Source organism: Pontibacter mangrovi, from assembly GCF_006385705.1.
GTDB lineage: Bacteria > Bacteroidota > Bacteroidia > Cytophagales > Hymenobacteraceae > Pontibacter > Pontibacter mangrovi.
Window position 1 is genome coordinate 171,500 of sequence record NZ_VFRQ01000006.1, and the last position, 57,671, is coordinate 229,170.

Annotated in this window: 53 protein-coding genes and 1 tRNA gene (1 of these 54 cut by a window edge); 31 read left to right on the forward strand and 23 right to left on the reverse strand. The window is 46.0% G+C overall.

The window, feature by feature from the left end:
* The 5 genes from FJM65_RS12595 to FJM65_RS12615 form a co-directional block, all read right to left on the reverse strand.
* A protein-coding gene (locus tag FJM65_RS12595; RefSeq protein ID WP_140621893.1) for a hypothetical protein crosses the window boundary here: on the reverse strand, window positions 1-159 show its 5' portion. The gene continues 183 nt to the left of window position 1, outside the view; the window shows 159 of its 342 coding nt (coding positions 1-159); its start codon is at window positions 157-159; its stop codon lies beyond the left edge, outside the window.
* Between the two features lie 69 nt (window positions 160-228).
* Entirely contained in the window at window positions 229-552 is a 324-nt protein-coding gene (locus FJM65_RS12600) for a hypothetical protein (RefSeq protein WP_140621894.1), read from the reverse strand.
* 19 nt (window positions 553-571) lie between these two features.
* Window positions 572-1,513, reverse strand: a complete 942-nt coding sequence (locus FJM65_RS12605; RefSeq protein WP_140621895.1) for a hypothetical protein — start codon at window positions 1,511-1,513, stop codon at window positions 572-574.
* A gap of 76 nt (window positions 1,514-1,589) precedes the next feature.
* Window positions 1,590-2,417 carry an abortive infection family protein gene (locus FJM65_RS12610; protein ID WP_140621896.1) on the reverse strand — a complete coding sequence of 276 codons (828 nt, stop codon included), beginning with the start codon at window positions 2,415-2,417 and terminating at the stop codon, window positions 1,590-1,592.
* 26 nt (window positions 2,418-2,443) lie between these two features.
* On the reverse strand, window positions 2,444-3,658 hold the full coding sequence (locus FJM65_RS12615; RefSeq protein ID WP_140621897.1) for a hypothetical protein: 1,215 nt from the start codon (window positions 3,656-3,658) through the stop codon (window positions 2,444-2,446).
* A 229-nt stretch (window positions 3,659-3,887) separates the two neighbouring features.
* Between FJM65_RS12615 and FJM65_RS12620 the strand changes: the two genes are divergently transcribed.
* Complete coding sequence (locus FJM65_RS12620) at window positions 3,888-4,547, forward strand: recombinase family protein (protein WP_140621898.1); 660 nt, start codon at window positions 3,888-3,890, stop codon at window positions 4,545-4,547.
* Here FJM65_RS12620 and FJM65_RS12625 read toward each other — a convergent pair whose 3' ends face one another.
* Window positions 4,548-4,730, reverse strand: a complete 183-nt coding sequence (locus tag FJM65_RS12625; protein ID WP_181163711.1) for a hypothetical protein — start codon at window positions 4,728-4,730, stop codon at window positions 4,548-4,550.
* A 129-nt stretch (window positions 4,731-4,859) separates the two neighbouring features.
* On the opposite strand from FJM65_RS12625, the gene FJM65_RS12630 reads away from it, so the two are divergent.
* Window positions 4,860-5,558, forward strand: coding sequence for a hypothetical protein (locus tag FJM65_RS12630; RefSeq protein WP_140621900.1), 699 nt, complete (start codon window positions 4,860-4,862; stop codon window positions 5,556-5,558).
* Between the two features lie 56 nt (window positions 5,559-5,614).
* On the opposite strand, the gene FJM65_RS12635 is transcribed toward FJM65_RS12630, so the two are convergent.
* The 3 genes from FJM65_RS12635 to FJM65_RS12645 all read right to left on the reverse strand — a co-directional run bounded on the left by FJM65_RS12635 (window position 5,615) and on the right by FJM65_RS12645 (window position 7,345).
* Window positions 5,615-5,989 (reverse strand): hypothetical protein, encoded by a 375-nt coding sequence (locus FJM65_RS12635; protein WP_140621901.1) that lies wholly within the window; start codon window positions 5,987-5,989, stop codon window positions 5,615-5,617.
* A gap of 65 nt (window positions 5,990-6,054) precedes the next feature.
* Window positions 6,055-6,459 carry a nuclease A inhibitor family protein gene (locus FJM65_RS12640; RefSeq protein WP_181163712.1) on the reverse strand — a complete coding sequence of 135 codons (405 nt, stop codon included), beginning with the start codon at window positions 6,457-6,459 and terminating at the stop codon, window positions 6,055-6,057.
* A gap of 28 nt (window positions 6,460-6,487) precedes the next feature.
* Complete coding sequence (locus FJM65_RS12645) at window positions 6,488-7,345, reverse strand: DNA/RNA non-specific endonuclease (protein WP_239022941.1); 858 nt, start codon at window positions 7,343-7,345, stop codon at window positions 6,488-6,490.
* Window positions 7,346-7,530: 185 nt separating this feature from the next.
* Here FJM65_RS12645 and FJM65_RS12650 point away from each other — a divergent pair, with 185 nt between their 5' ends.
* From FJM65_RS12650 to FJM65_RS12730, 17 genes are all read left to right on the forward strand, one after another.
* Window positions 7,531-8,052, forward strand: coding sequence for a L,D-transpeptidase family protein (locus tag FJM65_RS12650; RefSeq protein WP_140621903.1), 522 nt, complete (start codon window positions 7,531-7,533; stop codon window positions 8,050-8,052).
* A gap of 21 nt (window positions 8,053-8,073) precedes the next feature.
* A complete protein-coding gene (locus tag FJM65_RS12655) occupies window positions 8,074-9,762 on the forward strand; it encodes an ATP-dependent nuclease (protein ID WP_140621904.1) in 1,689 nt (562 codons plus the stop codon).
* Window positions 9,755-11,170: an AAA family ATPase gene (locus FJM65_RS12660; protein ID WP_140621905.1), complete on the forward strand. Its 1,416-nt coding sequence runs from the start codon at window positions 9,755-9,757 to the stop codon at window positions 11,168-11,170. The genes FJM65_RS12655 and FJM65_RS12660 overlap by 8 nt, the downstream gene beginning before the upstream one ends.
* Before the next feature lie 50 nt (window positions 11,171-11,220).
* A complete protein-coding gene (locus FJM65_RS12665) occupies window positions 11,221-11,709 on the forward strand; it encodes a hypothetical protein (protein ID WP_140621906.1) in 489 nt (162 codons plus the stop codon).
* Window positions 11,706-12,545: an agmatine deiminase family protein gene (locus FJM65_RS12670; RefSeq protein ID WP_140621907.1), complete on the forward strand. Its 840-nt coding sequence runs from the start codon at window positions 11,706-11,708 to the stop codon at window positions 12,543-12,545. The genes FJM65_RS12665 and FJM65_RS12670 overlap by 4 nt, the downstream gene beginning before the upstream one ends.
* 14 nt (window positions 12,546-12,559) lie before the next feature.
* Window positions 12,560-13,765: a DUF4268 domain-containing protein gene (locus FJM65_RS12675; RefSeq protein ID WP_140621908.1), complete on the forward strand. Its 1,206-nt coding sequence runs from the start codon at window positions 12,560-12,562 to the stop codon at window positions 13,763-13,765.
* A 125-nt stretch (window positions 13,766-13,890) separates the two neighbouring features.
* Complete coding sequence (locus FJM65_RS12680) at window positions 13,891-14,085, forward strand: helix-turn-helix domain-containing protein (protein ID WP_140621909.1); 195 nt, start codon at window positions 13,891-13,893, stop codon at window positions 14,083-14,085.
* 2 nt (window positions 14,086-14,087) lie between these two features.
* Entirely contained in the window at window positions 14,088-16,901 is a 2,814-nt protein-coding gene (locus FJM65_RS12685; protein ID WP_140621910.1) for a type I restriction-modification system subunit M, read from the forward strand.
* Window positions 16,892-18,163 carry a restriction endonuclease subunit S gene (locus FJM65_RS12690; RefSeq protein ID WP_140621911.1) on the forward strand — a complete coding sequence of 424 codons (1,272 nt, stop codon included), beginning with the start codon at window positions 16,892-16,894 and terminating at the stop codon, window positions 18,161-18,163. Before FJM65_RS12685 ends, FJM65_RS12690 begins: the two co-directional genes overlap by 10 nt.
* A complete protein-coding gene (locus tag FJM65_RS12695) occupies window positions 18,160-21,201 on the forward strand; it encodes a type I restriction endonuclease subunit R (protein ID WP_140621912.1) in 3,042 nt (1,013 codons plus the stop codon). The genes FJM65_RS12690 and FJM65_RS12695 overlap by 4 nt, the downstream gene beginning before the upstream one ends.
* A complete protein-coding gene (locus tag FJM65_RS12700) occupies window positions 21,188-21,919 on the forward strand; it encodes a M48 family metallopeptidase (protein WP_140621913.1) in 732 nt (243 codons plus the stop codon). Before FJM65_RS12695 ends, FJM65_RS12700 begins: the two co-directional genes overlap by 14 nt.
* Before the next feature lie 69 nt (window positions 21,920-21,988).
* Window positions 21,989-25,609, forward strand: a complete 3,621-nt coding sequence (locus tag FJM65_RS12705; protein ID WP_140621914.1) for a DEAD/DEAH box helicase — start codon at window positions 21,989-21,991, stop codon at window positions 25,607-25,609.
* A 1-nt stretch (window position 25,610) separates the two neighbouring features.
* Entirely contained in the window at window positions 25,611-26,363 is a 753-nt protein-coding gene (locus tag FJM65_RS12710) for a hypothetical protein (RefSeq protein ID WP_140621915.1), read from the forward strand.
* A 30-nt stretch (window positions 26,364-26,393) separates the two neighbouring features.
* Window positions 26,394-27,314 (forward strand): phospholipase D-like domain-containing protein, encoded by a 921-nt coding sequence (locus FJM65_RS12715; RefSeq protein WP_140621916.1) that lies wholly within the window; start codon window positions 26,394-26,396, stop codon window positions 27,312-27,314.
* A gap of 96 nt (window positions 27,315-27,410) precedes the next feature.
* The gene (locus FJM65_RS12720; RefSeq protein ID WP_140621917.1) at window positions 27,411-28,532 is read left to right on the forward strand and encodes an AAA family ATPase; all 1,122 of its coding nucleotides are present in this window, start codon (window positions 27,411-27,413) and stop codon (window positions 28,530-28,532) included.
* Between the two features lie 98 nt (window positions 28,533-28,630).
* On the forward strand, window positions 28,631-30,322 hold the full coding sequence (locus FJM65_RS12725; protein WP_140621918.1) for a DUF262 domain-containing protein: 1,692 nt from the start codon (window positions 28,631-28,633) through the stop codon (window positions 30,320-30,322).
* Between the two features lie 92 nt (window positions 30,323-30,414).
* Window positions 30,415-31,248, forward strand: coding sequence for a helix-turn-helix transcriptional regulator (locus FJM65_RS12730; protein ID WP_219855984.1), 834 nt, complete (start codon window positions 30,415-30,417; stop codon window positions 31,246-31,248).
* Between the two features lie 58 nt (window positions 31,249-31,306).
* Here the strand turns inward: FJM65_RS12730 and FJM65_RS12735 are convergent, their stop codons facing one another.
* Together FJM65_RS12735 and FJM65_RS12740 are read right to left on the reverse strand one after the other, a co-directional pair.
* On the reverse strand, window positions 31,307-31,708 hold the full coding sequence (locus FJM65_RS12735; RefSeq protein ID WP_140621920.1) for a hypothetical protein: 402 nt from the start codon (window positions 31,706-31,708) through the stop codon (window positions 31,307-31,309).
* A 90-nt stretch (window positions 31,709-31,798) separates the two neighbouring features.
* Window positions 31,799-33,007, reverse strand: coding sequence for a hypothetical protein (locus FJM65_RS12740; protein WP_140621921.1), 1,209 nt, complete (start codon window positions 33,005-33,007; stop codon window positions 31,799-31,801).
* 1,090 nt (window positions 33,008-34,097) lie between these two features.
* Here FJM65_RS12740 and FJM65_RS12745 point away from each other — a divergent pair.
* The 5 genes from FJM65_RS12745 to FJM65_RS12765 all read left to right on the forward strand — a co-directional run bounded on the left by FJM65_RS12745 (window position 34,098) and on the right by FJM65_RS12765 (window position 38,137).
* A complete protein-coding gene (locus FJM65_RS12745; RefSeq protein WP_140621922.1) occupies window positions 34,098-34,922 on the forward strand; it encodes a hypothetical protein in 825 nt (274 codons plus the stop codon).
* Window positions 34,923-35,054: 132 nt separating this feature from the next.
* Window positions 35,055-35,747 carry a hypothetical protein gene (locus tag FJM65_RS12750; RefSeq protein WP_140621923.1) on the forward strand — a complete coding sequence of 231 codons (693 nt, stop codon included), beginning with the start codon at window positions 35,055-35,057 and terminating at the stop codon, window positions 35,745-35,747.
* A 33-nt stretch (window positions 35,748-35,780) separates the two neighbouring features.
* Window positions 35,781-36,749 carry a PD-(D/E)XK nuclease family protein gene (locus FJM65_RS12755; RefSeq protein WP_140621924.1) on the forward strand — a complete coding sequence of 323 codons (969 nt, stop codon included), beginning with the start codon at window positions 35,781-35,783 and terminating at the stop codon, window positions 36,747-36,749.
* Complete coding sequence (locus FJM65_RS12760) at window positions 36,749-37,768, forward strand: HNH endonuclease domain-containing protein (RefSeq protein WP_140621925.1); 1,020 nt, start codon at window positions 36,749-36,751, stop codon at window positions 37,766-37,768. The genes FJM65_RS12755 and FJM65_RS12760 overlap by 1 nt, the downstream gene beginning before the upstream one ends.
* 3 nt (window positions 37,769-37,771) lie before the next feature.
* On the forward strand, window positions 37,772-38,137 hold the full coding sequence (locus tag FJM65_RS12765) for an HIT family protein (protein ID WP_140621926.1): 366 nt from the start codon (window positions 37,772-37,774) through the stop codon (window positions 38,135-38,137).
* On the opposite strand, the gene FJM65_RS12770 is transcribed toward FJM65_RS12765, so the two are convergent.
* From FJM65_RS12770 to mltG, 7 genes are all read right to left on the reverse strand, one after another.
* Window positions 38,131-39,075: a hypothetical protein gene (locus tag FJM65_RS12770; protein ID WP_140621927.1), complete on the reverse strand. Its 945-nt coding sequence runs from the start codon at window positions 39,073-39,075 to the stop codon at window positions 38,131-38,133. The two genes, FJM65_RS12765 and FJM65_RS12770, sit on opposite strands and share 7 nt — an antisense overlap.
* Before the next feature lie 549 nt (window positions 39,076-39,624).
* A complete protein-coding gene (locus tag FJM65_RS12780) occupies window positions 39,625-40,017 on the reverse strand; it encodes a hypothetical protein (protein ID WP_140621929.1) in 393 nt (130 codons plus the stop codon).
* Window positions 40,018-40,261: 244 nt separating this feature from the next.
* Window positions 40,262-40,346, reverse strand: a tRNA-Ser gene (locus tag FJM65_RS12785).
* Window positions 40,347-40,462: 116 nt separating this feature from the next.
* Complete coding sequence (locus FJM65_RS12790) at window positions 40,463-42,304, reverse strand: DUF4153 domain-containing protein (protein ID WP_140621930.1); 1,842 nt, start codon at window positions 42,302-42,304, stop codon at window positions 40,463-40,465.
* Between the two features lie 91 nt (window positions 42,305-42,395).
* Window positions 42,396-43,370 carry a YihY/virulence factor BrkB family protein gene (locus tag FJM65_RS12795; protein ID WP_140621931.1) on the reverse strand — a complete coding sequence of 325 codons (975 nt, stop codon included), beginning with the start codon at window positions 43,368-43,370 and terminating at the stop codon, window positions 42,396-42,398.
* Window positions 43,367-43,780, reverse strand: a complete 414-nt coding sequence (locus FJM65_RS12800; protein WP_140621932.1) for an acyl-CoA thioesterase — start codon at window positions 43,778-43,780, stop codon at window positions 43,367-43,369. Before FJM65_RS12800 ends, FJM65_RS12795 begins: the two co-directional genes overlap by 4 nt.
* A 152-nt stretch (window positions 43,781-43,932) precedes the next feature.
* Window positions 43,933-45,009, reverse strand: coding sequence for an endolytic transglycosylase MltG (mltG, locus tag FJM65_RS12805; protein WP_239022942.1), 1,077 nt, complete (start codon window positions 45,007-45,009; stop codon window positions 43,933-43,935).
* A gap of 341 nt (window positions 45,010-45,350) precedes the next feature.
* Here mltG and FJM65_RS12810 point away from each other — a divergent pair, with 341 nt between their 5' ends.
* From FJM65_RS12810 to FJM65_RS12820, 3 genes are all read left to right on the forward strand, one after another.
* Entirely contained in the window at window positions 45,351-46,910 is a 1,560-nt protein-coding gene (locus FJM65_RS12810; RefSeq protein WP_140621933.1) for an acyl-CoA carboxylase subunit beta, read from the forward strand.
* Window positions 46,911-47,017: 107 nt separating this feature from the next.
* Window positions 47,018-48,088: a M42 family metallopeptidase gene (locus FJM65_RS12815; RefSeq protein ID WP_140621934.1), complete on the forward strand. Its 1,071-nt coding sequence runs from the start codon at window positions 47,018-47,020 to the stop codon at window positions 48,086-48,088.
* A 140-nt stretch (window positions 48,089-48,228) separates the two neighbouring features.
* On the forward strand, window positions 48,229-49,008 hold the full coding sequence (locus tag FJM65_RS12820; protein ID WP_140622071.1) for a helical backbone metal receptor: 780 nt from the start codon (window positions 48,229-48,231) through the stop codon (window positions 49,006-49,008).
* 63 nt (window positions 49,009-49,071) lie between these two features.
* On the opposite strand, the gene FJM65_RS12825 is transcribed toward FJM65_RS12820, so the two are convergent.
* The 4 genes from FJM65_RS12825 to FJM65_RS12840 form a co-directional block, all read right to left on the reverse strand.
* Entirely contained in the window at window positions 49,072-49,596 is a 525-nt protein-coding gene (locus tag FJM65_RS12825; protein WP_140621935.1) for a hypothetical protein, read from the reverse strand.
* A 6-nt stretch (window positions 49,597-49,602) separates the two neighbouring features.
* Window positions 49,603-50,832 carry a 3-phosphoshikimate 1-carboxyvinyltransferase gene (locus FJM65_RS12830; protein ID WP_140622072.1) on the reverse strand — a complete coding sequence of 410 codons (1,230 nt, stop codon included), beginning with the start codon at window positions 50,830-50,832 and terminating at the stop codon, window positions 49,603-49,605.
* A complete protein-coding gene (gene aroB, locus FJM65_RS12835; protein ID WP_140621936.1) occupies window positions 50,832-51,866 on the reverse strand; it encodes a 3-dehydroquinate synthase in 1,035 nt (344 codons plus the stop codon). Before aroB ends, FJM65_RS12830 begins: the two co-directional genes overlap by 1 nt.
* Window positions 51,867-51,956: 90 nt before the next feature.
* Window positions 51,957-53,045, reverse strand: a complete 1,089-nt coding sequence (locus FJM65_RS12840) for a bifunctional 3-deoxy-7-phosphoheptulonate synthase/chorismate mutase type II (RefSeq protein WP_140621937.1) — start codon at window positions 53,043-53,045, stop codon at window positions 51,957-51,959.
* A gap of 223 nt (window positions 53,046-53,268) precedes the next feature.
* On the opposite strand from FJM65_RS12840, the gene FJM65_RS12845 reads away from it, so the two are divergent.
* The gene (locus tag FJM65_RS12845) at window positions 53,269-54,459 is read left to right on the forward strand and encodes a proline dehydrogenase family protein (protein WP_140621938.1); all 1,191 of its coding nucleotides are present in this window, start codon (window positions 53,269-53,271) and stop codon (window positions 54,457-54,459) included.
* Between the two features lie 136 nt (window positions 54,460-54,595).
* Here FJM65_RS12845 and FJM65_RS12850 read toward each other — a convergent pair whose 3' ends face one another.
* Window positions 54,596-54,796 (reverse strand): hypothetical protein, encoded by a 201-nt coding sequence (locus FJM65_RS12850; RefSeq protein WP_140621939.1) that lies wholly within the window; start codon window positions 54,794-54,796, stop codon window positions 54,596-54,598.
* A 145-nt stretch (window positions 54,797-54,941) separates the two neighbouring features.
* Here FJM65_RS12850 and FJM65_RS12855 point away from each other — a divergent pair, with 145 nt between their 5' ends.
* The 3 genes from FJM65_RS12855 (at window position 54,942) to FJM65_RS12865 (ending at window position 57,559) form a co-directional block, all read left to right on the forward strand.
* Window positions 54,942-55,514 (forward strand): RNA polymerase sigma factor, encoded by a 573-nt coding sequence (locus FJM65_RS12855; RefSeq protein ID WP_140621940.1) that lies wholly within the window; start codon window positions 54,942-54,944, stop codon window positions 55,512-55,514.
* Between the two features lie 33 nt (window positions 55,515-55,547).
* A complete protein-coding gene (locus FJM65_RS12860; protein WP_140621941.1) occupies window positions 55,548-56,633 on the forward strand; it encodes a S1C family serine protease in 1,086 nt (361 codons plus the stop codon).
* 155 nt (window positions 56,634-56,788) lie between these two features.
* Window positions 56,789-57,559 (forward strand): fasciclin domain-containing protein, encoded by a 771-nt coding sequence (locus tag FJM65_RS12865; protein ID WP_140621942.1) that lies wholly within the window; start codon window positions 56,789-56,791, stop codon window positions 57,557-57,559.
* The last annotated feature ends 112 nt before the right edge of the window (window positions 57,560-57,671 follow it).

Consider the following 57,671-nt stretch of genomic DNA (forward strand, 5'->3'; position numbering starts at 1 on the left):
AGCGACTAATTTATCCCTCTCTTCAATCACATCAAAGCTTTCCAGTAGGGAGGCTTCCACCAGGTTCGGGTTGTTGAAACGTTCCAGCTTAGCAGCTTCGATGGTATTATCCAATGCTTCCCCTAAATGCGCTCCGTATGCATAGAAGTTTCCGAACATACCCTGCTGCTCATCTGCCTGTCCGTTTTAAGTAAGTACCAAAGTTCTTAGTCCATAGGGGTACGGTTATTATGGCATTTGCTTGGAGTTCATATTACTGGTATTGATAAGCACCGTGTTCTCTTTGGCTTCGTCACCGTAGATTGCCTTCGCAGCTTGCTGACTCAGGACTTCCACAACAATCAAGTCCGAAGGTTTCAGCTCCTTCAGCTTTGCTACCTCATGGGGTGCCACCAAATAGCCATCCAAAACAAACAGATATTCCGATTGAGTTTTCTCAAACGCTTCAACTTTCTCCATAAGCCTCTCACGCAAAGCCTTTGAGGTGACAGTGCTTTCAGATTTAGCCGTTGTGCTACTTATTATCGGACTACAAGCAATAATGGTCAGCATTAGTGCGATAAGGTAATTTCTAATTATCATCTTCACCATTTCCTCCCATGTAGCCTTTTAAAGCTTGTACCTGTTTATCGAAATCTTCTTTGGTTAAATCAGGCATTGAAATGATAGATTCGACAGCTCCAATTACTTCCTCATCCTTTTTTATTAGCTGTGTAAAATATTCCTTATAAGGCTCTGGGATTAATGAATTTATTGCTTCTGCTTGATGCTCTGTATAAAAACCAGACATTGGTCCATTTAAACCGAATTTGTCCTCTAACGGGAGACCGACAAGTATGACTGGATTGTAGAGTGCTAAGAAGATTGTGATTTCCCTTACGGTTTCAATATAGCAATCTAAAAATGATGAAAGGGTTTCTAAGTTTATATTGGGTACAAAGGTGCCGAACATATGTGCGTTGACCTTGTTTAGTTCTCTGTAACCTTTCGCTTGCCCTTTATTGTGCGTATAGTCTGAAATTCGCCAATAGAACTGCTTTATGTTCTGCTTCCAATTAGCTTCTTCATTGATATCTTTGAATCTTCCAGTCTTGGCAAGTGACTCAATCATTGTCGAGAAGAAAGGAGAATCACGCTGCGACATTATCCACTCGAAAGAAGCTTCTCTTTTAGAATGTTCTGATGTCAGGTAAACATTAATAGCAGTTAACTCTATAGCTCTTCGTAAATCCGCAAACGCAGCTTTATAAGACCCAATCAAAGCATGCTTTATAGAATAGTCTAACTCCATTTCTGCTTCTGTGGCAGGGAAGTATCCTATTCTATAAAACAAATTCTCAACATCTGCTACTATGGCATCGGAATGATGGTACTCCATGAAACTGACACATAGGTTCAGCATCTCAGTGTTCTTATACTTTGTTTTGATAAAGTGAAGCCCACGGGTAACCCTTTCATCCATTCCATTTAGGAACACATCGGCTATGTTTTTCAGCAGGTCTGGTTCAGTCACAACAGTGGTTCTTATAGTTTGATTTTTAAAATGAAAAGATGATTCCTTTAATAAGCCTAAAAAATAAAAGTTGATGTTAGTTAAACTTAAGGCTTTCCCACTCGAAAGCTGATTCCTCCTGTTGCTCAGCTAACTGCCTTTCTAATTCACTAATAAATTGAATTGAACTCGATATGTTATTAAATATTAATATGCTCTCATGATAGTTCAAAATTGAATTGTCATGAGCGAAGCTTCTATTATTTCTCACATCATTGAAAGCATCAATGATTTGTATAGAGTACTTCAGTATTTTTTCAGCCATAGCTGATTGAATTACCCCCATATTAAAGATATGCTTTACATACTTCCCAAAAATACTGTTAAGTGATTCACTGTCTGAGTAACCGATGTCATGCTTTCTACACAATTCCCTTATATACTTTACCACAAAAGTGTGAAGTCGGTCAAGAGCAGCTTCTGGTTCGTTTTTCTCTATGCTCGCTCTAATTAGTTTTGCCAGGAGTAAAAAGTCTTTGTCTTCATTGTTAGCTTGTATGGCATCAATATGCTCGATGGACGATTGCTGCTTAAGCCTTTCGGAAATTCTGATACATTCCTCATAAAGTTCTTGTTCTGGGGGCGTAATTTCCTCAAACCTAATAAGCTTCTTCCCCTTCCAGTACTCGATTAAGTCAAAGCTAAGCTTGCCTACTGTGAAATTCGATTCCTCTTCCCAAAAGCCTCTTAATCTGTTAGCTTTTGAGCCACTCATGTATTTATACTTATCATCGAGTATATCATAACCAGTGGCTTCTAATACAAAGCTTTGGAAGGTCTTGTCTGAAAAATCAAGAACATAACCGTTGCCCATACCGAACAGCTTTTCCAGCTTATGTTTTTCTATTGTGCTTAAGTCTGACATAGATTAATTGGTCTTAACTGATGTTATTATTTATCATAGTGGAAAGCCATCACTTCAACGTAAACAGTTTTGTCCTCATCGTTCGGAAGATGAAACTCATATGAGAAAGATGATTCACCTCTCTCCCCAATTTTCCTCTTAAAGTATGGATGTCTTTGTGTTTCCACGTTCAAAGTGTTGAGAACCTTAGTGAAGTCAGAGTTTGGAACGAACATCATTATAGCCACTTTTGAATCTCTCCAAGTAAGGTATCTGTCGAATAGTTGTGAGATAGCTTTATGATATTCAGATGCACCATGCCAAAACTTACATTCCGCCACAAAAAGATTGCTTCCATCTGCGGCATATTTAAGTAGTATATCTGTCTTGCCTGAGCGGTTGAATGTTTCTCCTGTTGCCGTAACCCCCACGTATCTTGTTTCAAGAACAAAGAGAAACTGGTCTCTAAGCCCTTCTTCATCTTTTCCAATGTACAGAGCAGGCTTTTTCTCCATACTTTTACCAGAGTCATATACAACCTTGAGGACATCATAATACATTTCCCTACTCATGGCTGGCTCCGAAGCAAATTCTTTGCCTTTGGGGATTTGGGGTTGCGGAACTATCTTCCTTTTTAGAGTAGGAGCGGTGAAGACGGATTGGGTATCACTATTTACCTTTACATTAATAGCGGCAAAGAAATCGTTTTCTTTCAGGTATTTCTGTTTTTCAACCTTAATACAGTTCCTGATAGTGTTCTCTAAAACATTATTGATTTCAGAAACATTCTGATTCAGCTTCGGTAAGTTGGTGAAAGCACGTTTGAAGCATTCATCTTTTAATTTCCTAAACTCCTGTGGGTCTTGATTTCTAATATTAAAATTGAAAGACACCTGACAGTTTCGTTCGTCTACACTAATCTCATATGAGGTCATTGTCCAAGGATTGGATTGAACCTTAAATAACAAGGCAGAACCTGTGAAGTTGTAACTAACAGTACACTTATATGCTTCGACTTCATATCGCTCACCTGACCTCCTGCCTTCAGCCCAGTCTTTAACTTTTGTAGGATGCGCGATATGCTCAGAATTTAAGTCAACCTCTAAAGGTATCAGTCTGTACTCTGCCTCTAAATACTCCGCATAATCATCTTCATCGACTTTCAAGATATAATCTTTGCCTTGGCTTTCTACTTCTTTTTTAATCTGGTTTAGCCAGTTATTCTTAAAGTCAAGAAATGATATTTCATTAAACGCCTTCATTATATATCAGCTATCAAAATCCTTTTTAAATTCAGTCAAAAAAATATAGTATAAACAATATACATAATAAAAAATTAATAAGGTCTATTTTATTAATAGCCAATCACCCTATCTATAAACTTTGCAACTATCTATATTAGGTTATACCCATATTTGAATATATTTTCTTATCTTAGATGTAGCATATAGAAGAAGATAAGGTGTTCTCATTCCTAAACCTAAAATGACTATGATTTCAGCGGTTTCATATGGTAGAATTTCAACTACTCAACAATCAGTGTACCGACAGCAGACCAACGTTGAAGAGTTTGCAAAAACCAAAGGCTACAAGATTGAAAAATTCTTTAGCGATGCCATCACGGGCAAGACGCATACGTTGGAGCGGGATGGATATCAGAGGATGATTAAGTACTGCCAAGAGAAAGGCATCACCACCATCTTTGTTTCGGAGATATCGAGAATTTCCAGAAGGGTGAGCCACACCATCGCTACCATCGAATCTTTGGTGGAGGAACATGGTATTACCGTGCATGTCCAGCACCCGAGCGCACTTACCTTTTCCCCTGACCAGCATGGTCGTATCGACATCCTGCAAAAGTCAATGCTTATGATGCTCGGTCTTGGTGCCGAAATGGAATTGACCTACCAGCAGAGCCGCAGATTGGAAGGCATCGCAGAAGCCAAAAAGAAGAATGTCTACAAAGGCAGAGTGAAAGGTTCTGCTTACTCTAATGAACAACTAACTAAAAAGCACTCCGACATCGTGAACTTGGTCAAGCACTCGGCGCTGCCTGACACCAAGATATCTGAGATAGTAAAGAAAGGACTTTCCACTGTAAAACGTGTCAAGAAGGCGATGAACAGTGTAGCAACCGAAGCTGTATCTTAGCTAACTTTCCACGTTGGCTGGTTTGTCTGGGTCAAGCATTAACTCCATTTTTTCTGCAAGCGCTCGCAGCGCATAGCGCACCAAGGTTCCCTTAGTCATTCTCAACTTATATTTTTTAAGCGCCAGGAGCTTTAGCGTTTCCAGTTTTTGGTCGGTATCTTCTGTAATCTTTAGACTTCTCATACTTTTCTTTTTACCTATATATATAGCTCTGGAATCCATTTCTTCTTCTTTTCTATTTTTCTTCTCTACTACCTCAAATCATAGTGTGAGTCTCAGTCTGTGATATATAGTTAAAATGACAAATCAGACATGACAATACTAAACAATGAACAGGTCTATAAAGACAAAGACATAACTATCCACAAACTGTATTGCCCTCAGAAGCAACTTTTTGGGCTGAGCTTACAGTCGAAAGATGGGCGAAAGGACTTGCATCCAGCGTATAAATCAATCATCAAGTTCTTCACGAACGGCATGGGGGTTGCGATTACTCCTGAAGGACAGTACCTGTGGGTGGACAGAGACCTTAACCTAAGCCAGATGAGCATGAATGATGAGACGATGATATCTGCCCTTTATGTCCCCAATTCAGTATGTAACTGCGTGGGTACAACTGAGGAAGCAGAATGCAACCTTTGTGTGAATGGCATCATCCGCAATGCTGAGAACTTCAGGAGGCTACAGCATGCAGAACATCTGACGTATGAATACGAGACACACCTTGGAGCTTATCGAATCACTTTGCACGAAGAAAAGTCAATAACTACGGTCTACAACTACCTATGGCGCATCTGCGATATGGAGGATGCTCTTCAGGAAATGATTGACGAGGCTGAGAAGAGAGAGAAAGCATGTAATGACAGGATTGTTCAGTTATGCATCGTAGAGGACTTAGGAGAGGAAGCTCACTTCAGGATATTATTGAAAAGCTATCGAGCTGAGATAGAGGTGATAGATACAAGCCTATCCTTAGACGTTGTAGACAAGCGCATTTACTTAGACATTTAGCAGGAACAGCGCATACTCACTATAATTCATTGAGTATGCGCTGTTTTTAATTAATACTAATCCCAATCATCGAAATAATAGCTATAATCACCGCCTGCTGGTACGCTGCCAAAACCGAAGCACGCATGGCACCCTTTACTATTGCAGGAGGGGCAGCGGTCGTTTTTGTCAATAAATAGCCAGTCTTTTTCTGCTATCTTCTCAGTGTCTGTCTTATTACCATATGCATCAATTGAGAAATAAAAACCGTTTTGTTTAGCCCATATCAAGTCCGTATGGCTGTGGTATTGCAGTAGGTCATAGGTTGGCTCAAGAAGAACAATGTCCGTTAGAAGGTGATATATCCCATAACTTCCATGCGAAAGAAACTTGACCAGTTGCTTCTCCCTGTCCAGGTGGCTGTATTTTAGTATAAGCATATCCTCTATCATATTTACTCCTATATATATAAGGAGTAGCCTTTCTGCTGACAGCCATGTAGAAACAGAAAGAAGTTTCAGGTTTCTATCACTATAGTCTTGAAACCACCATATCCTCCCTCTGGGAGGATGCCTATAGCCAGTGCGACTACCTCTCTTCTGCCTACTCGGAACACTTTGACATCTCTCAGATGCTGTTCCATATAAGCCTGAAGCACCTGGTAACGCTCAGCTATCTGTTTAGCCGCATCATCTGCCTCAGGAGCAGCTTTGGTCATGTTCCGCAGAAAGTAAGCCAAGTCGACTGCTTCTACCTTTGCATCGGATGGTTGTCCTGCCATCTGTTTTACTTCCGCATCGGATAATTCAGCAGCCTCAACTTTATCAAATTCAACAACTTCGAGTGGATAGTCGCTTTCACTCATGAAGAACAACCCATGGGTGAGTTCCTGTAATCTTTGCATTATAGCAACGTTTGTCATACCCTTATTATGGTGATTAGTAGTAGGTTTATCTGGTTGGTCCAGTATCGACTTTTGACTCAAGAGAGTTTTCAATTTCGTCTGGAAGAGCCGAAAGTAAGTCGTAGCCTGTTGCCTGCTCGATGGCATCCACAGAGGTTCTATAGGTACCCCAATCTGAATCAATGGAGTTGACGTTGGGTGTGTTTACGGCTATCACTCGTGTACTGGTACTGATGCGGTTGATATCATTATCACCTTCAGGCAAGACCACTATCACCTTCCAGATATTCTTCGGCACGGTTACTCTGCCGTTGTCTATGGTATTAACCGCTCCGTTGCTGCCCACACCACCAATACCGTAGCTGCCCATTATCACATATGCCTCCATTCCATCATCTATGAGGTCTCTGGTGTAATCTTCGAGGTTAGCCCAAGTGTTCCTGTTGTTGTTCGGAGCCTGCGGTATCATGTTCGTCATCAGGAAGGTAGCGGAGTTGTCCTCCATCGTTCTGGTTCTGTCTGCCGATGGTATATTATGCCCCCTGTCGAAGCCTGAGCCAGTGTAGGATGAGGCGCTAACCCTATACCAATCCGCTGGCAGAGCCATATCCGCCCTGAAATCGTCCTGCCGTGGGGCAGAACCTGTCCATGTACTGCTCAAGTGCCAGCTCACCCAATTGGGAGTGCCACGGTCACGGCTGTAGGATAGCACATACTGAGGCTTGACCATCAGGAAGTTATTAAAATCAGACACTTCGGCAGTGGCGTTGCTTGGGTTTCCCAAAGCGACATGCTCACTTACAGGTGTGTATACTGGCTGTTCGGGTGTTACCTCCGTCTCCTTACACCCTGCCAGGACTAAAAAAGCAGCTAAAACAAAGTATAAACGGTTTCTCATAATCATATCTGAAATACAAAAGAAAGACATTTCATACCCTACGACAAATCAGATGGCTTAGCGCATGTTTGTCCACGGTTAAATTTCAGGCAGGCATTACATATTGTATATTATTGTTACTATATTGTGCTTATAAGATGTTTAGACATCCTTAACCACCTGATGTTGCCAAAGCAACCTAACAAGCATAAATGACCAGAAAGCAGATATTTAGTTTTATCGCAGTAGCTGCATGCATAGCAGTAACTGTTTATTACATCTACCCTGAGCCAAAACTACCTGTAGGCACCCAAATAGATAAACTGGTTGTGCTGAAATCAGAGAGGAAGCTTCTGGCATACTCAGGTGGCGAGCTTGTGAAGACATATACCATCGCTCTGGGAAGAAGTCCAGAGGGTGATAAAGAATACGAAGCTGATAAAAAGACTCCCGTGGGCAGTTACATTATTAATGACAAAAATCCAAACAGTGCTTATTACAAGAACTTAGGTGTCTCCTACCCTAACTCTGAGGATATCAGATATGCCAAAAGTATGGGGAAATCACCTGGTGGCGATATAAAGATACATGGGCTTCGGAATGGTACTGGCTTTATCTCGAAATTCCACCGATGGTTTGACTGGACGATGGGCTGCATGGCGATTACAGATACAGAAATAGACGAACTCTACAGTGCTGTGCCTTTGGGAACACCTATTGAGATAAGACCATAACGATTTTCATAAAGCAGATAGATGGCTAAAATTCATACCCTAAGAATCAGCAATTTCAGGAGTATCAAAGACTTTGAGCAGGTGTTCGGTCTATCCAGTTTCGTATGCATAATAGGGCGAGGTGACTCAGGGAAAACCACAATTCTCGATGCCATCTCCTATGTGCTATGCGGAAACTGGAACCTTTCTATTTTCGACACCGACTTCTACGGCTGTAATATTGACGAACCAATCATAATTGAAGCTACCCTTTATGATTTACCTGCCAGGCTTTTACAGGAAAGTAGATTTGGTCTATACATCCGAGGTATTGATATGACTACAAATACTATTCATGATACCTTAGAAGATTCTCATATTGAAGCCTTAACTATCAGGTTTACCGTAGAGCGAGACTTAGAGCCAAGGTGGTGCGTTACGAACGTCAGGCAAGAGGATATCGAAATTAGGGCAAGTGACAGGGCAAGTCTGAATATGTTCTTTGTATCAGATTATGTCGACAAACATTTCTCATGGAATAAAGGCAATCCACTCTATTCACTTCTAAGGCAGGAGGACAACGACCTACGTGAGAATGGTAATCCTATCATTGATGCATTAAGAGATGCTAAAAGTAAGATAGACAATAATTCGTTTAGCGAATTTGACTCTGTGATGTCTCGAATCAAATCTTCTTCTGCTGGTTTTGGAATTGATATTCAAAAGGCGAATACAACAGTTGATTTAAAAGATATCATTGTAAAGGAAGGCAAAGTTACCCTTCATGAAGACAGCATCCCATTTAGGCTAAAGGGTAAAGGTTCTAAAAGACTGATTTCTATTGCGATTCAGGTAGAAGTTGCAAAATCAGTAGGGGGCATCTTATTAATAGATGAAATCGAGCAAGGACTGGAACCAGATAGGGCGCAGCATCTTGCTAAGACATTAAGAGAATCCTATGAAGGGCAAGTGTTCATTATCACACATTCAAGAGATGTTTTAGTAGAGCTTAAGGCTGAGAATCTATACAGGATGGCAAAAGATGCCAAAAGGCTCTTCCATTTTGATGATTCTTTTCAGGGAGTGCTACGTGCGAATCCCGAAGCCTTCTTTGCTAAAAAGATTATAGTATGCGAGGGCGCAACGGAAGTTGGCATAGTTAGGGCAATTAATAACCATCGGATTAAAATGGGGAGAACCAGTGCTACTCTGGAAGGAGTAAAACTCACTGATGGAAAAGGCTCGAACCAAGTCATATATTCGGATGGGTTTTTAAGAGCGGGCTTTGAAGTATGTATGTTCTGCGATTCCGATGAACCAAATGTAAACAGAGTTAAGGAGTCACTCCGCTCCCAAGGTATATCTATTATAGACTGTGAAGACAATCTCAGCATCGAGCAGCAGGTTTTTAAGGACTTACCTTGGGCTGGTGTAAAACAATTAATTGAGCAACAAAAACACTCGACATCGAATGCCTCTGTAGAAGATAGCGTTGGCAATAGATACAAACACTATGTAAAAAATGGGGTGTTGAAAGAAGGTTGGGCTGATGTTGAAGATGAAATGCTGAGGCTCACATTAGGTGATGTAGCAAAGGATAGGGAGTGGTTTAAAAGCATCACAAAAGGTGAAATGTTAGGAACCGTCTGCTGTGACTATTTTTCAGATATGAAAGACAGCAGACTTAACGAACAGTTCGAAAAACTTTCAAAATGGATAGAGCATGCTTAACCACCAAGAATTTGTTGCCAAAGATAAAAGCTTGCTCATAGCACCTGCTGGTTACGGTAAGACTCATACAATTGCCGAGTCAATCAGGCACACAGAAGGAAAACAACTCATCCTAACCCACACGCACGCAGGAGTTGCCTCTATAAAGGAAAAGCTTCAAAAGTCTGGTATAGCAAGCAGCAGATACAACATTGAGACTATTACAAGCTTCGCCCAAAAATATGTATTTTCCTTCTGTAATGGGGAAGAAATTCCGAGCCAGGACGATAGGCAATATTACCCATACATTATTAATAATGCGATAAAGCTTTTGAGGTTAAAACCTATAACAAAAGTTATTACGAGTACCTACAACGGGTTATTTGTAGACGAGTACCAAGATTGTACAATAGAACATCATAACCTGGTAAGTTGTCTTTCAGACATATTACCTACAAGACTACTTGGCGATTTTCTACAGGGTATATTCGAATTTGGTAGAGAGTCGCTTGTAGACATGAATAGCACTGACATGATGGGCGGTTTTTTTAATAACCGTTTCGCATTGTCGGAGCCTTGGAGGTGGAAGAACGGTAACAACGAACAGTTGGGAAATGACTTAGATGCTCTCAGAAGAAAGCTTTTACAAGGTGATTCAATTGACCTTAGAAATTATGCATCTATCGAGACTACTCTCACAAGAGACTTGTACAAGTATAATCGTACACAAATATTGAGTCTCTTGACCACAGAAGAAAGTATTCTTGTGATTCACCCTGAATCAGCCAGAATAGAGCCAAGGTTGAACTTTATTAAAAGTTTCAATAATATCTGCCGCCTTATTGAGTCAATAGACCATAAAGATTTTTATACTCTGTCCAAACGAGTCGATACAATATCCGAAGACAATTTCATGGCTGTTATTATTGAAATCTGCAACGAGGTCTTCAATACAACAGGAGTTAATTTATGGCTCAATGCGAAGGGGGTGAAGAATAAGGCAAAACCAGCAGATAAAGAAAGAACTCTTCCGCTTACAGCGATGATAGAAAGGTTGAAGGAAGGTGTTTCATTTAAACTGATAGCCAAGATTCTAACTGAAATTCAGACGCTTCCTGGAATAAAATGCTATAGAAAAGAATTGCTCTCTACCTTGTGTAAAGCTTTAATCGAAGCCGAACAAAACTCTTCTACTGTTTTTGAGTCGATGGTTAACAAAAGAAACAACATTCGCAAAGTCGGTAGAAAAATTTATGGGAAGTGTATCGGGACTACCTTGTTAACAAAGGGTTTGGAGTTTGATACAGTAATCATCCTCAACGCACACGAGTTCAGGTGCCACAAAAACCTATATGTTGCTCTTTCCAGGGCTTGTAAAAAGCTAATTGTATTTAGCAACAGATACGTTCTTACTCCCTATAAGCAATAGGCTTCAGCATTCATTTTTCTCAAATACATTGCACATTAGGCAAAGATTTAATGACAGACCAGCAAAAAGAATTTTTGAGACTCCATATAATCTGCGGTGAGAATTTCGCAGCAATAGAGCAAAAGCTATCACTTCCAAGACCCACACTGACACAATGGTATGAGGAACTGCGACCTGAACGGGAGCGAATAGCCAAAATCAGGAAAATATGGACGACGAAGAAGTTCACACCTGTCTTTGAGGACTTCTATAAGTGGTATAACGAACTGGAAAGGAAGTGCCACTACTGCGATATTACCGAAAGCGAGATAGCCGAACTGCTCGAAAGCGGAAAGCTTGCAACAAAGCGCATCGCCACGAGGGGCAGGAAACTTGAATACGACCGCAAGGAGCCAAACCTGCCTTACAATGATTTAAAGAACATCGTCCTATGCTGTTATTGGTGCAACAACGCCAAGACAGACACTTTCACCTATGACGAGTTCAAAGAGGTAGGAAAGGTCTTCAAATCTATCTGGCAGCAACGTATGGCAAAATGATAACTGACGACCAAACCAACTTCCTTTATCTTGCTGATACGCTTCCGAAGATGTATCCCGATTTTTACCAGAACTTAGAGAAGGTGCTGACTGAGTGCAGCATAAGCTTTGAACTACTTCCTGGCACGAAGGATATATGGTCAAGGGATTATATGCCGATTCAGCTTGCTGCTGACAGGTTCGTGCAGTTCGTATTTGACCCCGACTATCTTCAAAGCAAACAGTGGCAGAAGACGATTTCCGACACCAATGCCATTTGTTCATCAATCGGTATTGTGCCAACAAAATCGGCTATCAAGGTCGATGGCGGAAACGTAGTTAGGGCATCAAATAAGGCTATTATGTGTGACAAGGTATTCACGGAGAACCCTCAAATACCAGAGAAAAAACTAATCAAAGCCTTACAGGAACATCTCGAAGTTGAGCGTATAGTCATAATACCTGCCGACTCGTCAGATAAAATCGGTCATGCCGATGGTATGGTGCGTTTTCTGGATGACAGAACGGTGCTAATAAATGATTACTCAAAAGAGAAACCTCAATTCCAGCGGAGCTTTCGCATGGCGCTGCACAACGCTGGTCTGGATTGGATGGAGATACCTTACAATCCTTATTGTAACGCAAAGCCAATACATGCAAATGGTGTATATATCAATTACTTGCAAATGAAAGAGGTGATTATATTACCAGTTTTTGGTATGAAGGAAGATGAGCAGGTTGTTAGGCAGTTTGAACAGTTATCCCCTGCGAGTAATATTGCGACAGTTGATAGCAACGACATCGCTGCGCAAGGTGGTGTATTGAACTGTATTACTTGGAATATTAAGAAAAGCTAATTAGAACATAAACTATGTACCTGATTGATAGAATTCTGAACCGCATCCAAAAACTTGAACAGAAGTCGTTCGGAGAACTTGGACTTCGGGAGCGACAACATTTACAAGAGTGGCTGGCTTACAACCCAGAAGCGCTTGGGGAAGAACTCCTGATAATCCAGAAGGAGTTTGATAAGTTCTCCGATACTAATGAACGCCTTGACTTGTTGGCTTTGGATAAGTCAGGCAACATAGTGGTAATTGAAAACAAACTTGATGATACAGGGCGTGACGTGACTTGGCAAGTGCAAAAGTACGCATCTTACTGCGCAACACTCACCAAAGAACAGATTCGTAGCATCTACCAACAGTACCTGGATAGACAAGGCTTGAATGAGGAAGCGGAAAGCAACCTTGCAGACTTCTTCAATTTAGAATATGACGAGATTACACTGAACCAAAGGCAAACACAGCGGATTATGATGGTCGCTGCTAACTTTAGGAAAGAAGTTACCTCAACCGTGCTTTGGCTGCTGGATTTTAACATTAGGATTCAGTGTTTCAAAACCACCCCATTCGTATTGGGAGACCAACTGTTCCTCACCTTGGAACAAATCATACCGACTAAGGACACAGAAGAGTTCGTAATCAGCATGGCTCAGAAGACAAAGGAGGAAATCACGACCCAAGAAGGGTTAAAATCTCGCCACCACATCAGGATGGAGTTCTGGAACAAGCTTCTACCACTTTTGAAAGGAAAGACGCCTATCTTCCAAAGCACCAGCGCAACCAAAGACCATTGGGTAAGCTCGGGAGGTACAGGAATCAGTGGTCTCGTTTACTCTTTTACCGTTACAAAATCCTATGCGGGTGTTTCGCTTACATTTGCCAAATCCAACAAGGACGAGAACAAGCTGCTGTACGATGAACTGATAAAATACAGAGACTCGATTGAGCGGGAGTTTGGAAGAACGTTGAAATGGGAGCGATTAGATGATAAGATTAGTAGTCGGGTCGGATTCTATGTATCAGGCGTGAGTATTTTTAACAGGGAGGATTGGGATAAAATGCTTGACTTTTTGCCAACAGATATGATTAAGCTGGAAAGAGCAATGCGTAAACCGTTGGTAGGTATAAAAAGGAACACGAAAATCACTGATGATTCTCAAGTAGATTTAATACCCGCTATCAATGATAATGATACTACTGTAATTGCTCCCCCTGTGCAGTCACCAAACTAAACCATGACTTATCCGATTTAATATGCCCTAAGGCGATGAAGCAGTTCATCGCCTTTTTTTATCTCAAAAAATAAGATATAGAATATTAATATATTATCTTGTGGTGTAACTTCAACCAGCACACCATGAACCGCATCAAGGAAGTCCTTACTGAGAAAGGGATGTCGCAGACGTGGCTTGCCCAACGCATTGGCAAGAGCTACAACATGGTCAACTCGTATGCGCAGAACAGGAAGCAACCACGCTTGGAAGTTCTGTGGTCAATAGCGGAGGTACTGGACATTGACGTGAAAGAACTTATAGTTTCCAATAAAAAATAATAATGGCGATTAAGAAATCAGAGCTGTACAGCAGCTTATGGAAAAGCTGTGATGAGCTTAGAGGGGGTATGGACGCTTCGCAGTACAAAGACTATGTGCTGACGTTGCTGTTCATCAAGTATGTGTCAGATAAGTACGCAGGCAAAGCCGATGGTCTTATTGAAATACCAGAAGGTGCCAGCTTCCAGGACATGGTGGCGCTGAAAGGTCAGAAAGACATCGGTGACCAGATTAATAAAAAAATCATCAAGCCGCTGGCGGAGGCAAACGGTTTGACAGGCACGATTGACCTGACCGACTTCAACGATGATGATAAGCTTGGGAGTGGTAAGGATAAGGTAGATAGGCTATCAGAGCTGATTAACATCTTCGAGAATCCTGCGCTTAACTTCAAGAACAACCGAGCGGAGGATGATGATATCCTGGGCGATGCCTATGAGTTCCTGATGCGCCACTTCGCCACTGAATCAGGCAAGAGCAAAGGGCAGTTCTATACGCCTGCCGAAGTATCACGAGTACTGGCAAACATCATTGAGGTGGACAAGGCTATAAGCCCCTCCTACTCTGTGTATGACCCTACCTGTGGCTCAGGTTCGCTATTGCTGAAAGTAGTGCAGGAGTCGCCTAAGGGCTTGAGTGTGTACGGTCAGGAAATGGACAATGCCACCAAAGCCCTGGCGGTGATGAATATGTGGCTGCACAACCACCCAGAGGCTTCTATCGAGAAAGGAAACACCATCTCCACACCTAAGTTCAAAGAGAAGGATGGCTCACTGAAACGTTTCGATTACGTGGTAGCCAACCCTCCTTTTTCCACCAAGAGTTGGAGCAATGGTATTTCTCCAATGGATGATGAATTCGACCGCTTCAAAGAGTACGGTATACCGCCAGACAAGAACGGTGACTATGCTTTCCTTCTGCACATTGTGGCATCTATGAAAAGCACAGGAAAGGCTGCGGTTATCTTGCCGCACGGTGTGCTGTTTAGAGGCAACGCAGAAGCAACCATCCGTAAGAACCTAATTGAGCGCAGATACATCAAAGGCATCATTGGTTTACCTGCCAACCTGTTTTATGGTACGGGTATACCTGCCTGTATCATCGTGCTGGACAAAGAAGGCGCTGACACACGTGAGGGTATCTTTATGATTGATGCCAGCAAAGGCTTCATCAAAGATGGCAACAAGAACAGGCTTCGTGAGCAGGATGTCCATAACATTGTGGATGCTTTCAAGAAGAACGCCACGGTTGATAAGTATGCCCGTTTCGTACCGTTTGCCGAGATTGAAGCGAATGAGTTCAACCTGAACATACCACGCTATATCGACACGCAGGAAGCAGAAGACATCCATGATTTGGATGCTCACTTGAATGGTGGTATACCGAACGCTGACATCGAATCGCTGAATAACTTCTGGAAAGTATACCCATCGCTGAAAGCAGAGATATTCGCTCCGCTGCGTGAGGGATACAGCCAGCTTAACATTGATGCCTCCGAGATAAAAGAAGCCATTTTCTCCCACCCTGAGTTCAAGCAGTTCAGCCAGGAAATGGAAGCGGTGTTCCATACATGGGTAGAAAAGAATAAGCCTGTGCTGTTGGGTATAGACGAAAATACGAAGCCAAAGGCGCTCATATACAACGTGGCGGAATCGCTACTGGAAGAGTATACCAATAAGCCTCTCGTGAACAAGTACGACATCTACCAGCACCTGATGGACTACTGGAACGAGACCATGAAGGATGATGCCTACCTGATTGTAGAAGAAGGATGGGTAGCAAAGCTGCGTGTGGTGAAGCAAACCAAAAAGGAAACTACCTATGACAGCGACTTGGTGCCAAAGCCGCTGGTGATAAACCGTTACTTCACCGAAGAATGGCAAGCCATACAGCAGCAGGAAGCCGAGCTGGAAAACCTGCAAAACGAGTTCAACACGATGGTAGAGGACAATAGCGGTGAGGATGGCATTTTTGATGATGCGGAAAGCAGCAGGGTGAACAAAGCCGAACTTGCAAGCAAGCTGGAAGAGTACGAGAACTTAGCATTTGCAGCCCATTTTAAAGATGGTTATGCTGCCTACCAGGAAGCTGTTACGGCATTAGAGCAATGCGAGAGCAATCTCACCAGCCTTTTGCAAGGAGAAACCACCATGAGCTTCTTCGATAAATGCCTTAACGCCAAGGGTAAGTTAGCAAAGGGTAATGTGCAGGATAGGTTAACTGAACTGCAAAAATTGCTTACCGCTTCGCCTTCAAACAGCAACGGACAGACAGGTTTGTTTCATACAGCTTCTGCGGACGCAACATCTCAGCCGAACGGTTTGGCAGCAGAGGTGAATTGCTTATCCGAGTACCTGGATTTAGTGGCAGAGCAATCGCAGTTAAAGAAAGTAGCTAAAACGCAGCGTCACAGCTTAAACAATTTACTGGAACTCCAACTGTTGCAGGCTCAGGAAGGTGAATACTTAGCCGAAATTAGAACGCTGCATACTTTGATGGAGCGGTTAGAAGCTATGAGCCAGTTATCAAACGCTATAAAAGAGGAATACAAGGTACTGGAAGAAAAGGTGTTGCTGAAGTATAAGCACCTGACTCCTGACGAAGTGAAAGTGCTGGTGGTGGATGATAAATGGCTGGCTACGCTTTATGCTACGGTACAGGGTGAAGTTGAAGCTATCTCCCATAGCCTGACGACCAGAATTAAAGATTTGGCAGAACGCTATGACATCACCTTAGGCGAAGTAGACAGCGCAGTAGCCGAGTTAACAGCTAATGTAGATGCTCACCTTCAAAGAATGGGATTGGTATGGAGTTGATAGCAGCAGAAAACAAAGCCCAAGTAAGGGAAGGATACAAGAAAACTGAGGTTGGGGTTATACCTAAAGATTGGGATGTTATTACCTTAGGTGATATTGGGGACACCATTATTGGGTTAACATACAAACCAGAAAACATCTGTAAAGATGGAACATTAGTACTGCGTTCCTCTAACATTCAAGAGAATGTTCTTACCTATAACGACAATGTTTATGTTAATTCAGTTATACCTGAAAAGCTCAGAACTAAAGTAGGTGATATACTGATTTGTGTTCGAAACGGTAGCAGAAATCTAATTGGTAAATGTGCTGTGATTGATAGTAAAGCCGAGAATGAATCATTTGGAGCTTTCATGTCGGTTTACAGGTCTTCAAGTTACGCATATGTCTATCATGCTTTTCAATCTAACATTATCAAAAAGCAGATTGAAGAGAACTTAGGAGCTACTATTAATCAAATCACTAACAAAGTTCTAAATTCTTTTAGAATACCATATCCACCATCTTCTACAGAAAGAGACTTAATAGCTAAAACTATAAGTGATGTTGATGCTTTAATCAACAACTTGGATAAGCTTATCACCAAAAAGAAAGCCATCAAACAAGGTGCGATGCAGCAACTGCTTAAATCTCCCAAGCAAGGTGGCAAACGCTTACCTGGGTTTGAGGGTGAATGGGTAGAGAAAACATTAGGTGAAGTTGCTGAGGTAATTAGTGGAGGAACTCCCAAAACCTCTGTAAGTTCATACTGGGCAGATGATATTTGGTGGTGTACTCCAACCGATATAACGAGCTGCAAAGGAAAATACATCACGACAACTGAGAAAAAGATATCAAAGTTAGCTCTCCAAAATAGCTCTGCAAATCTTCTACCTAAAGGCACATTACTGCTTTGCAGCAGAGCAACGATAGGTGTGGTTAGAATAGCTAATGTTGAAATTTCAACGAATCAAGGCTTCAAGTCATTATTATGTAATTCTAAGGTCATAAATAACGAATTTCTTTACTATCTAATATTAACAAAGAGAAATGAGCTTATTGAAAAAGCAATTGGCTCCACATTCCTTGAGATATCTAAGAAAGACACAAAGAATCTACCAATTACAGTTCCCCCGACACTACCTGAGCAAGAAGCTATTGCCACTATCCTATCCGACATGGATGCCGAAATAGAAAATCTTGAAAAGAAGAAGGCAAAGTACCAGCGCATAAAGCAAGGTATGATGCAGGAACTGTTAACAGGAAAAACCAGACTGGTATGAGCAACGATGTGGGAAAATCCGAACGGGAAACCCAAGACCGTATCAAAATTCTGTTTCAGCAGGAGCTTGGCTATCACTACTTAGGTGATTGGGAAAAGGAAGAGCGCACGCTGCCAGTAGAAACAGGCTTGCTGTTCAACTTCCTTACGGTGCAGCAGGGCTATTCCGCTACGTTGGCAAACAAAGCCATCGACACCCTCACCAAAGCCGCCTCAGACCTCACCAACGGACTGTATGCCGCCAACAAAGAGGTATATACCATGCTCCGTTATGGCGTGTCAGAGAAAGAGGAAGTAGGCAAGAACAAGGATACGGTCTGGTTAATCAACTGGAAAGAACCACATAAAAACCACTTTGCTATAGCCGAAGAGGTAACAGTGAAAGGCAAGCACAACAAGCGCCCAGACATCGTTATCTACGTCAACGGCATTGCGCTTGGCGTACTGGAACTAAAACGCAGCAAGTGTGGCGTTACGCAAGGTATACGCCAGAACCTGGACAACCAGAAACCCGAGTTCATAGAGCGTTTCTTCACCACCATGCAGTTGGTGCTGGCAGGCAACGACACACAGGGCTTACGCTATGGTACCATAGAAACACCCGAGAAGTATTACCTAAGCTGGAAAGAAGAAAGCAACAAGCAATACGATTACCTGCTGGATAAGCACCTGTCGCTGCTATGCGAAAAGAAACGCTTCTTGGAGCTGATACACGACTTTGTAGTGTTCGATGGTGGTATCAAAAAGCTGTGCCGCCCTAACCAGTTCTTCGGCATACGAGCCGCTCAGCAGCACGTGCGTGAACGTAAAGGTGGTATCATCTGGCACACGCAGGGCAGCGGAAAGAGTCTTACCATGGTCTGGCTCACCAAATGGATTCGGGAGAATGTGAAAGACAGCCGTGTGCTTATCATCACTGACCGAGACGAACTGGACGACCAGATACAAAAGCTGTTCCTTGGGGTGGATGAAAATATCTACCGCACCACCAGCGGCAAAGACCTGCTCCGTGTGCTGAATGAAAAGACACCATGGCTTATCTGTAGCCTGGTACATAAGTTCGGTCGGCAGTCAGAAGAAGGCGATGTAAACTCCTACATCGAAGAGCTGAAACAAAACTTAGCACAGGACTTTAAAGCGAAAGGCGACATTTACGTGTTCGTAGATGAGTGCCACCGCACCCAATCAGGCAAGCTGCACGATGCCATGAAAGCCATTCTGCCTGATGCCATGTTTATTGGTTTTACGGGTACTCCCCTGCTCAAAAAAGACAAGCAGAAAAGTATAGAGATATTTGGTCCGTACATCGGCAACCCTTACAAGTTCGATGAAGCCGTAGAAGATGGCGTGGTGCTGGACTTGCTCTATGAAGCACGTGATGTGGAGCAGTTCGTAACAGACCAGCAAAGCATAGACGAGTGGTTCGATGCCGAAACAAAAGGCTTGACCGATGTAGCCAGAGTGGAGCTGAAGAAGAAGTGGGGAACGATGCAAAAGGTGTTGGGTTCTAAGTCTCGGCTCGAAAAGATTGTCTTCGACATCATAAAAGACTTCAAAGTAAGACCTCGCTTATCCAGCGGTGAAGGCAACGCCATGCTGGTATCTGGCAGCATCTACCAGGCTTGCAAGTACTACGAGCTGTTCCAACAGTATGGCTTAAAGGAATGTGCTATTATCACCTCCTACAACCCCACGGCAGCCGACATCAAAGGAGAAGAAACAGGCGAAGGCTCCCCTACCGATAAGCTGTTGCAGTACGAGGTATACCAGAAGATGCTCAACGGCAAAACGCCCGAGCTATTCGAGGACGAGGTGAAGACCAAGTTCAAGAAAGAACCAGCTAAGATGAAGCTGCTTATCGTGGTGGACAAACTGCTCACAGGCTTCGATGCGCCATCTGCTACCTACCTCTACATCGACAAGAGCATGCAAGACCACGGCTTGTTCCAAGCCATTTGCAGGGTGAACAGAGTCGATACAGAAGATAAGGAGTACGGTTATATCGTGGACTATAAAGACCTGTTCAAGAGCCTAAAGAAGTCTATTAAAGACTATACCTCTGGTGCTTTAGATGATTATGATTCGGATGATGTGAAAGGCTTGCTTGTTGACCGACTGGAAAAGAGCCGAGAGGATTTGGACACCGCTTTGGAAACGGTGAAAGCCATGTGCGAACCCGTGTTTCCAAAAGACGAGCCAACCTTTATCCGATTCTTCTGTGGCAACACAGAAAACCGAGACGACCTGAGCAAGACCGAGGAAAAACGTGTAGCCCTCTACAAAGCCACCGCTTCCCTGATGCGAGCCTATGCCAACATCGCAAACGAGATGGAAAAGGCTGGCTATACCGCAGAGCAGGCACAGAAGATAAAGGAAGAAGTCAAATACTACTCCGACCTGCGTGATACCATCAAGAACGCCAGTGGTGACTACGTAGACCTGAAACGCTATGAGCCTGGTATGCGCCAACTCATGGACATGTACCTGTCAGCCAACAGCAGCAAAAAGATATCCGACTTCGAGAACAAATCGCTGGTACAGCTTATCCTGCAAGTAAATGAGGACGAAGGCGAGTACAAGAAAAACGATAAGAAGAAGCAGGAAGCAATGGCAGAGACCATCGAGAACAACATGCGGAAGGTGATTATCGAAGAATCGGCTTCCAACCCGAAGTACTACGAGAAGATGTCTAAGTTGCTGGACGAGCTGATACAGCAACGCAAAGCCGCTGTGATAGCCTATAAGGAGTACCTGGATAAGATAGCGAAGCTGGCAGAGCAGGTGGAGCAGCCAGCCAAAACATCAGATTACCCCACTCCCCTTACCACCAAAGGCAAACGAGCTTTGTATGACAACTTGGACAAAGACCTGACACTTGCTTTAGCCGTGGACAGCATCATACAGACCACCAAGATGGACGATTGGCGTGACCATTGGCTGAAAGAAAAGAAGCTTCGGTTGGCTGTAAACGAGGTGCTGAAAGATGAAGAGAAAGCAGAGGAGTTGATGAAAATTATCAGGGAGAATGACGAGTACTAAGCAGGAAACGATACAGATAGCCAACATAGAGGTAGACATAGTACGAAAAGCGATAAAGAACATGCACTTGGCGGTTTACCCTCCGACAGGTAGGGTTCGCTTAGCCGCCCCATCGCACACCGATAGCGAAGTGATACGCCTCTTTGCCATCTCCAAGCTGGGCTGGATAAAGAAGCATATCAAGAACTTTCAGAACCAGGAACGGGAAACGCCACGTGAGTACATCTCAGGCGAGAGCCATTACCTATTCGGTCAGCGCTACCTGCTCAACGTGATAGAACGGGATGGCTATAACAAGGTGGAGTTCAAAAATAACCGCCAAATCAACTTGTATGTTCGACCTGGCGCTACGCTGGAAGAAAAGGCGAAAGTACTGAAAGAGTGGTATCGAAAGCAGTTGAAAGCCATTGTACCAGACATGATAGCAAAATGGGAAACTGTAATTGGTGTGAAAGCCGACAGTTGGGGTGTGAAACAGATGAAGACCAAATGGGGAGCCTGTAACATCGAAGACAAGCGCATCTGGCTTAATTTGCAGTTGGCGAAGAAGCCGAAAAACTGCTTAGAGTACATCATCGTCCACGAGCTGGTTCACCTGCTCGAACGCCACCACAACGACCAATTCATAGCCTACATGAACCAGTTCATGCCGAATTGGCGGCAGCACAGGGATGAACTGAATAGGTTGCCTGTGTCGCATAGTGATTGGGAGTATTGATTACATGCATCACCTACTACTTAAGATTTTAAAAGCTTACTATATAAGACAAACTTTTACCTTTTAGCCATGACTGTTTTTAGAGCAGGTTACTATGTTGACGAGCTTAATGAACGCCTGAGACAAATTGCAGGAGATGATGTGCTTAGCAGGTTTTACACAAACAGCCTGTTTTTCACAATATCGAATCTACCTGAATACATAAACTACAATGAAGCCTCTCCCCTACTTAAAGTTGCTTGGAACCTCGTAACCAGAGGAACTCCAACAAGAGCTTCAATTAGCTTAAGCACATCAGTTCTGTCTGCGCACCTACCTGAAGCTTTCTTAGGATTCTCAAGTGATAAGGCAGTTACCACAGCCAAGTTTGATGATGCTTTTTTCGAGGATTTAGATGAAGAGTTAGTGTGTCAACTTCTAAACCACTTTAACTCCTGCACTATTGAGGATGTAGTGGAGCTTGGCTCAAAGTACCTGGCATTGTACAAGGTGCTGTACGACTTCATAGTTGCCGCACAGGTGCAGACTGCGACTCTACTTTCTTTACTTGATGTTGCTTATGAGAATGTTGCTAAGGTTCAGCTAAACCGACTACAGGCACCATTAGCAACCGCTATAATTCAGGATTTAAACGAACTTTTTACTGCGCTTAACTCTCTGGCTTCTAACAATGAAGTTAAGATACCGATACTCGAAATCAGCACTGATACAGATGCAATCAGAATAAGCACAGACGCAAAAGATAGAAACTGTCGAGCAATCAGTAGCTTTATTACCCATGACCCTGATGAAGACTATTACTGTAGAGTATTAACAGACAGGCGAGTTAACTATGCTAAGTTAGGAAAGGTTATCGAGCAGGAAGTTAACGATAAATACACGCAACATTTCGAGTACAAAACAAAGAAGCAGGAGAAGGCATTACTATATTTTCTGAACAATATTTTCAGGAAGACAAAATTTAGGGCTGGTCAGGAAGCCATCATCAACAGAGCAATACAGGGAAAAGATGTTATAGGGTTGTTACCGACTGGCGGTGGTAAGTCACTTACCTATCAAATATGCGCTATTCTTCATCCTGGGGTAACCATTGTCGTTGACCCTATCAACTCGTTGATGAAAGACCAATACGATAAGCTGATTGAGAACGGCATCACCAGGACAGCTTTCATCAACTCTTTCAACACCAAAGACGAAAGACAGAAGAACATCGAAAGCCTTACCGAAAGCAAGTTTTTAATCCTTTTCGTTTCACCAGAGCGCTTTCAAATTGAGGTGTTCAGAAGCTCGCTTTATAGTTGCATAAACAACGGAGTGTACTATAGCTACGCTGTGATTGATGAAGCACATTGCGTATCGGAATGGGGGCATGACTTTAGACATACCTACTTAAAGCTTGCGCAGAACCTGAAAAGGTTTTGTAAACCTAAGAGCGGTAACCTGACGCTGTACGGTTTAACCGCAACTGCCTCTTTCGATGTGCTTGCTGACGTGCAGCGGGAACTTGAAATGGAAGAAAACGCCATTGTAAGTCTTCCTGCGGAAGCAATCGACAGGAAAGAACTCAATTTTGAAATATTAAAAGTCGACACACCTGTATCTGAAGGCATTGAGTATTGGCAGCGCGAAAAGGCTTTAGGAGTAGACAAATACTCCATTATCAAGAGGACTATAGAACAGCTACCTGAAAAAATAAAGAAGCATGAAAAAAACTATGGCTACCTAAATCAAGTTTCGTATTTCTTTCAACCAGAAGACAATACTTACAGAAACGCTGGCGTAATCTTCTGTCCGACTAAATCCAATAAGCTTCCAAATGGTGTCATATCGCTCAACGATTATCTGAAGAAGCTAACTTATTTAAAAACAGGAACATTCTTTGGCAGCTCTGATGATGATACAATAAAAGATGATAGAATAGAGAGTGAGGCAGTGCTGTCGTATCAGAACCAGGATGATTTCATAAGGAACAAATCAAACCTTATGATAGCTACTAAGGCTTTCGGTATGGGTATTGATAAGCCCAACATTCGTTACTCTATCCATTACTCCTTTCCAAATTCTGTGGAAAGTTTCTACCAGGAAGCTGGTCGAGCTGGCAGGGATGGCTACCCATCTATCTGCTCGATAGTCTATCATCCTGCTGATATTCAGACAAACTACGACTTCTATCGAAACGCATTTAAAGGTATAGAACGGGAGAAGCAGATTATAAATGAGCTTTTGGAAGAGGTTAAGTATGAAGATAACTTTTATGTTAATGTTCTGAATCGGCAGGTTCAAGATAAGTTTCCTGAGGTTAGCTCAATTAAGCTTTATAAGGACAGATATCTTTATGTAAATGGTGCATGGAAAGATGACCCCACAAAGAGAATCACAATAGGGAATATTGATTTAGAGCGAGATTTAAGAAGCTATCCTGATGCTGTAAAAAACTTTGACGCTGTTAAAGCTACTGAAATCCTGAATTACGCTAAGGGTATATTGAGGCATGAGGTTTCAGATGGAGATTATCTGGAATGGTTGCGAACAAAATCAACCGATGGTATCAAAACCATGCTTCAAAACCAACACAGAGAGAACTACATCCTCAAAATTGGTTTTACTAACGATACCATCACGAAGATGAAGGAAGTACTGGTAAGTGTGGGGTATGAAGATTTTGAAGAAGTAGTGATAAGAGCGGCTTATAATTTCAGCTCAAGCGAATACGACTTCATATCAAACCTGGCGTACCAATACGGTAAGTTTACTGGGTTCAGTAGAAAACTTAACCTAAATGCCGATACAGTTGAATACCTTCAAACGAACTACCATAAAATCAGGAATGCATCAGATACTCAACGAGCTATTTACAGAATGTCGATAGCTGGCATCATTGATGATTATGTGATTGACTATGTGGGTCGCTTTATTGAGGTAAGGTTTAAAGCCAAGACAGACCAGGAATATAGAAATAACTTTGAAAAATATTTAAGGAGGTATCGTGGTAATCAAACAACAAAAATATGGCTAAGCAAAGTTGAAGAGAAAGAAGATGCCACTATCTTAGAAAAGGTGTTATATACCTTGATTGAATTTATAGATATAGAAATCTCTAAGAAGAGAAAAATGTCTATAGACTACATGCAGGGTCTTTGCAATATAGGCTTTGAACAGGGAGATAAAGCATTTAGGGAGAACATTATCTACTACTTCACTTCTAAGTATGCAAGGGTTGACTATCTTCCTAAGGATACTGATGGCGGAAAGATTGAAAATGCTGGAATCGTAAAAAAATACTTAGATTATATTTCTGAGCCACCAGACGGACTGGGTGGTGAAATTGACAATGCCAAACATTTACGAGGTGCCTGCGCTAACCTTCGTATCTCCATGACAGAGGATAACGCAAGTATCGACCTACTTACCTCCTACAGCTTGTTTGCTTTAGATACAAAAGAATCAGACACAGCAGTCGCAATAGACCGTCCATTAGTAAATCAGGCTATTGAGCTTTATCGAAAAGGCTTCAAACGCTTATTGCAGTTAGAAGACTGGGCTATATGCAAAGAACTAATTAAAGTCTTTAATAATAAGGTACTGGATATCAACCCAGCCATCAAGCCGCTCATTAGCCCACTGACTAATGAGCTGTTGCTGAACCGTACCGTTTTCAGATTAAACCAATTCCTAAATAAAGTATCCTAAAATGGAAGAGACTATAAAAATCCAGGAAGAGTTTGAGAGCCTGATTGAACAGTTAGAGCGACTTAGAAGCATTAACGACATTACATCTTCGAATGCGGAAAGCGCAATTAAAGTAATTTCAGAGGTAGATACCTTTGTACAAAGTACAAAGGATTATAAAGAGTCTGTAGAAGCTGACTTAAGGGCAAAGTCGGAAAAAATTGATGAACTGTTGTCTGAGTTAGAGAAGTCAGTTCAAAAGATGGATTCCGAGGCACATAAGTTATCTTCCTCTATTAATCAGTCATTCAATGACTTTAAGACTGCTACCTCTGATGAGTTCCATACTGATATATCAGAGTTAAGAAATGTCTTTCAAGATAGCATTGATAGAATCGGAAGCCTCAAGACCGAACTGAACAATGCTCTCATGTCCCATAGGACTTTGACATTAGAAGCAATAGAAACAGGTAGAACTGAGACTTCAAATAAGTTAAATAAAGTAAAGTCTGAGGTCAATAATGGGCTGATGTCACATAGAGCTTTATTCTTAGAAGCGATTGACAAGAGCAAAACTGAAACCCTAAATGAAATTAGATATGTAAAGCACCAGGTTTCTAATACGAGCAATCAGCTTTCTAACACTATTCAAACACTAAATAAAAACTTACTTGAAGAACAAGCTTTATTGCGTAAAGGCGTGGAAATAAACAGGTACATTCTGATATTCAATGCGGTCGCTTTGTCTATAATTTTAGCTTTCCTGTTTCTGTAGCACCTTTCTTATTCAGTCACTACTTAAAAAATGAAAATACTACAACCTCATAGGATTAGTACGGAAATTCTCGACCTAATCTATGATGCGAAACAATACTTAATCATCGTATCACCCTACGTTAATTTCAGGAATTGGCAGCGGCTGGCAGATGAGTTGGTCAAAGCAAAGAACCGTGGCGTAAGGATAGACTTCTTCGTGCGCAACGAACCAGAGAACGCTGCCAGTTGGGAGCAGGTCGAAAGTTTGAGTATTACACCACGGCTGGTAAATAACCTACACGCTAAGTTCTATTTTAACGAAAAAAACGGTGTGATATCCTCCATGAACCTGCTATCCAGTTCTAACAGCAACTCCATTGAGATAGGCTGTAAGTTGGAAACCAATGACGAACTGGACGAGCTAAAGAGATTTGTGAAAGACTTCGTAATCACTAATGAGGTACGTGAAAAGCCTAACGAGGACGATTTATATCTGAGTAAGGAGAAGTTCAAAGTGGTACTTGAGGGCTACATCGCCAATGACACGAGAAGTAGCACCAGAGTCTACTTTAAAAATGGTATCCTCAACATCAAAGCGTGTTCTAACAGTTTCTCGCTGTCGATAGATAAGGTTCATAATAAGGTGTATGTAGATGCCATACTTTCCCAGGACGAGGCGAGCATGTACCAGTCAGAGGCAGCAAAACACCTACGGAATGGATACCTGACCCATGAGTTAATTGCGGGAGGTAATGGTTACCACAACATGATTGGAGCCTACTCTAACACCAGGCTATCGAACTCCTACCTGGACAACCTTCGGGTGAATGAGAAGAAGGAATTGATTGTGGCTATATCTGAGTTCATAAAAGGAGTAACAAGCTTCAAAGATGCCTGCTATGACATTAAAAAGGCTGAGAAGGAAGCTGACAGAGCCAAAGCAAAAGAAGCTGACACAGAGGCTAAATAAACAAATTCTGTTTTTCCTAATCTGTAATATTCACAGCGACACACTTTGGCGTTCTGCCAGTCTACCTTTGGAGCATAAAGCTAAAACACGCTTCTTATGCATCCAGAGAACTACAGCCTTAGCAACCTCAGGCGGAAAAACTTCGAGTTAGAAAAAGTAGAAGCAAAGATAAATGCCACGGACATCTTTGCCGAGCGGCAAGGCATCTATCTGAACGAGTTCAACCTGTTTGTGGCTCGTTTCAATCAGATTCCCATCTTCATCCATGAAATAAACATTGACTGCATCAAAGCCAATAAGTGGTTCCTGGACACATATGCCGCCATTGTTCAGGACTTCTATTACACAAAAAGGTACTATGACGAAAACAGAAAGCCCACGCTGGATGATGTCGTGTACTTCCTGTACGAAGACCTGATGGTGTGCCTGGACTCGAACTACTCCACCGTTCGCTTCCTTTTTAATCAGACGGATGTTTCCAAGGTTGAGGAAATCGTCAACGGCATCCACAAACATAAGCACAGAAAGGAAAGAAGAAAGCCTACCATCTCTGTGCTGGTAAACACGAACAGGGGAATTGCAACAAAGTCGCTGAAGGTAACAAAGCCTAAGCTGAGCATTGAGGATAACTACAATGAGGATTTCAAAGAAGTCCACGAGACCATCCTGAAAAGGCTTACCAGGAAAAACGATAAGGGCATTGTGTTGCTGCATGGAAAGCCAGGCACTGGTAAGACATCCTACATCCGCTACCTGATTGCTTCCACTAAGAAGAACGTGATTTTCCTGCCGCCCAACATGGCAACCGCCATCACCAATCCAGACCTGATTTCCATCCTGATAGACAACCCGAACTCCATCTTCGTGATAGAGGATGCCGAGAATATTGTGGTAGACAGGGAAAAAAGCGGTGGCTCGCCTGTCTCTACGCTACTTAATATTTCAGATGGGTTGCTGTCCGACTGCCTAAACATACAGATTATCTGCTCCTTCAACACGGACATCTCCAAGATAGACAGCGCACTCCTGAGAAAAGGGAGGCTTATCGCTAAGTATGAGTTCAGGGAACTGGCAACCGAAAGGGCAAATTTGCTTTCCCAGAAGTTAGGCTTTGAGTCTAACTTCAGCGCACCTGCCACATTGACAACAGTTTACAATCAGACTGAGAAGGACTTTAAGTACTTAGCAACAAATAAATTAATAGGATTTAAGACATAACCTGTATTAAATACTTAATAAAAACTATATTTGAATATATTGTTCCCATTTTTAACAACATTAAACGGCATAAAGCCTCTATCACAAACTTTAAGGATATGGAAGCATCTTCGACTATCAAAAAAGTATTAGCAGAAAGCAAAATCTTTGTGCCTACTTACCAACGGGCATATTCATGGGAAACCGAAACTGACTCCCGTGAGAAAGGAAAGCAAACAAATGTTTTTCTTTCCGATTTGGAGGACTACATTAAAAGCTCAACCAAAACACCTTATTATTTCGGTCACTTCCTGTTTCAAAAATGTGACAACGATGCGTATGGCGTGATAGACGGGCAACAGAGACTTACAACAGTTGTCATTTTTTTATCAGCGTTATTCAATCGGCTGAAATCTTTAAGAAAGCTATCCGAAGACGAAGAAGGTTCTCTGGAAGATATGGTAAAGAGAAGGTCAGTGTACAAGTTTGATACCGTAGAGTATGATAAGCAGCTGTTCAGAGATTATGTGATTGACAGGTCTAAGGTTGACAAGTGCAACCTTGAAACGGAATCCGCTAAACGTATAGTGAGGGCATCAGACTTCTTCACCAACTACCTATCGAATAAAGAAGAAGAATACCTGACCAAGATGCTCAGTGCTATCCAGAATGCCTCTTGTACAACTCACCCCGTAACAGACGAAGCTGAGGCTATCCAAATGTTTATCTTCCAGAACAACAGAGGCAAAAAGCCTTCTAACCTGGAAATAATCAAAGCGGAGTTCATGTACAACATTCATCTCTACGGTGGGGAGGAAAAGGATAGTCTAATCGAAGAGGTGAAGTACAGGTTCGAAAGAATCTATAAATCTATTTCTTCTATCGAATACCGCATCAACGAAGATGATGTATTAGTTTATACACTGAGGGTTTACTTCAATTCCCTAAGTGAAGCAAACGCAACTGATAAAATCAGCAGCATCCTGAGTAAAGGTAATCCCATTCAGTTCATAAAAGAATTTACCCATTCCTTAGCAAACAGCTTTGAGCACTTAACAACCTTCTTTGGGAAAGACGAAAGAAATAACCATGAAATCCATTCTTTAGTATCTCTTGGCGGTATTGGCATCGCTATTCCGTTCATCATAAAAGCCTATACCTTTGGTCTTGATATTAATGACAAAAGCAAGCTATGTGCCTCATTGGAATCGATTATTCTTCGCCATCGCTTAATCAGAACTAAGGCTGACCTGGCATCGCGTCTGAATGATGTATACCAGAACTTTACCAAAGAGAACCGAGACATCAACCCGATAATCGGGAGAATCGAGTGGATGAAAAATGTTCCTCGGGAATCCTGGTGGTGGGCATACTGGAACAATGCTGAACTCGAAAGGTCTATGCAGGGCAGATTGCATCACTCTTCAGCAAAATACCTGCTTTGGAAGTATGAGAACCAGCTTGCAAGCCAAGGAAAGGGTGGCTATAAAAACATACGTTTTGATAGCATTGAAAAGCCTCATTTAGAGCATATTGCGCCTCAAACAGAGAATCCAGCCTCTGGCTACTGCGACTATGACGAAGAGTTTAGGAATCAGTACCTTGACTGCTTAGGGAACTACCTGTTGCTGTCTGAAACCCATAACTGCTCGATTGGAAATTTACCTTTCGAAATAAAGCGAGAAACCTATAAGCACCTTGCACAGCAACGAGAGATACAAGACCTTACTACCGACACTCAGGTTTGGACTAAAGAGCTAATTAACCAGAGGAAAACCAAAATCACTGATTTTGTATTAAGCACCTTATAGTGTCCAAAAGAGGTTACATATCCAGGTATCTACTGATTCTCCGTAGGCTGAAATCAAAGTCTTATACAACGTATGAGGAACTACTCAGCTATATGGAGAATCAGTTAGACTACCTGCAAATGCAGGATGACAGGCTCAGTATGGGTATTTCCAAGCGTACACTGCAACGGGATATCCATGACATCAGGAACCTCTTCGGCATCGACATAGAGTACTCCAAATCGCCCAAAGGTTACTTTATCCAGCAGACTGAGGCGGAGAACATGAACTTCCAGCGCATGATGGAAGCCTTTGATATGTTCACATCCCTTAATCTGGCGCATGACCTGAAACCATACATCCATCTGGAAACACGTAGACCTCAGGGAACAGAGAATCTCTACGGTCTTCTGCATGCCATCAAGAACAGGTGCGTTATTCGTTTTACCTACCATAAGTTCTGGGAGGATGATTCCAGTATCCGCACAGTTGAACCCTATGCACTGAAAGAGTTCAGAAACAGGTGGTACCTGATGGCAAAAGACAAAAAGGATGGATATGTCAAAAGTTTTGCTCTTGACCGCCTTTCCTTGCTTGAGATTACCATCAGCACGTTTACCTATCCACCTGATTTTAATGTTGATAATACTTACCGCTACTGCTTCGGCATCATCAGCCCAAGCGATGAAGAGCCGCAGGATATCGTCCTCTCCTTCGACCCGTTCCAGGGGAAGTACATCAATACACTGCCGCTGCACAGTTCTCAGCAGGTTTTAATTAACAATGATGATGAGTTCAGGATAAAGCTGAGGCTATGCGTCACCTATGACCTTGTGATGGAACTGCTGTCTTTTGGCGATAACTTGAAGGTGATAGAACCTCAATCCTTGGCTGATGATATAAAAACCGCGCATAAGAAGGCTTACAGCCAGTATCAAAAAGCTTAGATAGCTGAAGGTTCATGTTGGTTTTAGATTTCTTTCTTCCTGGCTATTATCGTTAACACTATATCGTCTTCAAAGTTTTGTCAACCGACTCGGATATATCAGGTTGAATTAAATCATTAAGCTTCTCCTTCCTGATTTCAAAGATATTTTTGTCGTAGTACAGGGTGGCGTACACCGCACCAACGGAGTGGTCATAATAGGCATGTAGCTCCTTTTTATCATTCAGTTTGAATGTACCATCACCAGCCTCATCATAGACAGCGAAGACAAACCTTGTGCTGTTTCCAACCTTTGCGTATCGCTTAATGAGAGACAGTTGGCTGTCGTGTATCGGCTTTGGAACATGGCATCTGTACCTCCACTCATTGTTCTCATCTATCGCTGTTGCTGTATAGTATATAGCGAAGCCTGTTCCACATTCGCTTCGTTCTTTCTTTATCGTCTTTAGGTTACTCAACATAAATTTATTGTTTATCTACTGTCTGTTACACCTGTTATATTCTGAAAAGAGAAATAGTTGTGTCAGACTTGGAGATTTTGCCAGTTAATTTCAGGCTGCCTCGAATGCACACATGTTGTCAGCATATAGCCTTGTAACATAGTCTACTTCCAGCGATGGCGTTATGCTGTACTCCCTGTCAAAATAGTATTTAATTTCATCCATGACCTCTGTGATATGCTCAGGGAGAGTCAATATCGAATCATGTATGGTGGTTAGGAACGTGCTTTTGCGCATCAGCTTTTTCACCACTTTCTTTATCATGATATCAGCTTCAGTGGTCTGCATCAGGCGACTCAACCGTGTGTAATCATTCGCCTTGTAATGCTTAATGACAGCGTATACGTTAGGAAACTTCTGCCTGAAATACTCTGAGTCTTTGCTTTTGTCAGCCCATCCGTTGCGGCAATAGAACAGAGTGGCAAACAGCATCTGCTTGAACGCTTTCCTGTCACCCACGAAGTTCATCTCAGCCATCAGCACATTATAAAGTTTACCCTCACTGCACAGGTCGATGTACTCCTGCACGTCTGCTGGTAGGTTATTATTGTAATAGTCCACCAGAAGGCTACAGAAGATGAACGGCTGCGAGTTTCTGATGTCGATGTTGACCAATGGCGTATCAGGGTACTTTTTGTGGTATAGGAACTGGCGCAGTGACCTTGAAAGGTTGGTGATGAAGGTATATACACGCCCTGTTACATAATCTGGCTTAAAGCAGAAATTCCTGTTTACGATATTCTGGATAGCGGCAAAGTCAGCGTTGCGCTTGCATAGCATCACTGATTTCAGGTAATCAGCCTCATTTAAAAGAAGGCTGTCGTACTTATCTTCGTCTTTCAAAGAGATGGAGTAGAAGTCAACATCAGGGTAATCCTCTATTGCTTGTTTAAAGCTGCCATACAAGCCCTCTGACGGCAGTGAGTCGATTAATTGGGTAGTCCTGTCATATTTTGCATCAATGTACTGTAGCGCCTCCTGATGGCGTATTTCGATGTACTTTAACTGTGACCTGATATAGCTCTCAGGCTTGGACGCTGTGACATGTTTTACTTTGTTGAGTTTAGCCGCAAAGGTATCTTTCAAAATCATTATCTCCACTGCCTTCGAATTATACGCCATAGAGATATCATAGCCTCGTGACACCACACCAGGCTCATATTGGTTATCGGTGATGATAACACCCCATTCCAGCAGGTCGTCAACTATTATCTGGTAGTAATCAGCGCCCAATACATCTCTTAATGTAGTGGCTTTCAAAGGCACAAGACCATTCCTTTTCGGAGTGGAGAATATCTTCTGCTCTATGATTTTAGAGAGGACATAGGCGTATTTGTCCTGATGGTCAAGTATGTATCGTTCACTGTTATATTTGGCTAATAGCAGTTCTTTTAAATTAACTTTAGATGGTATGTAAAGCTTTCTTTCATTTTTCTTAATCTTCATTTTAACTAATTTGAATTTCTGTTATATATCTTTCTGATATATCTTCTATTAGAAATTTTCAATTAGTTGTATGATAGAATAAAGAATATTTACAGCTAAACCATTTCCTGTCGTTCTGAATACCAACTATGATTTTATCTGTCATTCACTACCGCTCATAACAGATGATACCATACCCAATAATGATGTAGAATCAATCATTGGGTTAATTTCTTTGTCTGTAGATAATAGTTACTATAAGTAAATATTATATATCATTAACTTGTATAAAATTGGCTCAAATTCCATTTCATATAATTTTCTTCATTCTTTATCTTATGGTTAATGACTTGTAAGATAATTTATTCCTAAATCCCTCTCTATTAACTGCATTCGCAGTTTTTAGACTACTTTTTAGATGCCTAAAATTTCACATTTTTTCACATGTTTTACCTGCATGAGCGGTGAGCGAGTGCAACAGTTACCTGAGAGCGAAAGCGAACAGGTAGCTTTCAGAATGGATACAGATACAAATCTGTTACAGGAATTATGAGAGGATATTTACCTAATGTTAATGATGTAAAAGGGATACAAAAGCTTCTTTACCTATAAGTAAAAGATAGTATAGTATATCATTAACTTGTATAAAACTGATTCGTCAATCATATCAGTACACCTACTTCACGATTACCTCACATCAGGCTCATTACAGCACTTATAGGAACAAATCTATACCATCGCTTACAAGACCCTTCTGTGGTAACTGGTGCTGCTACAGTGGCTAATAACGCTTTAAATGAGCAGTTATATGCACTGCTGATAAGGTTAAATAAGTGCTGTTTGAATTCCTGAAATTAATATTACGAATCATCAAACTAATTCATTTTCTGGTGTATAATGAACATAAACAATCAAAATACACAGAATGAACAATACAGTTATCAACCAGCAAAAAGACACAACAAATCTTTATAGGCAGTTAACTCTCAACAGTCCACTATTCGAATACCTGAAGCCAGCAGACTACAACCTATATGATGAGGATGAGGGTGTCATACATATCCATAAATTGGGATTTGACCAGAATCGAGTTTTCTATGATATAAGAAACTACACCCATATCGCTACAAATACAGTAACGTATAGCCTGGAACCATCAGGTGCTATATGCTTTAGAATCCTCAACAAAATCAAGAATAAGCAGAACACCATATTAATACATGAGCCAATACACCAGGAAATAATTGAATATATTTTTCAGATAAAACTAAGCCCAGTGGTAGTAACACTGCCGTTTGTTGACAGTGATAGCTTCTATGAGAGAATGATGAATCTATCCTCCAACACCGATGTGTTCACTCCTCGATTTGCAGATATCTACTTGGACACAGAAGCAAACAAATCATGTGAAGTACATGCACGGACTTTGTGTGAGTACCAAGCAGGAGTCGCACACATTAAATACTTGATTGACTCACTTCCAGAGTCAGTTTGGTTAGAGGCGGATGATAGACAGAATAATGTGTTGTATAAGCACCTCTTCGTAGAGGAGGATGAGGATACCTTAGTCTTTTCACTCTACACCAGGAAGAATGGTATCCATTCCTCCATACACCACTTCTGTTTAGAATTTTCGGATGTAAGAGATGATATTCAGGTGTATTGTCATCATGAGAACAAAGAGTTACTCCAAAAGCTGAAGCCAATGTACAGAAAGTATAGCATGAATGATATTCTAAGAGCGATGTAGTTTAACTATTATGGAACCTGGAATTCGATGTAAGAATATAATATTAGCTATATTGCTACTTCACTGGCTTTACAGATTTTATAAGTCAACGGTACAGTTTAAATAGATTTCTCAGTTAAATCAACATAGTTTTTGGAGCATCTAAAACAGTTTCTTTCCATTGCCCTGCTTGTAGTTAGTAAAGCGCTACTACACATTTTGATATTATCCAAAGCCACTCTGATGGCAATATATCAAATCCTTGCAGGTGTATTTGGGTGGGAAAAAGAGAAGAGAAACAGGAGTAACAAGCACTTTAGGTACCACCAGCGCAGTAAAAACTACCGTTCCCATAAAACCACTTATGTTAACAAGCGAAAGAGTAGTGCCGACTCCAAAAGCAAGGGCGATAAGTTCGAAGCGTATATTGTGAAAAGCCTGAATCAAAACTACTTCAAAGTTAAGGAATGGCGTGGCGATAAGTATGTTGATGGCAGATACGCTGAGTCTAACATGCTTCCAGACTTGGAGATAGAGTACAGCCACAATTCAGTGACCTCCCGATTTGCCATAGAGTGTAAGTACAGGACATCTGTAATTGATGATGCCGTTGAGATAGCAAAACCTTACCAACTGGATAACTACTCTAAGTTCTCAGAAGAAAAGGATATGCCTGTCTTCATCGCTCTGGGTCTTGGTGGCTATCCTAATAGTCCAGATGAAGAATTCATCATACCACTTGACAGTATCAACAACAATCTTATTTCATATGGTGAGTTACGTCAGTTCAGGCGAAGGCATCAAGGCAACTTGTTCTATGATTGCCGCATGCAGGAGCTTAGATAAGTGTCTTTATTGACCATTTAATAGTAGCCATAAATGAACATCTTTAAGTCTCTTTCCCAAGGCAACGGGAGGATATCGGAAACAAACATAACCTCATTCCTTAGCTATCTGCTAAACACCTCTAATGAGCTGAACAACTCTTTTCTCCTGCTATTCTTCCAGCTTATGGACAACAACTCAGCGGGGAGCAAAATAGGAGACCTATTAAACCTGAAGCAGCCGACACTGCGTGAGAGAATCATTTATTTCACGAACAACTATGTGGTAAGCGCCATACCAGAGTTCTCCATAAAGTATGACCAGAGTGAGCAGATAGCAGACGTACTGGTTCGGGTATCATCGAAAAGAGATGAAACAGATGTATGCTACATTGTCATCGAGAACAAGATAAAGAAGGCATCTGCCAGCACATGGCAGGTCTCGAAGCAGTATGATTACTTTATCAACTCTGCCGACTATGAACAGAACGTGCCAGTGTTCTCCATCCTAATCACAACCGACAGTGCAGCGTTCTCTTCTATGCATGCCAATGCTGTGGCGGTGAACCCGAACTCCATTTGGCTGAAGTGGACTAACCACACGGAGAGGGATAACTCTGTGGAATCTACCCTGCGCTACCTGATTAAGCATGAGATGGATGCGGAGATACCGCCCATTAACCTAAACACGCAGTTTATCATTAAGTCTTTCATAGATTACATTGCCACTGAGTTTGCAAACAGGGGCAGTGGTGTGAAGAACTACAGCTTCAACGGCTTTGACGAAGTGGCATCTGCCAGTTTAACGCTGAACGGAAAGAACTATGTGCTGAAGCGGTTCGAGAACAACATGGTCAGGGTGTTCAATGAGGACGATGAGGTTCTTGACATACAGGTAAAACCGCTTCTACGGGATGTTAACCTTGCCTATGGCTTCAACATAGACCTGTTCCACTCCACTGGCAAGGCAAAAAACACACAGATATTCGGCAGGGAGATTATCAATGCGCTAAACAACAACTAATGGTTAAGTTCCAGGTCAACGACCCATCACTCGAATCACAGTGGAGAGCCATCATCCTGTTCGGGAAGAACTCTGCCACCTACAAGTTTGCCTTTGCCAAGGCACTGCTTGAACTGGTTGAGAAAGAAAAGACCGCCATCACGCTCTCTGACCTTGCGGAGCCGTTCTCACGGCATGTAGTGGAGCATCTGAGGCAAAACGACAAGCAGGGCAACTCCACATCCAGCAAGTTCCTGGACACGTGCAGAAGCTTTATAAATAGCCAAATCACAAAAGAAGAGTTAATTATCCAGACCGAGAAACTTGGTTTTGTGAACGTGGTGGATGCCTTTCAGGTGGTCAACAGGGATATCGTTCCTAACCCATTCTACCAGAAGAACTACACCAACGGCAAGAAGGAAATCATCATAACCGATAACCTGCTGCGCCTGAAAGAGTCATTTCATTTTCAAAACTTCGGGCAAGAGGCAGAAGCGAGGTGGTGCTTGGTAGAGACTGCATGGAATCTTAACATCAACCCGAACCTGTTGGAAGTGCAGTTCGATGAGGACAAGAGCCTTTTCTTCCTGGAAAACAGTCTTATGCGCAGGGTGGACATCACCTCTGTTCGTGACTCGCTCAACGGCTATCAGAAAGGAAAATGCTTTTACAGCTTCCAGGATATCTCCGTTAACAGTCTGTCGCCAGACTTATGCGAAGTTGACCACTTTCTGCCGCACGTAAACAAGCCTTATCACCTGCCAGCGAATATCAATGGTGTCTGGAACCTTGTGTTGGCAGACAAGGATGTGAATGGGAAAAAGCTTGCGAGGATACCAGAAATAAAGTATCTGCAACGACTTTACAACCGAAACGAGTTCTTCATCGAGAGCAAACATCCTTTGTCTGAAACCATCGTCAACCAAACTGGCGACACACCTGAGAAACGTAAGCGGTTTCTCGAATATCATTACAACATCGCCTTACAGAACTCCATCCACACATGGAGACCCGAAATCGAGTTACCATCCACATTTTAAGCCATGAGTGTTTTTCTCGAAATCCCTGAGGACAGAATCATATACAAGGACGACCATTTTTTCATTATCAGGGATAAATACCCCGTTTCGCCTGGTCATTCGCTTATCATCTCCAACCAACTCAGGTCTGACTACTTTGACCTGACAGAAGACGAGAAGCTGCACTTGGTGGGTGTTATTGATAAGTGCAAGCAGCTTATCGAACAAGAATTCTCGCCTGATGGCTACAACATCGGCATGAACTGCGGTGAGGTAGCTGGTCAAACAGTCTACCACTTCCATTGTCACCTCATACCCCGCTACATCGGAGACATGGTTGACCCAAGAGGTGGTGTGAGGCACTGCGTGGCTGGAAAAGGGTATTATTGATACGGTAAGCAACTCATCCTATACTGCTCAGCTCTCTCGTACAGTTGCTGGAAGTCATTTTTGTGCAGGTGATAAAAATGTATCTGTTTTGGGTATTCGTGTTCCTTATTTGCTTCTAAAAACTCCAAGAACTTATTGTATTCCCCTCTTAACCACGGTGAAAGACCCAATTTTTCGATTTTGTTTCTATTACAGAATTGCAGTATCTGTTCAAAGCTGTAGTCTTTCAAAATTTCAATTTTAGGAGCGACGCTTTTTAGATTATGTGCTTCCAAAGGGGAGCAACGCACGAATAGGGAATCAAGCTCATTGTATTGTTCCCACATGTTTTGCCATTGGACTGATATGGTTCTATTCCCTAATCGAAATTTGGCTGACTCACCTGGTTTCTTTCTGACTTTATAGACGCAGAACTCTTTGTTGTACCTATAATATTCCGAGAATATTTTAGGGTCTATATACTCATCATCCTTTTCGCTAAGCAGCGTAGCCTCCTGAGGTAGATTAAAATGCTTCTTCTTCCATTTCCTAAGCCCGTAGTAGCTCGGGCATGCTATGTGTAGGTACTCATCTTTCAGTATAGGCAGTATGTTACTGAAACTCCAATTTCCGTGAATAGGATAAAATCCGTTTCCCTCACTAAGTCCCTCATTTATACATACATAGGCATCAAGCCTTGCACCAACTTCTTTCATCAGCGCACCAGCTCTCACTGAGTCTAAACCGATGCAAATAACGTTGCCCTTAATAGCGATAACTTCAGGAAAGCATTTGTCCACCAGCACTATATTGTCAAAAGGCAGGTCTTCGTAACCTTCTCGTATGCGTCTCCCAGAAGCTACGTACAACAGATTTCTCTTATTGTCTAACCTCTCTTTTAATATCTTTTTATCTAAGCATGAAATGACTTTTGGAGATTGGTAAGACAGTTGTTTCATTCAGTTAATTATAGGAATTATTGTCAGGTATAACTTACATAAAGATAGTCATAAATATGCTGATATCCTAATATTTAAACCTGTAAAATGTTGTGGACCAGTTATTTGAAAAAAGTTATGAGATAAAAGGTTTCGAAAAGGAAAAGACTATTAGACGATGTTCATCTTTACGAAATCATCAAATGTGTCGTACTTTACAATTCCAATCACAAAGTCAATCACATGGGAAACATCATCAAAGCAGTATGTACTTGCGGATTAGAGTCCGACACCATCCACCAAGGTATTGGGTTCAGATACTTCGAGAATGGCGTCAGAACGGAACCTGCGTACTGCGATTCCTGCGCTATAGTGGTCGGCAGGGATACGAGCAAAAGCTTCTCTAAGTGTCCACAATGCCGTAGGAAGGTAAAGTTCTACAAAGAGGACGTGGAAGAAAGTGATATCGAAAAAAGCTTAGGCTTAGCCACGGACGACTATCTGGATGAAAAGGAACAATGGCACTGCCCAAGATGCAAAAGGGAAACGCTCCGATTCGAAAGCATGGGGCTATGGGATTAGGCTTGCCTCCCCACTACTTTGAGACTTTGAGACTTCGACACCCGCCACACTCACTACCCTATTCAGCAGCGTCAGAAACTCGTCAAAATCGTCAGGGTAGGCATTAGAGCCATAGGAGTTGACATTGATGGCGTCACCTTTCGCCTTTATTTCAAATTGAGTTCCATCCAGTATACCGCTGTCGTACCTTCTTTTCCATCTACAGCGGGTTAGAAACTCAACCACCCTATCCCAATCTTCATTCTTAACGACTGATACCATTTCATTATGCTCTGGCATAGGTATGCCGATATAGTCGGAAACGACAAGGTTATCGTCCTGCAAAACGATACGATAGCTGTGGTCACGTCCGTAGCCGCCAAGGTAGAAGTCAAAGGTCATAGTTATAGGTAAATTTAACAGATTCTAAATATAGCTACTACGACCAGTATACTTGAACCACACAGACACATGTTATCCAGAAGGTATATGTGGGTTAATTATGCTTGTAAAAGGAAATTATTTCGAAGACTAAGCAAATGATTGCTTTGTCAAGAATTTTCACAGTTTTGACTAAAACTTGACGAAAACTAAAACAAAAAAGCCCTAAATCGCTGAAAATTAGCTATTTAGGGCTTCTGCTATGCAGAGAGTGAGGGATTCGAACCCCCGGACCTGTTACAGTCAACGGTTTTCAAGACCGCCGCGTTCGACCACTCCGCCAACTCTCTGTCTCAATTCGTGTACAAAAGTAGGGCACCGGTCCGAATTATCAAAACTATACGTCAAAATTTTCACCCGGTTTTTAGTGCGTACCGCACAAGCCACTGAGACTCAAAAAGAAAATTTATGGCCCTGGTGCCACAAACACATCTGCCAGCAGGCTTTGCACCGCATACTTCTGCTTTTTCTGCCGCCCGCTCAGCTCTGCCAGCACCACTTTCAGCTGCACATCTTTCCCTTTCAGCACAAACGTCATCTTCTCCGGGGATATCCTGTCCTGGCCTTTGGCTCCCAGTTTTTTTATCAGCGGCAGCAAGTCCAGCGACAGGGTTTCCTGCTCAAACTGAAAGTATAAAGTGGTAGCGTCCTCCTTCATGGAGATAAGCAAGGGCGCTTTTCCAACCTGGTACTCCCGCTGGTCCACCCCGCCTTCAAAACTCCGCAGGCCAAACTCCAGGGCATAGGTATAGCCCTTAATGTCGTGCACGACCTCAGCGCCATCGTAGGGCTGCGTAGAGAAGTAAAAGTATTGCTCATCTGGCGTGGTTAGGCTTGTCCTGTACTCCAGCCCCATCAAATGCAGCACAGTATCGCGGGCGGCGTAGCTTCGCTGCCAGCGGTTGCCATCAGGGGCTGCAGCGGCGGCAAATGCCTCCTGCAGGTCCACTGCAAACCAAGGCTGCAGCACCTCCAGGTCTTGGTGGCGGGCCAGGTAATCCGTAATGGAGCTCACCTCCCGCTCTACCGCCTCGCTTACCTTAGAATGCTGTCGCTGCACTTTGCCGTTCACCAGCACGCGGTTTTGCTCCAGGAGCTTTTCCAGCCGGTATACCTGGCTCCACTGCGACACCTGAAAAGCATTCAATGGCCCGTAAGCGGCAAGCAAAGCCACCAGGCTGAGCGTGATGGGTATAAACTTGATGTGCTTGTGCCGGCTGAAAAGAAAGTATAGCGCTGTGGCAAAAAGCCAGATCGCCAGCACCATGACAATGTAACGCTCCTCTGTGATGCCATACTCCGCCACGCGCCGCCAGATAGCCAGCGCCAGCAGGATAACCAGCGGAAACAGGGCCCGGTAAAACCACTTGGAGAACGTGCGCATCCAGGTGTTTCCCTCCTCAAAACGGATGGGGTGAATGAGCAGAAGCGAGAGGATGCCCACTACCGAAAAACACAGCACCAGCACCGACACCCAACCCTCCGGCCACGCCCACTCTACCACAATCTTGCCGAAGTAGGCATACAGGATCACCAGGTAGAGCGTGACCAGCGGCAGCAGCACGAACTGCGTGAACACCTTCAGCCCTCTCGGGTAGGTTGGAGACACTTCCAGCAGCTGCACATCGGCTGGCACGCCCGCCAAAAAGAACCAGGTGTTGAACACGCCCACCATGAAAAACCACAGTTGGGTGTAGGTTTCGCCATCAACCTGAACGGCAAACAGGTTATCCACTGCCAGCAAAGCCACGATAAGCCCCAGGTAAAGCACAGCAGCATATAGCCCGGAGGTAAGGATGCGCAGGAAAAGTGCCTTGTTAAACTGCCAGAAAGCAGTCTCGCCGGGGACATGGAAGAACATCACATATGAAGCGGCCAGGTGCAGCGCCAACGCCAGCATCAGGAAGCGCAGCCAGTGCTCGTCCAGCAGCTCCTCAGGCAAAAACCAGTAGTAGAGCACCAGCAGGGCCAGCCCCAGCACCCGTAGCAGCACCCGCCCGCGCAATGAAAGACGGTAACGGCGCACCAGCAGTTCCAGCGTAAAAAAAAGGATCAGCCCCAGCGCGCACACCAGTATCAGCTTACCGAGGTAGAGGTGGTGCTGCCGCTGGTCGTAGTCCAGCTCGGTTAGCCACATGGCCGCCGCCGTGCCGGTAAACGCTGACAGCAGCGCCAGCGGGTAGCGTAGGAAGGTAGCCGCCGCCCCCTGCCATAGTTGCTGCAGCGACAGGTTCTTGAAAAAGCCCATACGTTTTATACTTTATACTTGCTCAGGGGCAGCACAAACTAGCCCTGCCCCTGAGCAAGGTACGCATAAAACGACAGGCATAGAAACGGGGCTAAATGTTGGCGCCCGCCATTTTACCGGAGTGTGAGGTTGGGGTGCGCACCAGGCGCTTTGTCACGGTGTCGATGCTGACGTTGATCTCGAAGCCAAGTATGAGGATCATGGAGACAAAATCGAGCCAGATCATCAAACCGATCAGGGCCCCGATGGACCCATAAAACTTGTTATAGGTATCGAAGGCGCTGATGTAGAGCGAGAAGGCCATCGACACCAGGAAGATAAGACCGGTTGCCACCACCGCCCCTGCCGAAAAGAAGGGCCACTTATCCTCTATGGCCGGCACAAAGTAGTAGATAAGCGAGGTGGCCAGCAGGAAAAGCATGATGATGGCCACATATTTGAGCACCACCAGCAGCGTATAGGTATAGCTCTCGGTCACCACTTCATAGAAAACTAGCACATCCAGTATCCACTGCCCGAAGAAGATAGCGGCCACCGCGGTGAGCAGGATCATGCTCAGCACCACCGTGAGCGCCGTGGCGATAAAGCGCTTGCGCAGGTAGCTGCGTTTGTAAAACGTATGGTATTTCTTATCAAACGCGTCCATCAGCGACATAATGCCGTTGGTAGAGAGCACCAGCGCGAACAGGAAACCAAAGGACAGCAAGCCGCCGCGGGGCTTGTTCACAATGTCTTCGATGGTGGTATAGGCCGCCGCATACATCTCCTCGGGCATAAACTCGGCCAGGAAGTCGAGGATGCTCTCACCCAGGTCCAGCGACAGGATGCTGGGGATGTAGGGGATAAGCGTGAAGAGGAAGATGATGGTGGGAAAAGTGGCCAGCGTAAAGTTAAAGGCCATGTAGGAGGCGCGCTTGGTAATGGAGTCCAGGCGCAGCTCGCCGATCAGCACGTCAGCCACATCATATACCGAAGACCTGCCATTGTTAAACCGCCACCGTTTCAGGAAAACGATGAACTTGCGGTAGGCGCGGCGGCGCTTCAGGTATTGGTGGTTCAGCCTCATGCGCTAAAGTATGGGTCTAACTTCTGGTGTATGAGTTCAGGGATCTCGGTAGGGCGGCCTGTTTTCATGTCCACGAACACCATCAGCGTCTCCCCGATGGTCAGCAGCGTCTCCGCCTCGTTATACACCTCGTACTCAAACTTTATACGCGTGCCATGCGGCCGGCTCTTCACAAACAGCTTAATCGTCAGCAGGTCATCATACTTGGCCGGGCGGATAAACTTGCTCTTCAGCTCCAGCACCGGCATCATGGTGCCCATGGCCTCCATCTCTTTATACTCAATGCCCAGCCTGCGGAAAACCTCGGTACGGGTTACCTCAAAATAGGCGGCGTAATTGCCATGGTACACGTAGCCCATCTGGTCGGTCTCGGCATAGCGCACGCGTAACTGTACTTCGGATGTAAACATAGTTTTATTGTTGATTGCTGATGGTTGATTGTTTGATTGCTATACGAGAGACTTGATTTTTATTATTGCAAAGTATAAAACCGCCTCCGGAGGCATAACTCTATACTTCATCTGGTCCCCAACAATTGGCAATTAACAACCAACCATCAAGCTTACTTCATGATATTCCGCTCGTTCAGGGCGCGGTGAAAGCGGCGCGCGTTGGCCTGGTGCTCTGCCACCGTGGCGGCAAAGGCGTGGTAGCCTGAGAAATCGTCTTTGGCGCAGAAGTACAGGTAGTTGTGCTTCTCCGGGTTCAGCACCGCATCGATGCTGGAGATAAGCGGCACGTTGATAGGCCCCGGCGGCAAGCCTTTATACTTATAGGTGTTGTAAGGCGAGTCGTGCACCAGGTGCTTGTTGAGCACGCGGCGGATGGAGAAATCACCCACGGCAAACACCACGGTCGGATCGGCCTGCAGCAGCATACCGCGCTTCAGCCGGTTTAAGTATACGCCGGCCACGCGTGGCTTCTCATCGTTCTTTATCGTCTCGGCCTGCACAATGGAGGCCAGCGTGGAAACCTGCTGCGGCGTCAGTCCCAGTTCGTCTGCTTTAGCCTTGCGCTCAGCGGTCCAGAACTTGTCGTACTCGGTTTTCATGCGCTGCATGAGCTCCGGTGCCGTTGTGGTCCAGTATACTTCGTAGGTATTCGGGATAAACATGCTCACGATGTTGGTCGTGTCGAAGCCAAGGGTTTCCAGGTAGGCCGCATCATGCAGCAGGCTGTCGAGTTCCTGCTCGCTGGCCTCCACCTCAGTCGCCAGTTTGGCGGCCAGTTGGCTGCGCAGGCGCACGTTGCTGAAGGTCAGGTTGAGCGGTGTCTGCTCGCCCAGGCGCAGCACGCCTATCAGCTGGCGGTTGTTCCAGCCGTCCTCCAGCTTGTAGCGCCCCGGCTTCACCAGCTTGTCATAATCCATCAGCTTGGACATAAAGCGCAGCGAGAGCCTGTCCACAATCACGCCGCTGGCCTCCACAGAGTCCATGGCCTGCTCGTAAGTGGCACCCGTTGGGATGAGCACGTATACTTCACGCCCCTTGGTGTCTACGTTACCCTCAAAAACGATCTGGTAAGCATAGTAGGAGAAACTCACAAACAGGAGCATGAACAGCGATATCAGGCTGGGTATCAGCATGCTCTTCTTCTTGCGCGGTCTCTTTACAGTAGTGTTGTTTACTTCGTTGGCCATAGTGTACATAAAAGGCTCGGAACAGGGTTTAGGTTCCGCCGCCGTCTTTAGCGGCTTCAAAAATAGTACATCCGGGGCTAATTAAGAACGCGCGCAGCAGAAAATGCCGTACGCCGCCACTTTTATACTTTCTCAGGGGCTTTTAAAGGCGCGCAGAGGCCCCAGCTGCACCGCCACATTGGCAGCACTAATCGGAAACCCGTAAACGGCGCCTGCCTCCTTCCCAGGGCGCTATCCCCCCTTCCTATTCAAAAAATGCCACAATTGTACCATTATTAGCGCCAGAGTTTATAAATTTGAGGAAACTAACATTAAGAACTCTATATATTTTCATACCCTATATGGCAGGAGAAACCAGAGAGGCCCAGATTAAAACCCTTGAGCGAAAAAACGCAGAAGCCCTGCTTGGCGGCGGCAAAGAAAGAATTGAGGCACAGCACAAAAAAGGAAAACTCACCGCCCGCGAGCGTATTCACCTGTTGATGGATGAAGGCTCCTTCGAGGAGATCGGTAAATTTGTGATGCACCGCTCCAAGGACTTCGGTCTGGACAAGCAGTATTACCTGGGCGATGGCGTGGTGACCGGTTACGGCACCATCAACGGCCGCCTGGTCTATGTGTTCTCCCAGGATTTCACGGTGCTGGGCGGCTCGCTCTCTGAAACGCATGCCGAGAAGATCGTGAAGATCATGGAGCTGGCCATGAAGAACGGCGCGCCGGTGATCGGGCTGAACGACTCGGGCGGGGCCCGTATCCAGGAGGGTGTCGTATCGCTGGGCGGTTATGCCGATATCTTCTACCGCAACACGCTGGCTTCCGGCGTTATCCCGCAGATCTCGGCCATCATGGGCCCCTGCGCGGGCGGCGCGGTATACTCCCCGGCCATCACCGATTTTATCATGATGGTGGAAGATACCTCGTATATGTTCGTGACCGGCCCGAACGTGGTGAAGACGGTGACGCACGAGGAAGTGACCTCCGAGGAACTGGGCGGCGCCAGCACCCACAGCACCAAGAGCGGCGTCACGCACTTCTCCTGCGCCAACGAGGTAGAGTGCATCACACACCTTAAGAAACTACTGAGCTACATCCCGCAGAACTGTGAGGAACTGCCGCCGTCGCTGCCCTACGAGGCGCAGGCAGACGAAACCCGCCAGGTGCTCGACACCATTATCCCGGAGAACCCGAACCAGCCCTACGACATCCGTGAGGTGATCGAGGGCATCATCGACGAGGATTCTTTCCTGGAGGTGCACAAGAACTTTGGGGAGAACATCGTGGTGGGATTTGCCCGCCTGGGTGGCCGCAGCATCGGCATCGTGGGCAATCAGCCAGCCGTGCTCGCCGGCGTACTGGATATTAACGCCAGCACCAAGGCCGCCCGCTTCGTGCGCTTCTGCGACAGCTTTAACGTGCCGCTGCTGGTGCTCGAGGACGTGCCGGGCTTCCTGCCAGGCACTGACCAGGAGTGGCGCGGCATCATCACCAACGGGGCCAAACTGCTGTATGCTTTCTGCGAGGCTACTGTTCCGCGCATCACGGTGATTACCCGCAAAGCCTACGGCGGTGCTTACGACGTGATGAACTCCAAGCACATCGGGGCCGACATGAACTTTGCCTGGCCAACGGCCGAGATCGCCGTAATGGGCGCGCAGGGGGCCGCCGAGATTATCTTTAAGCGTGAGATTGCGCAGGCCGAGGACCCGGAGGCGAAACTGGCTGAGAAGGTACAGGAGTATAAAGAGAAGTTCGCCACGCCATACCGTGCCGCCCACCGTGGCTTCATCGACGAGGTGATCATGCCGCACGAGACACGCGCCAAGCTGATAAAGGCATTTAAGATGCTGGAGAACAAAGCGGTAACGCTGCCACGCAAGAAGCACGGCAACATTCCGCTGTAGTTTAATTATAAATTTAAAATTAGAAATTAGAAATGCTCGTATATAACTACCTGCATTCTGCTTCTAATCATTTATAATTTTTAATTTCTAATTTTTAAGTAGCCATCATGCGACAAGAATCTTTTGATTTTCTGCAGAAATACCTGAATAACTCCTCTCCTACCGGCTTCGAGTCGGAGGGGCAGAAGCTTTGGCTGGAATATGTGAAGCCATACATTGACGAATACTTTGTTGATACCTACGGCACTGTGGTGGGTGTGATTAACCCGGAAGCGGAGTATAAAGTGGTTATTGAGGCGCATGCCGACGAGATCAGCTGGTTTGTAAACTACATTACGCCAGAGGGTTACATTTACCTGAAGCGCAACGGCGGCTCCGATGCCCTGATCGCGCCATCCAAGCGGGTGAACATTTATACTGCCAAAGGTGTTGTGAAGGCTGTTTTCGGGTGGCCGGCCATCCACGTGCGCAAGGTAGACCAGGACAAGGCGCCGACCATAGAGACCGTGTTCCTGGACTGCGGCGCCAGCAACCGCGAGGAAGTGGAGGCCATGGGCATCCACGTGGGCTGCGTGGCGACCTTTGAGGATGAGTTCACGGTGATGAACGACCGCTACTACGTGGGCCGCGCCCTGGATAACCGCATCGGTGGCTTTATGATCGCCGAGGTGGCGCGCCAACTGAAGGAGAACGGCAACCAGCTGCCTTTTGGCCTGTACATTGTAAACTCGGTGCAGGAGGAGATTGGCCTGCGCGGCGCCGAGATGATCGCCCACCGCATCAAGCCGGACGTGGCCATCATCACCGACGTGACGCATGACACGCAGTCGCCGATGTACGACAAGAAGAACAGCGGCGACATCCACTGCGGCAAAGGCCCGGTGATCGCCTACGGCCCGGCGGTGCAGAACAACCTCCGCGACCTGATCATCCATACGGCGCAGGAAAAGGAGATTCCGTTCCAGCGCTCGGCTGTTTCACGTGCCACCGGCACCGACACGGATGCCTTCGCCTACTCCAACGCAGGGGTGGCCTCAGCACTTATCTCGCTGCCGCTCAAGTACATGCACACCACCGTGGAGACCGTGCACAAAGACGACGTAGAGAACGTGATCAAGATGATCTACGAAACCATACTTAAGATTCAGGACAAGCAGGATTTCCGCTACCTGAGTTAAGCATCACTTTTAGCCAGGTGAAAACCCTCGCAGCGCCAACACCTTATGGCCTGTGAGGGTTTTGTTTTTCCGGCCTGTCCTGCGTATGTTCTGATAGCGTTTCACCATTTACCTCTACTGCCGTGACTTTTACCGACCAAATGGGCCACCAGATCACGCTGCCGCAGCCGCCGCAGCGCATTGTCTCTTTAGTGCCATCTCAGACAGAACTCTTATTTGACCTGGGGCTGGCCGACCGTGTCGTAGGCGTTACTAAATTCTGCATTCACCCCAAAGAGCGAGTAAAGCAGAAGGCGAAGATCGGCGGCACCAAGAACTTTCATTTCGATAAGATAGATGAGCTACAGCCCGACCTGATCATCGGCAATAAGGAAGAGAACTATAAGGAAGGCATTGCGCAGCTGCAGCAGAAGTATAAAGTATGGATGAGCGACATTTATACGTTAGAGGACGCGCTGGAAATGCTGCGGCAGGTGGGGCAGCTAACGGGCACCGAGGCCCGGGCAGCTGAGTTGGAGCAAGGAATAAAGTATGGTTTCGGGCAGCTGCAGCCGGTGCAGCCAAGTATAAAAACGGCGTATTTTATCTGGCGAAAGCCTTACATGGCCGTGGGCAGCCGCAACATCATCGACCACATGCTCAGGCGCTGCGGCTTTGTAAATGCTTTTGCCGATTTAGAGCGTTACCCCGAGATCTCGCCCGAAGAGCTACAGCAGGCTGACCCGCAGCTTATACTTTTATCCTCGGAGCCTTACCCGTTTAAAGAAAAGCATGTAGCAGAATTTCAGGAGCTGTGCCCGCAGGCAAGTATAAAAGTGGTGGACGGGGAGATGTTCAGCTGGTACGGCAGCAGGCTGCTGCATGCCCCGGTTTATTTGCAGGGAGTAGTGGAGGAGGTAAAACGGGAGTTGGAAGTATAAATATGATTTTAGGCCTGCCACAAGTTACGCTGTCACTAAACTTGCGGCAGGCCTACTTTACTGTCACAGCCTCCGCAGTAGCCGCCGCGCCCTTTCCGACACCGCCTCAAAATAGGCTACGTCTGCCTGCACCTGCGCTGCCGTTTTGCCCAGCACCTCCCGCTTGTTTGTAGGGTCTGTTAAAGAGGTTAGCGTGATGATTTTTCGCAGGCGCAACTTCTGCTCCTTGTGTATACTTTCCAGGTCCAGCTCCTCCAGCCGCTGCACCAGCTTTTGCCGGAAGTCCTTCTGCTCCACCGCCTCTTCCTCCAGCAAGCGCATCACAGCAGCCACGGCCTCATCTTCGTGTGGGGAGTGCAGGGTAAGCTCCACGAGCTCCTCGGTGCTTGGCAGCGGCAAGCGGATGAGCAGCTCATAGCCGCCACCAGCCTGCTCGCCTGCCATCGTATAGCATTTCATCCAGAACCTGCCAGAGACAGTATCTTTATACACTGCCGCCCAGCCGCCTGCCGCCTCTTCCATCAGCTGCATCCCGCTCAGGCGCTCCTTTAAGAGCTTGGCGTCTCCGTACAGTTTCCGCTCCTGCATACCTAGCTACGCTGTATACTTTATGTCAAAGCCTACTTTCTCCAGATCCTCCCAAAACCGAGGGTAGGACTTGCGCACCACGCCCGGCTCCTGAATAACCACGGGCTCCAGCAAGGCAACTGGCGCAAAGGCCATGGCCATGCGGTGGTCCTGGTAAGTGCGGAACGAGAGGTCTTTTTTGCTGAGGATACCCGGCTCCAGCCGAAACACGCCCGGCGTTACTTCCTGCAACGAGGCGTTCATGCTCAGCACCTCAATCTGCAGGGCCTGGATGCGGTCCGTTTCCTTAATCCGCAGGCTTTCCAGGCCCGTCATATCCACGCGGACGCCCATGGCTGCACACAGGGCCACAACCGTTTGCGCCAGGTCAGGACAGTCGGAGAAATCAAGGGAGATATGCCGCTCGTGCTCTTTTTTCAGCAGCCGCACGCCCTCTTCGGTAAACTCCGTGTACACCCCCAGTCGGTACATGATGTCGGCAATGGCGCGGTCACCCTGAAAGGATTGCTCTTTCAGGCCCAGCAGTGTTATTTCGGCCTCCTTCGCCAGGGCCACCATGCTATACCAGTAGCTCGCCGCCGACCAGTCGGACTCCACCCTAAACGTAGCGGCTTTATACTTCTGTGGTTTTACGGTGATGGTGTTTCCCGTGAAATCAGCCGACACCCCAAAGTGCTGCATCAGCGAGCGCGTCATCTCGATGTAGGGCCGGGAGCCGATCTTTCCTTCCAGTTCCAGCTCCAGTCCATCGGGTAGCAGCGGCGCCATCATCAGCAAGGCAGAGATATACTGGCTGCTGATATCGCTGCGCACTTTCAGGTGCTTTTGGCCGCTGCCCTTAAAACCGCTGATCTTCAGAGGCGGGTACCCCTCCTCTCCCACATAAGCTATACTGGCCCCCAGCTCCCGCAGGGCCTCCACCAGAATCCTGATGGGCCGTTGGCACATACGGTCGGTGCCTGTTAAAGTCTTTTGCTGGCCGGTTATGGCATAAAAGGCCGTCAGGAAGCGCATCACCGTACCGGCGTCTTCGGCGTCTATGGTTTCGGCATCGCTTTGGAGCAGGCGCTGCAGCAGCTGCGTGTCGTTGGCCTCGGAGAGGTTGTGCAATTGCGAGGCCTGCCCTGACAGCGCGGCGATGATCAGCGCGCGGTTAGCTTCGCTCTTGGAGGCAGGCAGTTTTATACGTCCGGTCAGTTTGCCGGTGGGGTGGCTAAGGGTGAGGCTTTGGCTCATCATAAGGTATAGTAGCGTAGTGATTCAACGATTTCCTGCACCGTTACCGGCTGGTCGTACACGGCTTTGCCGATGCCTTGCAGCAAGGTGCAGTTGATGGTGGAGCGGGTGTTCTTCTTGTCCTGCAGCGCCAGCTGCGCTATCTGCTGAATGTCCTGCTCGGTAAGCGGCACTTTCTCATAAACAGACACCAGGAAGGTCTCGATCTTGTCCAGCTCCTCTGCTGTCAGCAGCTCGTGCTTTTGGCTGATCCAGGCCTCACAGCGCATGCCCACGGCCACGGCCTCGCCATGCAGCAGCGCCCGCCCCGGCTGCTCCAGCAGGTAGCTTTCCACAGCGTGGCCCACGGTATGGCCAAAGTTCAGGATCTTGCGCAAACCGCCCTCCAGCGGGTCCTGCTCCACTACCCTGGATTTTATATTGACCGAATGGCGGATCAGCCCCTCCCAGTCCTCTGTGAACAGGCCGATGTGGCGCTGCTCCATAAAGGCGTCCTTGTCGGCAATCAGCCAGTGCTTGATGATCTCGGCATAGCCTGACTTAAGCTCCCGCTGCGGCAGCGTCTGCAGAAAGGCCGGGTTGATGAACACCGCCTGCGGCTCCTGGTACACACCGATATGGTTTTTGAGCCCGTGGAAATCAATACCGGTTTTACCGCCCACGCTGGCATCCACCTGCGCCAGCAGCGTGGTGGGCACCTGCACAAAGTATAAGCCGCGCTTAAAAACGGCCGCACAAAAGCCGCCCATGTCGCCAATCACGCCGCCGCCCAGGTTTACCAGCACCGACCAGCGGTCCAGGTGCAGCTCCGTCATGCGTTGCCAGATCAGCTCGCAGGTCTGCAGGGTTTTGTGCTCCTCCCCGCTCCGGATATGGATCAGGTCGTGCTCAGGCAAGTATGGCTTCAGGATGGGATAGCAGTGGTGCAGCGTGTTCTCGTCTACCAGCACCGCCACCTTGCTAAAGGCGCGGTTGCTGAGTAGCTCGGGCAGCTCCTGCAGCGCCTGCTGGCCTATATGTATGGATTCTGTCATGTGGGCAAGTATAGGAGTTAGAGTTAGATAGTTAGAGAGTTACGGTTTACCAACCTCAACAAGTAAACAAGGAAGCAATTTAACAATAAATTAAACCCCATCTAAAATCTGCGTCTGTTTGCGGATAGACTCTACGTGAATGAGTTTATAAAGCTCTTCCACAAAGGCCGGGTTGACGCCCGCTTCGGAGGCCCAATCGGCCCTTGTCCGGAAGATTTCCTGCCAGCGCTCCAGCTGCAGCACCTGCACGTTGTTCTGTTTTTTATACTCCCCTATCTGCTCTACCAGCGCCATGCGGCGTGCCAGCGCAGCGATGATGTCGTGGTCGGCCGCGTCTATCTGCAGGCGCAGCTGCTCTGAGCGGTTGGCCAGTTCGGCATCATCGTAATGTGTTTTGCGCACCTGCAGCTGCCGCACAATTTCGGCCAGCCTGTCGGGTGTTACCTGCTGCTCGGCATCGCTCAGGGCCAGGTCCGGCGTGGGGTGCGTCTCTATCATCACGCCGTCGTAGCCCAGGTCCAGCGCCTTCTGCGACACCGGGTAGATCAGCTCCCGCTTGCCTCCGATGTGGCTCGGGTCTACCACCATGGCCAGGTCCTGGTAACGCGCCTTCAGCTCAATGGGTATCTGCCACACCGGCACATTTCTATACTTTGTTTTCTGGTAAGACGAAAAGCCGCGGTGAATAGCGGCCAGGTCCGTAACGCCGGCGTGGTAAATGCGCTCCAGGGCCCCAATCCACAAGGCCAGGTCCGGGTTCACGGGGTTTTTCACCATCACCGGCACATTCACGCCCTGCAGCGCGTCGGCGATTTCCTGCACGGCAAAGGGGTTTACGGTGGTGCGGGCCCCGATCCAGAGCACGTCTATCTCCTGCTTCAGGGCCTCCTCCACATGCCGGGCAGTGGCCACCTCGGTCGCCACTTTCATCCCCAGTTCCCGCTTCACGCGATTCAGCCAGGCCAGGCCAGTTGAGCCCACGCCCTCAAAGCTGCCGGGGCGGGTGCGCGGCTTCCAGATGCCCGCCCGGAACAGGTGCACCTGCTGCCGCTTCAGCGCCTCGGCCGTTTGCATTACCTGCGCCTCGCTTTCGGCGCTGCACGGGCCGGCAATCACCAGCGGGCGGTCCGGGTCGGCCTGCAGCGCCGCAAAAAAAGATTCTCTGCTGTTAAACTTCATGTGTTATGCCTCTTGTTACAAAGGTAGCCGAAGCTGCTTAAAAAAGGCAGTTAACGTATGGTTTATACGATAAAAGCCCGCTTCTCCGGCCCCTAGGGTAAAACAGCCAAACCCTTTGCGGTGTTCGGGGCGTGGCACAAGTATAAAAATACCGAAAGCCAGGGCCTTACATGGTTGTGTGCTATGCCTGAAGCAGTATCTTTGCAGCGCTAATTTTACCTACATGAACCCGATTACCAAAGTCTCTTTTGACGATACAGCCGTTGCTTTTTCATCTAAGTCAGACGCTGAGCTGTATAAAATGTACATGCTGTTTAAGGCCATGAACAGCAACGCCTTTGTAAAGATGGGCGGCACCTTGCTAAGCACGGCGCTTAACCTGCACCTGCCGGTTAAATTTCTGATCAAGCCTACTATTTTCAACCACTTCTGCGGCGGCGAGACAATTGAGGAGTCGGAGCGCGCCATTCAGGAGCTGGGCAAGTATAACATCGGCACCATTCTGGATTACTCGGTAGAGGGCGAGGGCGACGAAAAAAGCTTTGACGCCACCCGCGACGAGCTGCTGCGCACCATCGAGAAAGCGCACCGCAACAAGCATATCCCCTTCTCGGTGTTTAAGATCACCGGCCTTATCGACATCAACCTGCTGGAGAAGGTGCAGAAGAAACAGGAGCTGTCGGCTAACGAGCGCGCTGCCTTTGAGCGGGGTCGCGACCGCGTGAACGCCATCTGCCAGCACTGCTATGAGCGCGACGTGCGCGTGTTCATAGATGCGGAGGAAAGCTGGATCCAGGAAACCATCGACAACCTGACGTACGAGATGATGGCGCGCTACAACAAGGAGAAAGCCAACATCTACAACACTTACCAGCTCTACCGCCATGACCGCCTGGAGGTGATAAAGCGCGACTACGAGAACGCCATACAGGGAGGGTATTACCTGGGGGCCAAGCTGGTGCGCGGCGCTTATATGGAAAAAGAGCGCAGGCGCGCCGAACTGGAAGGCTACCCAAGCCCGATCAACCCCACCAAAGAGGCCACGGACGCGCTGTTTAACGAGGCGCTGCGCTTCTGCGTGGACCACATCGAGCGCGTGGCCTTCTGCAACGGCACCCACAACGAAGAAAGCTGCTACCTGCTGATGGAGCTGATGGAGGAGCACGAGATTGCCCCCCATGACCCGCGGGTATACTTTGCCCAGCTGTATGGCATGAGCGACAACCTCTCGTATAACCTGGCCTATGCCGGCTACAACGTGGCCAAGTATGTGCCTTACGGGCCCGTGGTGGAAGTAATGCCTTACCTGCTGCGCCGCGCCAACGAGAACACCGCCATTGCCGGGCAGAGCAGCCGCGAGTTCAGCCTGATCCAAAACGAGATCGATCGCCGCAAAAAAGTAAAGAGGTTTTAGGCCGGGTAGGCCGGCTATGGTATGACCGGCCACCATTTTAATGGCACCCCTATAAAAAACACGGGGCCCCGCGCCATGCGCGGGGCCCCGATATGTGTTTCGGAACTATAAGCTTTTCGCCGTAGTCCTCTTTAACTTACTCTACTACAGTTGCAGAGTCAGCCTCAACGTCAGCAGCAGCTGTGTCAACGTCTTCTACTACAGTCTCCTCAACAGCTGGAGTCTCCTCTACTGTCTCAGTTTCTACAGCTTCAGTCTCAGTAGTTGCTTCTTCGTTGTTGCAAGCTGTGAAAGAAAGAGCAAGAGCTACGATAGCGAAAGTGAATAAATTTTTCATTTTGTGTTTGTGATTAAGAGTTTTGGTTTCGATTTTGACCTTCATACCGAAAACGGGCAGAGGTAACCCTGCTTTCTGAAAATTTTTAAAAATATTTTTTTGGTGGGTTACAAAACACCCCTCAGCGTATTAAATTTTGACTGGAATGAAGAAGAGTTTGTATGAGACGGATGAGGCGGTGATAGAGGGCATCCGGCGCAGCGACGAAAATGCGCTGGCCCACCTGTACAAACTATACTTCCCGATGATTTCGCACTTTATTTTGAGCAACAGCGGAACCGATGACGAAGCCAAGGACATTTACCAGGAAGGCGTCATCGTGTTCTACGAAAAGATAAAGGGTGATAGCCTGGAGCTTACCTGCCAGATTAAGACCTACCTGTACTCGGTGTGCCGGAGGCTTTGGCTCAAGCGCCTGGCAGAGAAAGGCCGCTACGCCACCAAGCTGGACGAAAGCGAAAGCTACCTGCCTGTGGAAGAAGACACGCAGCAGCACGAGGAGCAGGAGCGGCAGTTTGGGCTGATGGGCGAAGCGCTGGCACAGCTGGGCGAGCCGTGCCGCAGCCTCATCGAGGACTACTACATCCGGATGCAGAACATGCAGGAGATTACCGACAAGTTTGGCTACACCAACACCGACACGGCCAAAAACCAGAAGTATAAATGCCTGCAGCGCCTGAAGAAGATATTTTTTGCTACCTATAAACCTGAAGTATAAAACAGGTTGCCATAACGCTGGGAGAAAACCACTATGCTAGAGTACCGCGCATACGAAGAGATAGAACGCTACCTGAACGGACAGATGGCGGCTGAGGAGAAAGCCGGCTTTGAGGCCCTGTTGCGCACCGATGCCACGCTGGCCGCGCAGGTGCAGGAGCACAGGCAGCTGCTGCTTACCCTCCAACACATGGGAGAGCGCCAGCAGCTTCGGCAGCAGCTCAAGGGCATCCATGCCCGGATGGAGCGTGACCAGGCTTCTGCGCCTCCGGCCGCCTGGAAAGTTTTCTGGAACCGCCACCGGCAAACCGTGGCCGTGGCCGCCAGCGTGTCGCTGTTCTCGGTGTTTGGTGCGCTGTGGAGCGTGCAGCAGCTTAAAAAGCCTGTGCAGCAGCACACGGCCCAGTATGTGGAGCTGCGGCGCGAGGTGGAGCGGCTGAAAAAGGCGCAGACCGCCATCATCAACGGCATCAACGATGCCACCAAGCCAGCCCCCCAGCCAGCGGCTTTCAGCGGAACCGGCTTTGCCATTTCTGCCAACGGCTATGTGGTCACCAGCTCTCATGTGGTAGAGGGCGCCGACTCGATCATGATCGAGAACAAAACCGGCCTTAAGTATAAGGTGAGCGAAATCTACCGCGACGAAATACACGACCTTTCCATCCTTAAAGTGGCTGAAGAGGATTTTCAGGGCTTTGGCAAACTGCCTTATACTTTTAAAGGAACGGAGTCTGACTTAGGGGAGCGGGTGTTTACCCTGGGCTACCCGCGCGAGGACATCGTGTTCGGCGAAGGCTCGCTCAGCTCCGCCTCCGGCTTTGAGGGCGACACCACCGCTTACCAGATTTCCATACCGCTTAACCCGGGTAACAGCGGCGGCCCGCTGCTGGACGATAGAGGCAACCTGATCGGGGTCATTAGCGGCAAGCAGGCAGGGCAGGAAGGCGCGGCCTTTGCCATAAAATCCGCCTACCTCCTGCAGCTAATAGATGAACTGGCCCTTTCGGGGCAGGTGGAGCCTCTTGTTCTACCAAAAAATAATGCACTTTTTTCCCAAAACAGGCCCCAGCAGCTCAAAAAGCTGCAAGACTATGTTTTTGTAGTAAAAGTGTACAATTAATTAGCGAAGCCACGTAACCCCTTGGCCAACCTTTGGTCCCGATACCAGTTTCTGGCCCTTAAAAGGCGTCAGGGTTAACATTTTCAGATGATTTCAGTTAAATTATAGTTGAAAGTTTAATTTCTAAACGAGCAATTATAATAACACTGAAAGCTATGAAAAAGAGAATGATAATTCCGATGGCGCTGGCAGCAACAATGCTTTTCGGCTGCGCAAGTTCCAATGAAAGTATGAATAATGACGCTACCGCCATGGACAGCGATATGTCTATGAGCGAGACGCAAACCATGGCCGGTACCACTTCCGACATGGAGGCCACGGATGACAGGAGCTCTAACAGCTCTATGAATACCGACAATACTGCTGACATGAACACAGCTGGTAACATGGGCGCTGCATCGGCCACAGCTGTAGCTAACTTGACGTTGGAGAACACTGGTACTGTAGAGGACATGTTTGAGAATATCGGCAACACAGAGCAGTATGATGTGCTGTCTCTGGCGAAGCAGGAGCCTAACCTGTCTACCTTCGTGCAGCTTGTGGAGCAGGCAGGGCTGACGAGTGATATACAGCGACTGGACAACGTCACTATTTTTGCGCCTACGAACGAGGCCTTTGCCAGTATCCCGCAAGACAAGCTGGAGTCGCTACTGCAGCCTGAAAACAAGGCGCAGCTGATGCAGGTACTGCAGATGCACGTACTCCCTCAAGACGTGGCTTCGGCGCAACTGCAAAATAACACCCGCATTGAGCTTACCGAGAACTCATACATCCCGGTTTCAGTTGGCATGAACAACACCATGGTAACTGTTGGCGGTGCAGAGATTGTGCGCTCTGATATTGAGGCCTCTAATGGTAGGATCCATGTGATCGACGGCCTGATTATGCCAAGCGACACCCGTGACGACGAAGCGATCGGACAGTAATTTTTTTGAATAACCCATACGCAAAGCCCTCTTTTTCCTTAAAAGAGGGCTTTATGCTTTCCTGCCTCCGTATACCATAACCTAAAGCTTGTTTTGATGTAGAACGATAGAC

Excerpts from the sequence above, each read along its gene's own strand:
- FJM65_RS12600 (WP_140621894.1), bottom strand. The coding sequence starts at position 552 with ATGCTGACCATTATTGCTTGTAGTCCGATAATAAGTAGCACAACGGCT.
- FJM65_RS12610 (WP_140621896.1), bottom strand. The coding sequence starts at position 2,417 with ATGTCAGACTTAAGCACAATAGAAAAACATAAGCTGGAAAAGCTGTTC.
- FJM65_RS12615 (WP_140621897.1), bottom strand. The coding sequence starts at position 3,658 with ATGAAGGCGTTTAATGAAATATCATTTCTTGACTTTAAGAATAACTGG.
- FJM65_RS12620 (WP_140621898.1), top strand. The coding sequence starts at position 3,888 with ATGATTTCAGCGGTTTCATATGGTAGAATTTCAACTACTCAACAATCA.
- FJM65_RS12625 (WP_181163711.1), bottom strand. The coding sequence starts at position 4,730 with ATGAGAAGTCTAAAGATTACAGAAGATACCGACCAAAAACTGGAAACG.
- FJM65_RS12630 (WP_140621900.1), top strand. The coding sequence starts at position 4,860 with ATGACAATACTAAACAATGAACAGGTCTATAAAGACAAAGACATAACT.
- FJM65_RS12635 (WP_140621901.1), bottom strand. The coding sequence starts at position 5,989 with ATGATAGAGGATATGCTTATACTAAAATACAGCCACCTGGACAGGGAG.
- FJM65_RS12640 (WP_181163712.1), bottom strand. The coding sequence starts at position 6,459 with ATGACAAACGTTGCTATAATGCAAAGATTACAGGAACTCACCCATGGG.
- FJM65_RS12645 (WP_239022941.1), bottom strand. The coding sequence starts at position 7,345 with ATGATTATGAGAAACCGTTTATACTTTGTTTTAGCTGCTTTTTTAGTC.
- FJM65_RS12650 (WP_140621903.1), top strand. The coding sequence starts at position 7,531 with ATGACCAGAAAGCAGATATTTAGTTTTATCGCAGTAGCTGCATGCATA.
- FJM65_RS12655 (WP_140621904.1), top strand. The coding sequence starts at position 8,074 with ATGGCTAAAATTCATACCCTAAGAATCAGCAATTTCAGGAGTATCAAA.
- FJM65_RS12660 (WP_140621905.1), top strand. The coding sequence starts at position 9,755 with ATGCTTAACCACCAAGAATTTGTTGCCAAAGATAAAAGCTTGCTCATA.
- FJM65_RS12665 (WP_140621906.1), top strand. The coding sequence starts at position 11,221 with ATGACAGACCAGCAAAAAGAATTTTTGAGACTCCATATAATCTGCGGT.
- FJM65_RS12670 (WP_140621907.1), top strand. The coding sequence starts at position 11,706 with ATGATAACTGACGACCAAACCAACTTCCTTTATCTTGCTGATACGCTT.
- FJM65_RS12675 (WP_140621908.1), top strand. The coding sequence starts at position 12,560 with ATGTACCTGATTGATAGAATTCTGAACCGCATCCAAAAACTTGAACAG.
- FJM65_RS12680 (WP_140621909.1), top strand. The coding sequence starts at position 13,891 with ATGAACCGCATCAAGGAAGTCCTTACTGAGAAAGGGATGTCGCAGACG.
- FJM65_RS12685 (WP_140621910.1), top strand. The coding sequence starts at position 14,088 with ATGGCGATTAAGAAATCAGAGCTGTACAGCAGCTTATGGAAAAGCTGT.
- FJM65_RS12690 (WP_140621911.1), top strand. The coding sequence starts at position 16,892 with ATGGAGTTGATAGCAGCAGAAAACAAAGCCCAAGTAAGGGAAGGATAC.
- FJM65_RS12695 (WP_140621912.1), top strand. The coding sequence starts at position 18,160 with ATGAGCAACGATGTGGGAAAATCCGAACGGGAAACCCAAGACCGTATC.
- FJM65_RS12700 (WP_140621913.1), top strand. The coding sequence starts at position 21,188 with ATGACGAGTACTAAGCAGGAAACGATACAGATAGCCAACATAGAGGTA.
- FJM65_RS12705 (WP_140621914.1), top strand. The coding sequence starts at position 21,989 with ATGACTGTTTTTAGAGCAGGTTACTATGTTGACGAGCTTAATGAACGC.
- FJM65_RS12710 (WP_140621915.1), top strand. The coding sequence starts at position 25,611 with ATGGAAGAGACTATAAAAATCCAGGAAGAGTTTGAGAGCCTGATTGAA.
- FJM65_RS12715 (WP_140621916.1), top strand. The coding sequence starts at position 26,394 with ATGAAAATACTACAACCTCATAGGATTAGTACGGAAATTCTCGACCTA.
- FJM65_RS12720 (WP_140621917.1), top strand. The coding sequence starts at position 27,411 with ATGCATCCAGAGAACTACAGCCTTAGCAACCTCAGGCGGAAAAACTTC.
- FJM65_RS12725 (WP_140621918.1), top strand. The coding sequence starts at position 28,631 with ATGGAAGCATCTTCGACTATCAAAAAAGTATTAGCAGAAAGCAAAATC.
- FJM65_RS12730 (WP_219855984.1), top strand. The coding sequence starts at position 30,415 with ATGGAGAATCAGTTAGACTACCTGCAAATGCAGGATGACAGGCTCAGT.
- FJM65_RS12735 (WP_140621920.1), bottom strand. The coding sequence starts at position 31,708 with ATGTTGAGTAACCTAAAGACGATAAAGAAAGAACGAAGCGAATGTGGA.
- FJM65_RS12745 (WP_140621922.1), top strand. The coding sequence starts at position 34,098 with ATGAACAATACAGTTATCAACCAGCAAAAAGACACAACAAATCTTTAT.
- FJM65_RS12755 (WP_140621924.1), top strand. The coding sequence starts at position 35,781 with ATGAACATCTTTAAGTCTCTTTCCCAAGGCAACGGGAGGATATCGGAA.
- FJM65_RS12760 (WP_140621925.1), top strand. The coding sequence starts at position 36,749 with ATGGTTAAGTTCCAGGTCAACGACCCATCACTCGAATCACAGTGGAGA.
- FJM65_RS12765 (WP_140621926.1), top strand. The coding sequence starts at position 37,772 with ATGAGTGTTTTTCTCGAAATCCCTGAGGACAGAATCATATACAAGGAC.
- FJM65_RS12770 (WP_140621927.1), bottom strand. The coding sequence starts at position 39,075 with ATGAAACAACTGTCTTACCAATCTCCAAAAGTCATTTCATGCTTAGAT.
- FJM65_RS12780 (WP_140621929.1), bottom strand. The coding sequence starts at position 40,017 with ATGACCTTTGACTTCTACCTTGGCGGCTACGGACGTGACCACAGCTAT.
- FJM65_RS12790 (WP_140621930.1), bottom strand. The coding sequence starts at position 42,304 with ATGGGCTTTTTCAAGAACCTGTCGCTGCAGCAACTATGGCAGGGGGCG.
- FJM65_RS12795 (WP_140621931.1), bottom strand. The coding sequence starts at position 43,370 with ATGAGGCTGAACCACCAATACCTGAAGCGCCGCCGCGCCTACCGCAAG.
- FJM65_RS12800 (WP_140621932.1), bottom strand. The coding sequence starts at position 43,780 with ATGTTTACATCCGAAGTACAGTTACGCGTGCGCTATGCCGAGACCGAC.
- mltG (WP_239022942.1), bottom strand. The coding sequence starts at position 45,009 with ATGGCCAACGAAGTAAACAACACTACTGTAAAGAGACCGCGCAAGAAG.
- FJM65_RS12810 (WP_140621933.1), top strand. The coding sequence starts at position 45,351 with ATGGCAGGAGAAACCAGAGAGGCCCAGATTAAAACCCTTGAGCGAAAA.
- FJM65_RS12815 (WP_140621934.1), top strand. The coding sequence starts at position 47,018 with ATGCGACAAGAATCTTTTGATTTTCTGCAGAAATACCTGAATAACTCC.
- FJM65_RS12820 (WP_140622071.1), top strand. The coding sequence starts at position 48,229 with ATGGGCCACCAGATCACGCTGCCGCAGCCGCCGCAGCGCATTGTCTCT.
- FJM65_RS12825 (WP_140621935.1), bottom strand. The coding sequence starts at position 49,596 with ATGCAGGAGCGGAAACTGTACGGAGACGCCAAGCTCTTAAAGGAGCGC.
- FJM65_RS12830 (WP_140622072.1), bottom strand. The coding sequence starts at position 50,832 with ATGAGCCAAAGCCTCACCCTTAGCCACCCCACCGGCAAACTGACCGGA.
- aroB (WP_140621936.1), bottom strand. The coding sequence starts at position 51,866 with ATGACAGAATCCATACATATAGGCCAGCAGGCGCTGCAGGAGCTGCCC.
- FJM65_RS12840 (WP_140621937.1), bottom strand. The coding sequence starts at position 53,045 with ATGAAGTTTAACAGCAGAGAATCTTTTTTTGCGGCGCTGCAGGCCGAC.
- FJM65_RS12845 (WP_140621938.1), top strand. The coding sequence starts at position 53,269 with ATGAACCCGATTACCAAAGTCTCTTTTGACGATACAGCCGTTGCTTTT.
- FJM65_RS12850 (WP_140621939.1), bottom strand. The coding sequence starts at position 54,796 with ATGAAAAATTTATTCACTTTCGCTATCGTAGCTCTTGCTCTTTCTTTC.
- FJM65_RS12855 (WP_140621940.1), top strand. The coding sequence starts at position 54,942 with ATGAAGAAGAGTTTGTATGAGACGGATGAGGCGGTGATAGAGGGCATC.
- FJM65_RS12860 (WP_140621941.1), top strand. The coding sequence starts at position 55,548 with ATGCTAGAGTACCGCGCATACGAAGAGATAGAACGCTACCTGAACGGA.
- FJM65_RS12865 (WP_140621942.1), top strand. The coding sequence starts at position 56,789 with ATGAAAAAGAGAATGATAATTCCGATGGCGCTGGCAGCAACAATGCTT.